General features: G+C 54.4%; 57 protein-coding genes, 1 tRNA gene and 1 pseudogene. 40 read left to right on the top strand and 19 right to left on the bottom strand.

Translation table 11 applies throughout. From position 1 onward, the window contains the following. Positions 1 to 334 precede the first annotated feature (334 nt). Positions 335 to 422, bottom strand: a tRNA-Ser gene (locus ABLV08_RS21565). A gap of 268 nt (positions 423 to 690) precedes the next feature. Between ABLV08_RS21565 and ghrA the strand changes: the two genes are divergently transcribed. The 7 genes from ghrA (at position 691) to ymdB (ending at position 5,347) form a co-directional block, all read left to right on the top strand. Beyond that, positions 691 to 1,629 (top strand): glyoxylate/hydroxypyruvate reductase GhrA, encoded by a 939-nt coding sequence (gene ghrA, locus ABLV08_RS21570; RefSeq protein WP_015705016.1) that lies wholly within the window; start codon positions 691 to 693, stop codon positions 1,627 to 1,629. A gap of 85 nt (positions 1,630 to 1,714) precedes the next feature. Further along, a complete protein-coding gene (locus ABLV08_RS21575; RefSeq protein ID WP_015367224.1) occupies positions 1,715 to 2,452 on the top strand; it encodes a phosphatase in 738 nt (245 codons plus the stop codon). A 23-nt stretch (positions 2,453 to 2,475) separates the two neighbouring features. Then, positions 2,476 to 3,030: a molecular chaperone gene (locus ABLV08_RS21580; RefSeq protein ID WP_015705018.1), complete on the top strand. Its 555-nt coding sequence runs from the start codon at positions 2,476 to 2,478 to the stop codon at positions 3,028 to 3,030. Between the two features lie 102 nt (positions 3,031 to 3,132). Beyond that, a complete protein-coding gene (locus ABLV08_RS21585; RefSeq protein ID WP_015705019.1) occupies positions 3,133 to 3,615 on the top strand; it encodes a DUF1097 domain-containing protein in 483 nt (160 codons plus the stop codon). 287 nt (positions 3,616 to 3,902) lie between these two features. Continuing rightward, positions 3,903 to 4,199, top strand: coding sequence for a fimbrial assembly protein (locus tag ABLV08_RS21590; protein ID WP_223575861.1), 297 nt, complete (start codon positions 3,903 to 3,905; stop codon positions 4,197 to 4,199). A gap of 230 nt (positions 4,200 to 4,429) precedes the next feature. Then, on the top strand, positions 4,430 to 4,732 hold the full coding sequence (locus ABLV08_RS21595; RefSeq protein WP_032705660.1) for a type 1 fimbrial protein: 303 nt from the start codon (positions 4,430 to 4,432) through the stop codon (positions 4,730 to 4,732). Positions 4,733 to 4,822: 90 nt separating this feature from the next. Continuing rightward, complete coding sequence (ymdB, locus tag ABLV08_RS21600; RefSeq protein WP_015367219.1) at positions 4,823 to 5,347, top strand: O-acetyl-ADP-ribose deacetylase; 525 nt, start codon at positions 4,823 to 4,825, stop codon at positions 5,345 to 5,347. 44 nt (positions 5,348 to 5,391) lie between these two features. Here ymdB and mdoC read toward each other — a convergent pair whose 3' ends face one another. Beyond that, entirely contained in the window at positions 5,392 to 6,552 is a 1,161-nt protein-coding gene (mdoC, locus tag ABLV08_RS21605; RefSeq protein ID WP_015705023.1) for a glucans biosynthesis protein MdoC, read from the bottom strand. A gap of 252 nt (positions 6,553 to 6,804) precedes the next feature. On the opposite strand from mdoC, the gene mdoG reads away from it, so the two are divergent. The 3 genes from mdoG to ABLV08_RS21620 all read left to right on the top strand — a co-directional run bounded on the left by mdoG (position 6,805) and on the right by ABLV08_RS21620 (position 11,168). Continuing rightward, positions 6,805 to 8,358 (top strand): glucans biosynthesis protein MdoG, encoded by a 1,554-nt coding sequence (gene mdoG / locus ABLV08_RS21610; protein ID WP_015367217.1) that lies wholly within the window; start codon positions 6,805 to 6,807, stop codon positions 8,356 to 8,358. Then, complete coding sequence (gene mdoH / locus ABLV08_RS21615) at positions 8,351 to 10,879, top strand: glucans biosynthesis glucosyltransferase MdoH (protein ID WP_015705025.1); 2,529 nt, start codon at positions 8,351 to 8,353, stop codon at positions 10,877 to 10,879. The genes mdoG and mdoH overlap by 8 nt, the downstream gene beginning before the upstream one ends. A gap of 61 nt (positions 10,880 to 10,940) precedes the next feature. Beyond that, the gene (locus ABLV08_RS21620; protein WP_047045272.1) at positions 10,941 to 11,168 is read left to right on the top strand and encodes a YceK/YidQ family lipoprotein; all 228 of its coding nucleotides are present in this window, start codon (positions 10,941 to 10,943) and stop codon (positions 11,166 to 11,168) included. Here the strand turns inward: ABLV08_RS21620 and ABLV08_RS21625 are convergent, their stop codons facing one another. From ABLV08_RS21625 to ABLV08_RS21635, 3 genes are all read right to left on the bottom strand, one after another. Beyond that, entirely contained in the window at positions 11,169 to 11,555 is a 387-nt protein-coding gene (locus ABLV08_RS21625) for a MysB family protein (protein ID WP_015705026.1), read from the bottom strand. It abuts the gene before it with no gap. Positions 11,556 to 11,646: 91 nt separating this feature from the next. Beyond that, entirely contained in the window at positions 11,647 to 12,897 is a 1,251-nt protein-coding gene (mdtG, locus tag ABLV08_RS21630) for a multidrug efflux MFS transporter MdtG (RefSeq protein WP_015705027.1), read from the bottom strand. Between the two features lie 173 nt (positions 12,898 to 13,070). Beyond that, positions 13,071 to 13,991: a Kdo(2)-lipid IV(A) acyltransferase gene (locus tag ABLV08_RS21635; RefSeq protein ID WP_015367212.1), complete on the bottom strand. Its 921-nt coding sequence runs from the start codon at positions 13,989 to 13,991 to the stop codon at positions 13,071 to 13,073. A gap of 207 nt (positions 13,992 to 14,198) precedes the next feature. Here ABLV08_RS21635 and ABLV08_RS21640 point away from each other — a divergent pair, with 207 nt between their 5' ends. Then, positions 14,199 to 15,263 (top strand): rhodanese-related sulfurtransferase, encoded by a 1,065-nt coding sequence (locus tag ABLV08_RS21640; protein WP_015705028.1) that lies wholly within the window; start codon positions 14,199 to 14,201, stop codon positions 15,261 to 15,263. On the opposite strand, the gene ABLV08_RS21645 is transcribed toward ABLV08_RS21640, so the two are convergent. The 7 genes from ABLV08_RS21645 to mdtH form a co-directional block, all read right to left on the bottom strand. After that, positions 15,249 to 15,362 carry a YceO family protein gene (locus ABLV08_RS21645; protein WP_015367210.1) on the bottom strand — a complete coding sequence of 38 codons (114 nt, stop codon included), beginning with the start codon at positions 15,360 to 15,362 and terminating at the stop codon, positions 15,249 to 15,251. The two genes, ABLV08_RS21640 and ABLV08_RS21645, sit on opposite strands and share 15 nt — an antisense overlap. Before the next feature lie 58 nt (positions 15,363 to 15,420). Continuing rightward, the gene (gene solA, locus ABLV08_RS21650; protein ID WP_213796677.1) at positions 15,421 to 16,539 is read right to left on the bottom strand and encodes an N-methyl-L-tryptophan oxidase; all 1,119 of its coding nucleotides are present in this window, start codon (positions 16,537 to 16,539) and stop codon (positions 15,421 to 15,423) included. Positions 16,540 to 16,663: 124 nt separating this feature from the next. Beyond that, positions 16,664 to 16,918, bottom strand: a complete 255-nt coding sequence (gene bssS, locus ABLV08_RS21655; RefSeq protein ID WP_015367208.1) for a biofilm formation regulator BssS — start codon at positions 16,916 to 16,918, stop codon at positions 16,664 to 16,666. Positions 16,919 to 17,222: 304 nt separating this feature from the next. After that, positions 17,223 to 17,468 carry a DNA damage-inducible protein I gene (gene dinI / locus ABLV08_RS21660; RefSeq protein WP_015367207.1) on the bottom strand — a complete coding sequence of 82 codons (246 nt, stop codon included), beginning with the start codon at positions 17,466 to 17,468 and terminating at the stop codon, positions 17,223 to 17,225. Positions 17,469 to 17,541: 73 nt separating this feature from the next. Then, positions 17,542 to 18,588: a dihydroorotase gene (gene pyrC, locus ABLV08_RS21665; protein ID WP_015367206.1), complete on the bottom strand. Its 1,047-nt coding sequence runs from the start codon at positions 18,586 to 18,588 to the stop codon at positions 17,542 to 17,544. 130 nt (positions 18,589 to 18,718) lie between these two features. Next, positions 18,719 to 19,279 carry a lipoprotein gene (locus ABLV08_RS21670; RefSeq protein ID WP_015705031.1) on the bottom strand — a complete coding sequence of 187 codons (561 nt, stop codon included), beginning with the start codon at positions 19,277 to 19,279 and terminating at the stop codon, positions 18,719 to 18,721. Between the two features lie 114 nt (positions 19,280 to 19,393). Continuing rightward, positions 19,394 to 20,602, bottom strand: coding sequence for a multidrug efflux MFS transporter MdtH (gene mdtH, locus ABLV08_RS21675; RefSeq protein WP_015367204.1), 1,209 nt, complete (start codon positions 20,600 to 20,602; stop codon positions 19,394 to 19,396). 227 nt (positions 20,603 to 20,829) lie between these two features. Here mdtH and rimJ point away from each other — a divergent pair, with 227 nt between their 5' ends. The 4 genes from rimJ to murJ all read left to right on the top strand — a co-directional run bounded on the left by rimJ (position 20,830) and on the right by murJ (position 24,646). Then, entirely contained in the window at positions 20,830 to 21,414 is a 585-nt protein-coding gene (gene rimJ / locus ABLV08_RS21680) for a ribosomal protein S5-alanine N-acetyltransferase (RefSeq protein ID WP_015367203.1), read from the top strand. A 9-nt stretch (positions 21,415 to 21,423) separates the two neighbouring features. After that, positions 21,424 to 22,071 carry a YceH family protein gene (locus ABLV08_RS21685; protein WP_015367202.1) on the top strand — a complete coding sequence of 216 codons (648 nt, stop codon included), beginning with the start codon at positions 21,424 to 21,426 and terminating at the stop codon, positions 22,069 to 22,071. Between the two features lie 2 nt (positions 22,072 to 22,073). Beyond that, positions 22,074 to 22,997 (top strand): Gfo/Idh/MocA family oxidoreductase, encoded by a 924-nt coding sequence (locus ABLV08_RS21690; RefSeq protein WP_348856244.1) that lies wholly within the window; start codon positions 22,074 to 22,076, stop codon positions 22,995 to 22,997. Between the two features lie 113 nt (positions 22,998 to 23,110). After that, complete coding sequence (gene murJ, locus ABLV08_RS21695) at positions 23,111 to 24,646, top strand: murein biosynthesis integral membrane protein MurJ (RefSeq protein ID WP_015367200.1); 1,536 nt, start codon at positions 23,111 to 23,113, stop codon at positions 24,644 to 24,646. Positions 24,647 to 24,701: 55 nt separating this feature from the next. On the opposite strand, the gene ABLV08_RS21700 is transcribed toward murJ, so the two are convergent. Next, positions 24,702 to 25,916, bottom strand: coding sequence for an MFS transporter (locus tag ABLV08_RS21700; RefSeq protein WP_015705033.1), 1,215 nt, complete (start codon positions 25,914 to 25,916; stop codon positions 24,702 to 24,704). A gap of 109 nt (positions 25,917 to 26,025) precedes the next feature. Here ABLV08_RS21700 and ABLV08_RS21705 point away from each other — a divergent pair, with 109 nt between their 5' ends. Continuing rightward, entirely contained in the window at positions 26,026 to 26,964 is a 939-nt protein-coding gene (locus ABLV08_RS21705) for a LysR family transcriptional regulator (protein WP_020079150.1), read from the top strand. A gap of 39 nt (positions 26,965 to 27,003) precedes the next feature. Here the strand turns inward: ABLV08_RS21705 and rne are convergent, their stop codons facing one another. Further along, positions 27,004 to 30,228 carry a ribonuclease E gene (rne, locus tag ABLV08_RS21710; protein WP_020079149.1) on the bottom strand — a complete coding sequence of 1,075 codons (3,225 nt, stop codon included), beginning with the start codon at positions 30,226 to 30,228 and terminating at the stop codon, positions 27,004 to 27,006. Between the two features lie 825 nt (positions 30,229 to 31,053). On the opposite strand from rne, the gene rluC reads away from it, so the two are divergent. Next, entirely contained in the window at positions 31,054 to 32,007 is a 954-nt protein-coding gene (gene rluC / locus ABLV08_RS21715) for a 23S rRNA pseudouridine(955/2504/2580) synthase RluC (protein ID WP_072205245.1), read from the top strand. A gap of 40 nt (positions 32,008 to 32,047) precedes the next feature. Here rluC and ABLV08_RS21720 read toward each other — a convergent pair whose 3' ends face one another. Then, the gene (locus tag ABLV08_RS21720; protein WP_348856245.1) at positions 32,048 to 32,632 is read right to left on the bottom strand and encodes a nucleoside triphosphate pyrophosphatase; all 585 of its coding nucleotides are present in this window, start codon (positions 32,630 to 32,632) and stop codon (positions 32,048 to 32,050) included. 141 nt (positions 32,633 to 32,773) lie between these two features. Here ABLV08_RS21720 and yceD point away from each other — a divergent pair, with 141 nt between their 5' ends. The 22 genes from yceD (at position 32,774) to ABLV08_RS21830 (ending at position 51,706) form a co-directional block, all read left to right on the top strand. Continuing rightward, on the top strand, positions 32,774 to 33,295 hold the full coding sequence (gene yceD / locus ABLV08_RS21725; RefSeq protein WP_015705036.1) for a 23S rRNA accumulation protein YceD: 522 nt from the start codon (positions 32,774 to 32,776) through the stop codon (positions 33,293 to 33,295). Positions 33,296 to 33,311: 16 nt separating this feature from the next. Then, positions 33,312 to 33,485 (top strand): 50S ribosomal protein L32, encoded by a 174-nt coding sequence (gene rpmF, locus ABLV08_RS21730; protein WP_000290724.1) that lies wholly within the window; start codon positions 33,312 to 33,314, stop codon positions 33,483 to 33,485. A 146-nt stretch (positions 33,486 to 33,631) separates the two neighbouring features. Further along, positions 33,632 to 34,732 carry a phosphate acyltransferase PlsX gene (gene plsX / locus ABLV08_RS21735; protein ID WP_086557245.1) on the top strand — a complete coding sequence of 367 codons (1,101 nt, stop codon included), beginning with the start codon at positions 33,632 to 33,634 and terminating at the stop codon, positions 34,730 to 34,732. A gap of 53 nt (positions 34,733 to 34,785) precedes the next feature. Next, on the top strand, positions 34,786 to 35,739 hold the full coding sequence (locus ABLV08_RS21740; protein ID WP_015367192.1) for a beta-ketoacyl-ACP synthase III: 954 nt from the start codon (positions 34,786 to 34,788) through the stop codon (positions 35,737 to 35,739). 15 nt (positions 35,740 to 35,754) lie between these two features. Continuing rightward, positions 35,755 to 36,684, top strand: coding sequence for an ACP S-malonyltransferase (fabD, locus tag ABLV08_RS21745; RefSeq protein ID WP_348856246.1), 930 nt, complete (start codon positions 35,755 to 35,757; stop codon positions 36,682 to 36,684). Between the two features lie 12 nt (positions 36,685 to 36,696). Next, positions 36,697 to 37,431: a 3-oxoacyl-ACP reductase FabG gene (gene fabG / locus ABLV08_RS21750; protein ID WP_015367190.1), complete on the top strand. Its 735-nt coding sequence runs from the start codon at positions 36,697 to 36,699 to the stop codon at positions 37,429 to 37,431. A 210-nt stretch (positions 37,432 to 37,641) separates the two neighbouring features. After that, the gene (acpP, locus tag ABLV08_RS21755; RefSeq protein ID WP_000103754.1) at positions 37,642 to 37,878 is read left to right on the top strand and encodes an acyl carrier protein; all 237 of its coding nucleotides are present in this window, start codon (positions 37,642 to 37,644) and stop codon (positions 37,876 to 37,878) included. Between the two features lie 88 nt (positions 37,879 to 37,966). Further along, positions 37,967 to 39,208, top strand: coding sequence for a beta-ketoacyl-ACP synthase II (gene fabF, locus ABLV08_RS21760; RefSeq protein ID WP_015705037.1), 1,242 nt, complete (start codon positions 37,967 to 37,969; stop codon positions 39,206 to 39,208). Positions 39,209 to 39,337: 129 nt separating this feature from the next. Then, positions 39,338 to 40,147 (top strand): aminodeoxychorismate lyase, encoded by an 810-nt coding sequence (pabC, locus tag ABLV08_RS21765; protein ID WP_015705038.1) that lies wholly within the window; start codon positions 39,338 to 39,340, stop codon positions 40,145 to 40,147. A 2-nt stretch (positions 40,148 to 40,149) separates the two neighbouring features. After that, a complete protein-coding gene (gene yceG / locus ABLV08_RS21770; protein WP_020079144.1) occupies positions 40,150 to 41,172 on the top strand; it encodes a cell division protein YceG in 1,023 nt (340 codons plus the stop codon). Then, a complete protein-coding gene (tmk, locus tag ABLV08_RS21775) occupies positions 41,162 to 41,803 on the top strand; it encodes a dTMP kinase (RefSeq protein WP_032707765.1) in 642 nt (213 codons plus the stop codon). Before yceG ends, tmk begins: the two co-directional genes overlap by 11 nt. Beyond that, positions 41,800 to 42,804, top strand: a complete 1,005-nt coding sequence (holB, locus tag ABLV08_RS21780; RefSeq protein ID WP_032711395.1) for a DNA polymerase III subunit delta' — start codon at positions 41,800 to 41,802, stop codon at positions 42,802 to 42,804. The genes tmk and holB overlap by 4 nt, the downstream gene beginning before the upstream one ends. 10 nt (positions 42,805 to 42,814) lie before the next feature. Beyond that, entirely contained in the window at positions 42,815 to 43,609 is a 795-nt protein-coding gene (locus ABLV08_RS21785) for a metal-dependent hydrolase (RefSeq protein WP_020079141.1), read from the top strand. A 296-nt stretch (positions 43,610 to 43,905) separates the two neighbouring features. Continuing rightward, a complete protein-coding gene (gene ptsG / locus ABLV08_RS21790; RefSeq protein ID WP_015367184.1) occupies positions 43,906 to 45,339 on the top strand; it encodes a PTS glucose transporter subunit IIBC in 1,434 nt (477 codons plus the stop codon). 256 nt (positions 45,340 to 45,595) lie between these two features. Then, complete coding sequence (gene hinT / locus ABLV08_RS21795) at positions 45,596 to 45,952, top strand: purine nucleoside phosphoramidase (protein ID WP_015705043.1); 357 nt, start codon at positions 45,596 to 45,598, stop codon at positions 45,950 to 45,952. A 4-nt stretch (positions 45,953 to 45,956) separates the two neighbouring features. Beyond that, the gene (locus ABLV08_RS21800) at positions 45,957 to 46,331 is read left to right on the top strand and encodes a YcfL family protein (RefSeq protein ID WP_015367182.1); all 375 of its coding nucleotides are present in this window, start codon (positions 45,957 to 45,959) and stop codon (positions 46,329 to 46,331) included. Positions 46,332 to 46,352: 21 nt separating this feature from the next. Continuing rightward, positions 46,353 to 46,991 carry a penicillin-binding protein activator LpoB gene (gene lpoB, locus ABLV08_RS21805; protein WP_348856256.1) on the top strand — a complete coding sequence of 213 codons (639 nt, stop codon included), beginning with the start codon at positions 46,353 to 46,355 and terminating at the stop codon, positions 46,989 to 46,991. Continuing rightward, positions 46,972 to 47,799 carry a thiamine kinase gene (gene thiK, locus ABLV08_RS21810; protein WP_015705044.1) on the top strand — a complete coding sequence of 276 codons (828 nt, stop codon included), beginning with the start codon at positions 46,972 to 46,974 and terminating at the stop codon, positions 47,797 to 47,799. The genes lpoB and thiK overlap by 20 nt, the downstream gene beginning before the upstream one ends. A 23-nt stretch (positions 47,800 to 47,822) precedes the next feature. Continuing rightward, positions 47,823 to 48,833: a beta-N-acetylhexosaminidase gene (gene nagZ / locus ABLV08_RS21815; RefSeq protein ID WP_161798797.1), complete on the top strand. Its 1,011-nt coding sequence runs from the start codon at positions 47,823 to 47,825 to the stop codon at positions 48,831 to 48,833. Positions 48,834 to 48,869: 36 nt separating this feature from the next. Continuing rightward, complete coding sequence (gene ycfP / locus ABLV08_RS21820; RefSeq protein ID WP_015367178.1) at positions 48,870 to 49,412, top strand: alpha/beta hydrolase YcfP; 543 nt, start codon at positions 48,870 to 48,872, stop codon at positions 49,410 to 49,412. A gap of 244 nt (positions 49,413 to 49,656) precedes the next feature. Next, entirely contained in the window at positions 49,657 to 50,961 is a 1,305-nt protein-coding gene (locus tag ABLV08_RS21825; RefSeq protein WP_348856247.1) for an NAD(P)/FAD-dependent oxidoreductase, read from the top strand. Positions 50,962 to 51,166: 205 nt separating this feature from the next. Continuing rightward, positions 51,167 to 51,706: a glycine zipper 2TM domain-containing protein gene (locus tag ABLV08_RS21830; protein ID WP_048228651.1), complete on the top strand. Its 540-nt coding sequence runs from the start codon at positions 51,167 to 51,169 to the stop codon at positions 51,704 to 51,706. 56 nt (positions 51,707 to 51,762) lie between these two features. Here the strand turns inward: ABLV08_RS21830 and ABLV08_RS21835 are convergent, their stop codons facing one another. From ABLV08_RS21835 to ABLV08_RS21845, 3 genes and pseudogenes are all read right to left on the bottom strand, one after another. Continuing rightward, positions 51,763 to 53,952 (bottom strand): TonB-dependent siderophore receptor, encoded by a 2,190-nt coding sequence (locus ABLV08_RS21835; RefSeq protein WP_348856248.1) that lies wholly within the window; start codon positions 53,950 to 53,952, stop codon positions 51,763 to 51,765. 225 nt (positions 53,953 to 54,177) lie between these two features. Continuing rightward, complete coding sequence (locus ABLV08_RS21840) at positions 54,178 to 54,813, bottom strand: TetR/AcrR family transcriptional regulator (protein ID WP_015705049.1); 636 nt, start codon at positions 54,811 to 54,813, stop codon at positions 54,178 to 54,180. A gap of 62 nt (positions 54,814 to 54,875) precedes the next feature. Continuing rightward, positions 54,876 to 54,938, bottom strand: a pseudogene (locus ABLV08_RS21845) (hypothetical protein); the annotation flags it as partial. A 124-nt stretch (positions 54,939 to 55,062) separates the two neighbouring features. Between ABLV08_RS21845 and bhsA the strand changes: the two are divergent. Continuing rightward, entirely contained in the window at positions 55,063 to 55,320 is a 258-nt protein-coding gene (gene bhsA, locus ABLV08_RS21850) for a multiple stress resistance protein BhsA (RefSeq protein WP_015705050.1), read from the top strand. 229 nt (positions 55,321 to 55,549) lie between these two features. On the opposite strand, the gene ABLV08_RS21855 is transcribed toward bhsA, so the two are convergent. Then, positions 55,550 to 56,509 carry a L,D-transpeptidase family protein gene (locus ABLV08_RS21855; protein WP_196338442.1) on the bottom strand — a complete coding sequence of 320 codons (960 nt, stop codon included), beginning with the start codon at positions 56,507 to 56,509 and terminating at the stop codon, positions 55,550 to 55,552. Between the last annotated feature and the right edge of the window lie 151 nt (positions 56,510 to 56,660).

A 56,660-nucleotide genomic window follows, 5' to 3' on the forward strand; every position in this document is an offset into this window, starting at 1 on the left:
TTATGCCGACCCCGGGAAGGTTTACCGGGGTCAGATGCGAAAAAAGCCCGTACTTGCGTACGAGCTCTCATCTCGAATATGGCGGTGAGGGGGGATTGACTCGCTTCGCTCGCCGTTACTCGGCCCATCCATGGGCCTCGCCCCTTCGGGGCCAACGCAGGCGTTGTTCAAAAACGCTCCCGGCGTTTTTGTCGGGGCAGCCCGCTTACTGCGTTCGCGGTCTGTCCAACTGGCTGCGCCAGTTGTCGAACCCCGGTCGGGGGTTCTCATCCCCCCGTACGGAGAATATAAAAGAAAAGAGCCCGTACTTTCGTACGAGCTCTCATCTCGAATATGGCGGTGAGGGGGGGATTCGAACCCCCGATACGTTGCCGTATACACACTTTCCAGGCGTGCTCCTTCAGCCACTCGGACACCTCACCATATTGTCTTTCCCGTTGTTGCTGGGAACGGGCGCTAATGTAGGGAAATACGTATCTCCCGTCAATCAACTTTTTTAAAAAAAGATGCGTTTAGCCAAACTTCAAACAACTTGCTTCTTAAACGCGCGGGAATCGTTTTTTTTGTCACCATTCTCTTTATTCCTCGATAGCGATACGAAATTTGTTATGCTGGCAAACCAATACAAAACAAAGAGTAAAACACGACGCAAACCTCAACCTACTCACGCGTCAGTAATCAGGAGTCATTATGGAGATTATTTTTTACCACCCGACGTTCGATACCCCCTACTGGATCGCAGAGCTGGAAAAACATCTGCCGGGAGCGCGAGTTCGTGAGTGGAAACCTGGCGACAATCAACCAGCCGACTATGCGCTGGTCTGGCATCCACCGGTAGAAATGTTGCAAGGCCGCAAATTGAAGGCGGTTTTTGCCCTCGGCGCAGGCGTGGATTCTATTCTTAGCAAGCTGCGGGAGCATCCGGAAATGCTGCCGCTTTCGATCCCGCTGTTCCGCCTCGAAGATACCGGTATGGGCCTGCAGATGCAGGAATATGCGGTAAGCCAGGTACTGCACTGGTTCCGCCGCTTTGATGATTATCAGGCGCTGAAGCTGCAATCCCGCTGGCAGCCGTTGCCGGAATACCGTCGCGAAGATTTCACTATCGGCATTATGGGGGCAGGGGTGTTGGGCGGCAAAGTCGCGGAAAGCCTGTTGCGCTGGGGTTTCCCAGTGCGCTGCTGGAGCCGTAGCCACAAATCCTGGCCGCAAGTTGAGAGTTTTGCCGGTCAGGAAGAACTGGGCGCATTTTTACGGCAAACCCGCGTGCTGATCAACCTGTTGCCAAATACGGCTGAAACTGTCGGCATCATTAATGAAACTTTACTCTCTCAACTTCCGGATAACAGCTATGTTCTGAATCTCGCCCGCGGCGTACATATTGTTGAGCCGGATTTACTGGCCGCGCTTGACAGCGGTAAGGTGAAGGGGGCGATGCTGGATGTCTTTAGCCGCGAACCGCTGCCGAAAGAGAGCCCGCTGTGGGCGCATCCGCGTGTGGCCATGACGCCGCATATTGCCGCCGTTACCCGTCCACAGGAAGCGATCGCTTATATTGCCAGTACCATTAGCCGCCTGGAGCGTGGTGAAACGGTCAGCGGGCAGGTCGATCGCCAACGCGGCTACTAATCGATAACCCCGCTACGGCGGGGTTTTTACTGATCATGACTCCTGATTCCTGCTATTCTTGCCACAAACAGAGGAGGAGATTGTGATGTATCCTGTTGACCTGCACATGCATACCGTCGCCAGCACCCACGCCTATAGTACCCTGCATGACTATATTGCCGAGGCCAAACGTAAAGGCATTAAACTTTTTGCCATCACCGATCACGGCCCGGATATGGCCGATGCGCCGCACTACTGGCATTTCGTCAATATGCGTATCTGGCCGCGTCTGGTAGATGGCGTCGGCATTCTGCGCGGCATTGAAGCGAATATTAAAAATACCCAGGGTGAAATTGACTGTACCGGACCAATGCTGACCTCGCTGGATCTGATTATTGCCGGTTTTCATGAGCCGGTATTCCCGCCTCAGGATAAAGCCACCCACACTGAAGCGATGATTGCCGCGATTGCCAGTGGCGCAGTCCACATGATTAGCCATCCAGGCAATCCGAAATTCCCGATCGATATTCCGGCAGTAGCCGAAGCAGCGGCAAAGCATCATGTGGCGCTGGAAATTAATAATTCCTCTTTCCTTTCATCGCGTATCGGTAGTGAAGATAATTGCCGGGCAATCGCCGCCGCCGTGCGTGATGCGGGTGGTTGGGTGGCGCTGGGTTCGGACTCCCATACCGCCTTTACGCTTGGCGAATTTACCGAATGTCGCAAAATCCTCGACGCGGTGAATTTCCCGGAAGAGCGGATCCTTAACGTCAGTCCGCGTCGACTACTGAATTTCCTCGAATCACGCGGAATGCCGGCGATTGCGGAATTTGCAGACCTTTAATTTGAACCACTGGAACATATTGTATGAATGAATTTTCAATCCTCTGTCGCGTGCTGGGCTCGCTGTACTATCGTCAGCCGCAGGACCCGCTGTTGGTGCCGCTGTTCACGCTGATTCGCGATGGCAAGCTGGCCGCCAGTTGGCCGCTGGAACAGGATGAATTACTGGAGCGTCTGCAGAAGAGTTGTGATACCCAGCCGTTAACCGCTGATTACAACGCCCTGTTCGTTGGTGACGAATGTGCGGTCTCGCCTTATCGCAGCGCGTGGGTTGAAGGCGCCACGGAAGCGGAAGTCCGCGGTTTTCTCACTCAACACGGTATTCCTACTGGCGACGGGCCAACCGATCATATTGGATCCCTACTGCTGGCCGCATCCTGGCTTGAAGATCATGCCTCTGATGACGAAAGCGAAACGTTGGAAACGTTGTTTGCCGATTACCTCTTACCGTGGTGCGGCACCTTCCTCGGTAAAGTCGAGGCGCATGCGCAAACCGCATTCTGGCGTACCATGGCGCTACTCACGCGTGAAGCTATATCCGCCATGTGGGATGAGCTGCAGGAAGAAAACGACGAATAATTGTGATTTAAGTCACTTTTAGTGTGAAACAGCAAACTCACGCATTCATATTGTGTGTTCTGGATCGCATTTGGTTGCCGCGTATCTGCTATGATACGCGGCATGAACATACTCTTCGCAATCGCACTCACGACGGGCATTCTCTCCGGTATTTGGGGATGGGTGGCGGTCTCACTTGGCCTGCTGAGCTGGGCCGGTTTCCTCGGCTGTACGGCCTATTTCGCTTGCCCACAGGGCGGCCTGAAAGGGCTGTTGATTTCCGCCTGCACTGTCATGAGCGGCGTGATATGGGCGCTGGTGATTATTTACGGTAGCGCGCTGGCGCCGCAGTTGGAAATCCTCAGCTATGTGATGACCGGAATAGTCGCCTTCCTGATGTGTATTCAGGCGCGTCAGCTGCTGCTCTCTTTTGTTCCCGGAACCTTTATCGGCGCCTGCGCGACCTTTGCCGCGAGCGGCGACTGGCGCATTGTCGTACCATCACTGGCGCTGGGATTGGTCTTTGGCTATGCCATGAAAAACAGCGGGCTGTGGCTGGCGGCGCGAGCGGCAAAGAATAAGTCTCTGGCTAACGATAACGTCTGATTTTCTTCACATTTCCTCGACGACGGGAGTAAGCTTCCCGTCACTCACTACATGAAAGCCTTTTCGCATCAACCCCTCTTCGATTGTTTTTTCCTCTTAATGCAGACATTTTGAGCAAACAAACCATAATAATTTGATACCGTTTGCAAAAACGGAGAGAAAAAAGTATCAACGGGTACTTCATATATATACTGATTTTGTATGTAGTTGCTTGTATTCAACTGCGCTCATGGATGATTTGTAAGGTTTTTTTGACCGTTACGCAGAGGGGTTTTGCCGTGAAAAAAATGACTGGCGTACTACTTGCTACAGTTTGTTTCCTTCCCGCTTTATTGACTTTTTCAACTACCTCTAACGCCGCAAGCGGCGTGATTCGTTTCCACGGCGGCGTTGTCGAACCGCCTTGTAAAATTCGTTCTTCAGAAGATCAGGTCTCGATGGCTTGCGCTAAGCAGAAGTCAGTCACTTTTTCTGCCCAGCAGGTAGCCCGGGGAGATCTGCAACATGCCAATATCAAATCTACACAGTTCACCTTTATCAATCCCCAGCACACCAACGCTATTCTCGAAGTGAGTTATCGGTAATAGCAAGGCCCCTGCAGATCCAGCGGGGGCTTTCGCCGCGCCTCTCTCCTGACATTCTCACGCCGCTTTTTTGTAGCAAAATCAAGATGAATCGATTTTGTTAACAAAAAGAAAATAAAAAGTAATATATCTGTATTTCATAACGCAATCATTGCCTTGCCGTATTCTGGCGGCGCAGTGCGCTCATGGATGGCCTGTTGCTTCTTTGCTATCAAACAGAGGAGACTGCCGTGATAAAAAAAATCCACGCCTTAGCGATGCCATGTCTGATGTTGTCGTGCTTGTCTGGAGCAGTGCACGCCGCGCCGACCGACGGCGTTGTCGCCATTTATGGGCAGGTCGTCGATCCGTCCTGTGAAGCCAATAGTGTGGGCGAAAAGATTGAAATGGCCTGCCCGCAGCTGCCTACCCGGGCGCTTTCGCCGCAGGTGCTGACGACGGGAAATTACAGCAATGACGCCGTCCGCTCAGCACAATTAAAGTATATTGATCCGCAACATACCCGCGCTATCCTCGAAGTGAATTATCGCTAATTACTGCCCCTCAGGCTTCCGCCTTGGGGGCTATCATGCCATAGTAGACACCACGCTAAGTATGAAGACGTTTGCCGACAGGAGGGGGAAATGGTTGTTCAACCTGAGGTGGTTCTCGGCGATATTACGACGTTGCAGGTAGATGTTATTGTCAACGCGGCCAACCCATCGTTACTGGGCGGCGGCGGTGTTGATGGCGCCATTCATCGCGCAGCTGGCCCGGAACTACTGGCGGCCTGCAAAATAGTCCGTCAGCAGCAGGGCGAATGTCCGCCCGGGCATGCGGTTATCACCAGCGCCGGTAATCTACCGGCCAGCGCGGTGATTCATGCAGTCGGCCCCGTCTGGCGCGGCGGTGACGAGCAAGAGGCCGAATTACTGACGGATGCCTATCGCAATAGTCTGTTGCTGGCGGCAGCCAATAATTATCGATCTATTGCTTTTCCGGCTATCAGCACCGGCGTATATGGCTATCCGAAACAGGCGGCGGCGGAAATTGCGGTGAAAACGGTGAAGGCTTTCCTCACCCGATATAATCCACTGGAACGAGTGTGCTTTGTCTGCTTTGATAACGAAACGGCGGAGATCTATCAGCGATTATTGCAGGCAGAATGAATCGCGGCACCGGCAGCACGCAGGCGCGCTGCCGGTTGCGGATTTTAGTTAACCGACACCGGCGCTTTCGCCGGTTTTTGCTGCGGTTTGCCTGAGAACAGGAAGCGCAGCAGAGGAATACGTAGATGGATTTCGTACAGCACCAGCGCAATACCCACCACAAACACCAGTCCGGCGATAAAACCTAACAGATTCGATTTGATTATTGGCGTAATCCACGCCCCGTACAGCAGGGTGAGGGGATGATGCACCAGGTAGATAAACAGCGAGGCGTTGACGAAGTAAGTCACCCGAGCGGACTGGAAGTTGAGCAGGCGGTGGCCCAGCGAGAATACCACGTTCACCATCCACAGCCCCAGCACCATGGTAATCACCGATTCGGTTTCATACATCCAGCCATCGCCGGAACCATACTGCTGGTTAAGACGATAGGCGATAAAGCCCAGCAGTGCGCCGACAAAACACCAGGGTGATGAGGTGGTGAACATCGCTTTTAGCCGCGGGTTGATGAACGTCTGCGCGCCGAGAACAAAGAACGGCAGATAGAACAGGGTCTGCATAACGATGAAGTTAAACAGTCCGTTGCTGAGAATCGGCGGGTAAACGATAAAAATAGTGCGACGAATTACCGCATACAACACGCCAAGTCCAAGGAAAATAAGCGATAATTGACCAAATGTGACAGTGTCACCAAAGCTGGCGGTCTGCGTTTTCCCTCGATTGGCCAGCCACTTAAACAGCACCACGCCGAGAGTGGTCAGCACGACCAGCACCAGCAGGAACCACAGATGAGAGATAAGCTCCCATGCCAGGGTGTTGAATTTGTCATAGCCGGAGAGCGTGTGCCAGTTTTGCGCTTTACCATTGACGTATTGCAGCATCAAGAACTGCGGCAAAGTCAGAAGTGGAATCGCGGTGAGCATCGGAATGCCAACGCGCTCTACGCGTACTTTCCACCATTTCTTTAGGGGATAGCGTAAAAACAGCATGTAAGAGAAGTAGCCGGAAATAACAAAGAAGACCTGCATGCGGAAAGCATGGATAAAGTCGTTGAACAGCGTTAACCCCCAGGAGGGTTCCAGGCTATTCACATGCCAGCTGTGGCTGGAGTAGATAAGCGAAATGTGAAAGGGTATCCCCAGCAGCATCAGCCAGGCGCGGATGCTGTCGAAGAAATATTCACGCTCTACTGGTGTTTTATTCATAAATTCACAACAATCTCAGACAATTCGTCTTATCACTCGCGGCGATAACGGTTACATTCCCAGCAACCCTACATGAACTCAGGGTATCTGTCTCCAGGATAAGTACGCAAAGTGCAATATGGGACAGAGAACTGTTTATTCCCTGGTCCGCTAAGCTGAACAATGCAGGGATTATGTTGTCGGATTGCCTGAGTTTCCATTAAAATAGATCGGATCGATTTAAGCACACAAAGGGGGAAGTGCTTACTTACTATGAAACATAAACCACAGATGATGAAAATGCGTTGGTTAAGCGCAGCCGTAATGTTGTCCCTGTGTACTTCATCTGCATGGGCATTCAGCATTGATGACGTAGCAAAACAGGCGAAAACGTTAGCCGGGAAAGGCTATGAAGCGCCGAAAAGTAACCTGCCCTCCGCCTTCCGCGATATGAAATACGCGGATTACCAGCAAATCCAGTTCAATCACGACAAAGCGTACTGGAATAACCTGAAAACCCCGTTCAAGCTGGAATTTTACCACCAGGGCATGTATTTCGACACGCCGGTTACTATTAATGAAGTGACCAGCACTAGTGTACGTAAAATTAAATATAGCCCGGATTATTTTAATTTTGGCAATGTGCAACACGATAAAGACACGGTGAAAGACCTTGGTTTCGCCGGTTTTAAAGTACTGTATCCGATCAATAGCAAAGACAAGAATGACGAAATCGTCAGCATGCTCGGAGCCAGCTACTTCCGCGTTCTTGGCCAGGGTCAGGTATACGGGCTTTCCGCCCGCGGCCTGGCTATCGATACCGCGCTGCCGTCAGGCGAAGAGTTTCCTCGTTTCCGCGAGTTCTGGATTGAGCGCCCGAAAGCGACCGATAAGCGCTTAACTATCTATGCGCTGTTGGATTCCCCGCGTGCGACTGGCGCCTATCGTTTTGTGGTTATGCCTGGGCGCGACACCGTGGTTGATGTGCAGTCGAAGGTCTATCTGCGTGACAAAGTCGGTAAACTCGGCGTGGCACCGTTGACCAGTATGTTCCTGTTTGGGCCGAACCAACCGTCGCCGACGACTAACTATCGTCCGGAACTACATGATTCCAACGGTCTGTCGATTCTTGCCGGTAACGGCGAGTGGATCTGGCGTCCGCTGAATAACCCGAAACATCTGGCCGTCAGCAGTTATGCGATGGAAAACCCGCAAGGGTTTGGCCTGCTGCAGCGTGGCCGCCAGTTCTCCCGCTTTGAAGATCTCGACGATCGTTACGACCAGCGCCCGAGCGCGTGGATCACCCCGAAAGGCGACTGGGGTAAAGGTAAAGTCGAACTGGTTGAAATCCCGACCAACGATGAAACCAACGACAATATCGTCACCTACTGGACCCCGGATCAGCTGCCGGAACCAGGCAAAGAGATGAACTTCAAATACTCCATTACCTTCAGCCGCGATGAAGACAAACTGCATGCGCCAGATAGCGCTTATGTGGTGCAGACTCGCCGCTCAACCGGTGATGTGAAGCAGTCTAACCTCATTCGCCAGCCAGATGGCACTATCGCTTTCATCGTTGATTTCACCGGCGCTGACATGAAAAAAATGGCGGCGGACACTCCGGTAACGGCGCAGGCGAGCATCGGCGATAATGCCGAAATCGTGGAAAACTCCGTGCGCTATAACCCGGTTATCAAAGGTTGGCGTATGACCCTGCGCGTGAAAGTGAAAGATCCGAAGAAAACCACGGAAATGCGTGCGGCGCTGGTCAATGGCGATCAGACGCTGAGCGAAACCTGGAGCTATCAGCTGCCTGCCAATGAATAAGATAACGAATTATATCGACGCATTGCCGCTGTCGGATGCTGAAAAGGCCGCATTACCTGATGCGAGCCTGCAAGCCGTACATGAAGCGCTTGACGCAGAGCATCATCATTTTCCGCGTGATGAAGATTCCCCGTTAGGATCGGTAAAAGCGCGGCTGGAGCATAGCTGGCCGGACTCTCTGTCCGGCGATCAGCTGGTGAAAGATGATGAAGGGCGCACGCAGCTTCATGCGATGCCGAAAGCGAAACGTTCCTCAATGATCCCCGACCCGTGGCGTACCAACCCGGTAGGCCGCTTCTGGGATCGCCTGCGTGGCCGTGACGTGACTCCGCGCTATCTCTCTCGCCTCACGCAAGAAGAGCGTGAAAGCGAACAGAAATGGCGTACCGTCGGCACCATTCGTCGCTACATTTTGCTGCTGCTGACGCTGGCGCAAACGGTAGTGGCCACCTGGTATATGAAGACCATCCTCCCTTATCAGGGGTGGGCGCTAATCAATCCATCCGATATGGTTGGCCAGGATCTATGGGTCTCCTTCATGCAGCTACTCCCTTACGTGTTGCAGACCGGCATCCTGATCCTCTTTGCGGTACTTTTCTGTTGGGTCTCGGCCGGTTTCTGGACCGCGCTGATGGGCTTCCTGCAATTGCTGATCGGGCGTGATAAGTACAGTATTTCGGCATCCACCGTTGGCGACGAGCCGCTGAACCCGGAACACCGTACAGCGCTTATCATGCCTATCTGTAATGAAGATGTTGACCGCGTGTTTGCCGGCCTGCGCGCCACCTGGGAATCGGTGAAAGCGACGGGTAACGCTGCGCATTTTGACGTTTACGTGCTCAGCGACAGCTACGACCCGGATATTTGCGTTGCCGAGCAAAAAGCGTGGATGGAATTGATTGCCGAAGTGCAGGGTGAAGGCCAGATCTTCTATCGTCGCCGTCGTCGTCGTGTGAAGCGTAAAAGCGGCAACATCGATGATTTCTGCCGTCGCTGGGGTAGCCAGTATAGCTACATGGTGGTGCTCGACGCTGACTCAGTAATGACCGGCGAGTGCCTGAGCGGGCTGGTGCGCCTGATGGAAGCGAATCCGAATGCCGGGATCATCCAGTCTTCGCCGCGCGCTTCCGGTATGGATACCCTTTATGCGCGCTGCCAGCAGTTCGCCACCCGCGTGTACGGCCCGCTGTTTACCGCCGGGCTGCACTTCTGGCAGTTAGGTGAATCGCACTACTGGGGTCACAACGCCATTATCCGCGTGAAGCCTTTCATCGAACACTGCGCGCTGGCGCCGCTGCCGGGCGAAGGTAACTTTGCCGGCTCGATTCTTTCGCATGACTTCGTGGAAGCTGCGCTGATGCGCCGTGCGGGGTGGGGCGTTTGGATCGCCTACGATCTGCCTGGCTCCTATGAAGAGCTGCCGCCGAACCTGCTGGATGAACTGAAGCGTGACCGCCGCTGGTGTCAGGGTAACCTGATGAACTTCCGCCTGTTCCTGGTGAAAGGGATGCACCCGGTACACCGTGCGGTGTTCCTGACCGGCGTCATGTCCTATCTGTCGGCGCCGCTGTGGTTTATGTTCCTCGCGCTGTCGACGGCGCTACAGGTCGTGCACGCCCTGACCGAGCCGCAATACTTCCTGCAGCCGCGTCAGCTGTTCCCGGTATGGCCACAATGGCGTCCGGAACTGGCTATCGCGCTGTTTGCTTCGACCATGGTACTGCTGTTCCTGCCAAAACTGCTGAGTATCATTCTGGTGTGGTGCAAGGGGCCGAAAGAGTACGGCGGCTTCTTCCGCGTGACGCTCTCCCTGTTGCTGGAGGTACTGTTCTCGGTGCTGCTGGCGCCGGTGCGCATGCTGTTCCATACCGTGTTCGTGGTCAGCGCGTTCCTCGGTTGGGAGGTGGTGTGGAACTCACCGCAGCGCGATGATGACTCAACACCGTGGGGCGAGGCCTTTATGCGTCACGGTTCGCAGCTGCTGCTGGGGCTGGTATGGGCGGTTGGCATGGCGTGGCTGGATCTGCGTTTCCTGTTCTGGCTGGCGCCTATCGTCGTGTCGCTGATCCTCTCTCCGTTTGTCTCGGCGATTTCCAGCCGCGCGACGGTAGGTCTGCGCACTAAACGCTGGAAATTGTTCCTGATCCCGGAAGAGTATTCGCCGCCGCAGGTACTGAAAGATACCGATGCTTACCTGACTTTGAACCGTCAGCGTTCGCTGGGCGATGGCTTTATGCACGCGGTGTTTAACCCATCGTTCAACGCTCTGGCGACGGCAATGGCTACGGCGCGTCACCGCCACGGCCGTATTCTGGATATCGCCCGTGAACGCCACGTTGAGCAGGCGCTGAATGAAACGCCTGATAAACTCAACCGCGATCGTCGGCTGGTGCTGTTAAGCGATCCGGTAACGATGTCGCGTCTGCACTATCGCGTGTGGAACGCCCCGGAGAAATACTCCTCCTGGGTGGGGGCGTATCAGCAGCTCACGCTGAACCCTCTGGCGTTGAAAACGAAGTAAGCCGTACGTTAAGGAAAATACCGGCAATTGTGCCGGTATTTTTTTGCCTGAGAGGAAGTTAATGAGAATATTTGTGCCTATCGCCATGACGCTGGTACTCAGCGGCTGCGGCAGCATTATTAGCCGTACGGTACCGGGGCAGGGCCATGGCAACCAATATTACCCCGGTGTGCAGTGGGATGTTCGTGATTCAGCCTGGCGCTATCTGACCATTCTCGATCTGCCATTCTCGCTGGTATTTGATACGCTGTTGCTACCGCTAGACGCCAGCCACGGCCCATATGAGTAATTAACGCTCGTCCCACTCATCGGCTGCGGTCTGCCCCTCTTCGGTATCCAGGGAAGGCTCCAGCTGAAACTCGCCTTCATCCCATTCGTGTAGCGTATTCTCTTCCACCCACTCCTGGCGTAGCTCGATTTCGTCATAATCGCCGTCAAATACGCTCTGTGCCGCTTCGCCACTGAGCATGGCCAGGCACTCGCCTTCTTCATCTTCGCTGGCGAAGAATTCAGCCCGCCAGGCGATATCGCCATCCTGGAGAATATACTTCTGCATATTGAACTGTTCGATGTTGGCAGTTTCTTCATCGCTGTCGGGATTATCGGCCAAAAACTCTTCCCGGGCGGCGTCGATGGCCTCTTCGAGCGTGGCGTAGAAAACTGATTCCGTTGACATAGCTAACCCCCTAAGAAGAATGAAAAAGGAACACGTTTCAATCTATAGAAGGCGGTTAGTCTGGCGTCAAGGCAGAGAAGCGCTGAAGCGCTTAATTTACCGAACGTTTACCCGAGCCCCCGTCATCCGCTGAAGCGTCGTGCCGTGGGCGGCGCAGACTGATGGTCGAGTAAAAAGCGTTAAACAGGACGACGCAGGCGGTGACGAGGAACACGGCGCGGAAGCCGTAGTTGGCCGAGACCGAGGCGCCGATTAACGGGCCGGTGACGTTGCCGATATCGCGAAACGACTGGTTATAGCTGAAGATACGTCCCGAAATCTGGCTGGTGGAGTTGTACACCAGCAGGGTTTGTACGGCGGGTAACAGCGCGCCGTCGGCGGCACCAAGCAAAAAGCGCAGAATGCCTAGCTGCAGCGGCGTCTGAACGAATGACATCGGGATCAGTAATAGCACGGAGATAACCAGAGCAACTATCAGAATCTTTTCCGGCCCAATGCGATCGCCGAGCTTGCCTAAACGTGGCGCGCTCAATAGGGCGGCAATGCCGGGTACGGAAGCAATCATGCCGCTAATAAAGGCGATATTACTGACGTTACCTGCCAGGTCGCGCACGTAGAGCGTCAGGATCGGCGCAATGGAGCCGGTAGCGACCTGGATAATCAATGAGGTGACGAACAAGCTCAGCACCAGTTTAGGATTCTTAAGCGAACCGAAAACGTCCCTGGCATTGAGCATCTCTTTTTTGTTCACCGGAACAAAGTTTTCGCGGATTAAAAACAGGGTGAACAGGAAGCAGATAAACAGCACCGTGGCGGTCATAAAGAAGACGGTGCGCAACCCCCAGTGGTCGGCAAGGAAACCACCAGCCAGCGGGCCGAGCAGGGCGCCGCTTACCGCGCCGGTTGAAAGCGTTCCTAGCGCCCAGCCGCTTTTCTGACGGGGGATCTGGGTGGCGATCAGCGCATTGGCATTGGGAATAAACCCGCCCAGTAAACCCAGCAACGCGCGCAGGATCAGGAATTGCCAAATGTTCTGCGCCATGCCCATCAGCATCATGACGATAGCCATCCCCAGCGCCGAACGCAGCAGCATAATCTTACGCCCTTTACGGTCGGCTAATCCGCCCCAGAACGGCGAGGCAACGGCGGAAAAGAGGAAGGTTATGCTAAAGACCAGCCCTGACCACATATTCAGCGCGCTATGGCCGGTGACGCCCAACTGTTCGACGTAGAGCGGCAAAAAAGGCATCACGAGGCTAAAGGCGGCGCCGGTTAAAAAGCAGCCAAGCCAGGTGACGGTAAGATTTCGTTTCCAGTTAATAGGTGTATCAGCAGACGACATAAGGTCTCACTGGCCCGCGGCGCGGGTCAAAATAAAGGAAAATATGAGCCTGCTAATTATGCGCCTGAGAAATGGTTGTCGCAATGGAGCATAGCTTTTAAAGCTAAAGGAGTATTTAAGAGGACTGGCGGTAGAATTTATCCGGGCAGAGAACCGCCCGGATAGTGAGTCAATCAGTAGCGCGAAGGCACGCCTTCCGGACGGGTTTTAAAGCGGCGATGCAGCCACATATATTGCTCTGGCGCCATCAAAATGCACTGTTCGACGATTTTGTTCATCCACGCGGCGGTAGTTTCTGCGTTTTCCAGAGGCGGATCGCATTCCGGCGGCAGCATGATGAGCTCATAGCCTTTGCCATTCGGTTTGCGCCGTGGGACGAATGGCACAATGCACGCTTTAGACATTTTCGCCAGCATCCAGGTCCCGGAAGTGGTGGCGGCCTGCTCGACGGCGAACAGGGGGGCGAAGACGCTGGCGGTCGGGCCGTAGTCATGGTCCGGGGCATACCAGACCACTTCGCCTTTTTTCAGCGCGCGGATCATGCCTTTGAGATCTTTACGGTCAATCATATCTTTGTTGGAACGCAGGCGGCCCCAGGTCTGCAGCCAGTCGATAACCGGGTTGTCATTCGGGCGATAGACGCCGATACCGGGTTGGTTCATGCCGAACATGCGCGCACCCATTTCCAGCGTCAGGAAATGAATGCCAATCAGCAGGATACCGCGGTTTTGTGCCTGCACGTCGCGGACATGTTCAAAGCCGATGGTGTCTGTCCAGCGCGCAATGCGTCGGGTTGGCCAGAACCATGCCATCCCGGTTTCCATCAGGCCCATGCCGACGGACTCAAAGTTTTGTACTACCAGTTGATGACGCTCCTGCTCGCTCTTCTCAGGAAAGCAGAGCTCAAGATTACGATAAGCGATTTTTGCGCGGCGTTTCATAAAACGCATCGCCAGACGACCAATCGCATTACCGAGACGGTAGATAACCGGATAAGGGAGTTGGACAACTAACCACAACAGGCCTATGCCCAGCCAAAGCAGCCAGTAGCGCGGATGGAGCAGCGCGGCGGAAAATTTCGGTAAATGGGTCATTTCATACCTGTCTGATTAAACAACGCGTTCTATTATCGCATTTTTTTCCGCTACCGCCAAAAGCAGTCTCCGGCTGAAGCCGATTGTTAACGGCTGAAAACCGCGTGGATGAAATGTAGCGTAAAATGTAGGGATGTAAATTAACGGTGTTTGCTATATGATGCCCGCCGTTTATTTTACTCATTTCCTATGTCGAGCAGGTACACCATGCCAGTGTTACACAACCGCATTTCAAATGAGACGTTAAAGGCGCAGATGCTGGCTGAGACCGAGCCGCGCACGACGATCTCGTTCTATAAATATTTCACTATCGTTGACCCGAAAGCGACCCGCGACGCTCTGTGGCTGGCGTTGACTAAGCTGAACGTCTTTGGCCGCATCTATCTGGCCCATGAAGGTATCAATGCGCAGATCAGCGTGCCGGAAAGCAAGGTCGCAGCGCTGCGTGAATTTCTCGATAGCTTCGATCCGGCGCTAAAGGGGTTACGTCTGAACATCGCGCTGGATGATGACGGTAAATCCTTTTGGGTCCTGCGCCTCAAGGTCCGCGACCGCATTGTGGCCGACGGTATTGATGACCCAACCTTTGATCCCTCTGATGTGGGCGAGTATCTGAAAGCGGCGGAAGTGAACGCGATGCTGGACGATCCGGACGCGGTATTCATCGATATGCGTAACCATTATGAGTACGAAGTCGGTCATTTTGAGAACGCGATGGAAATTCCGGCGGATACCTTCCGCGATCAATTGCCGAAAGCGGTTGAGATGATGCAGGAGTACAAAGACAAGAAGATTGTCATGTACTGTACCGGCGGTATTCGCTGTGAGAAAGCCAGCGCCTGGATGAAGCATAGCGGTTTCAATAAGGTATGGCACATCGAAGGCGGGATTATCGAGTATGCGCGCCGCGCCCGTGAACAGGGATTGCCGGTACGCTTTATCGGTAAGAACTTTGTCTTTGACGAAAGAATGGGCGAGCGTATTTCTGATGATGTGATTGCCCACTGCCATCAATGCGGCGCACCATGCGACAGCCACACCAATTGCCTGAACGACGGCTGCCATTTGCTGTTTATTCAGTGTCCGGCTTGTGCCGAGAAATTTGCCGGTTGCTGCAGCGAAGCCTGTATGGAAGAGCATAAACTGCCGGAAGAGGAGCAGCGCAAACTGCGGGCGGGGCGAGAGAATGGCAATAAGATTTTTAATAAATCCCGTGGTCGTCTTAATACCAAATTAGGTATCCCGGATCCCGACCCGTCAGTAAAACCATAACCAGATGAGGTCGATTACTGCTAGCAGCAGCCACAGCGCGAGATAAATCATAAAGTGCTCGCGCACATTGTTGACTAACCAGTGATACAGGCGACGCATAAACGTTCTCAATCAATAAACGGCCTCCATTGAGGCCGTTTCGTTTTATGGCTGGCTATTATTGTGAAAATCGCGCCAGCGAGAAGGGAGTCAAATCAAACTCCGTCGTTTCACCTTGCGCAAATTGCGTCGCAATTTCGCCAAGTACCGGGGCAAATTTGAAACCGTGGCCGCTTAAACCGGTAATGAGTAATGTGTTGTCGTGACCGGGAAGCGTATCAATGATGAAATCTTCATCTACCGTATTATCGTACGTACAGGAGGCGCCGTGCAGGCAGCCGCCAATTCCGGGCAGCACGTTGCGCAGGAAGTTGAACGACTCAGACCCATCGCTGGCGACAGCGCCAAACGGTTTCCGCTCGCCCGGTTCGGAAATCAGCTGGCCGCCATTGTGTTTGCCGATCTTCAATTCGTTGTCTTCCGCCGGGAAGCCATAATACTGATCGCCATTCGGTAGTTCGCCGGTGAAAGCAGGGAAGTTATTTTTCGTGCTATAGCGACCATCGGCCTGGAACCAGGCGAAGACTTTACGTACCGGTTGAATGGGCAGTTCCGGCAATAATTTCGTTACCCAGGTTCCGGCGCTGATCAGCAGTTTTTTGCCATTGTAACTGCCGTCAGCGGTATCGATGGTCACGCCATCGGCATGATGATGGATCGCGGTCACCGGACAGTTGAAGAGCTGGGCACAACCCGCCTCACGCGCCAGCCGGATCCAGGTTTCAACCGCCAGTTCGCTGCGTAATACGCCGGAAGCCGGTTCAAAAATTGCCCGATAATCTTGTGGGATACGAATCTCCGGCCAACGCTTCATGACAGCTTCAGCGTCCAGTTCCTCTACGTTAAGCTTATACTGACGCGCGCTGTGGGCCACGTTATTGAGAAAATCGGAGCTGGCCGGACCCAGGTTAATGACGCCGGTTTTTTCGAATACGGCCTCGCCGCTGTCTTGCGCGAATTCGTCCCAAAGCTGCTGGGCACGTAGCACCAACGGTACGTATTTTTCGCCCTCGCCATAAGCGTGACGAATCAGACGCGTGTTGCCATGGTGGCTGCCTTCCTGATGCGGCGGTTTGTGGGCATCGGTCATCAGGACATTCAGACCGGCGCGGCGGGCGTAATAGCCAGCGGCAGCGCCAACGGAGCCGCTACCGATAATGATGAGGTCGTATTGCATGGTGAGTTCCGGGTTATTGTTTTATTAGCAGGTTAATTAACATCTGCCGGATGTACAAGCGCGAAAAATAATTCAGGCACCCGCAGGTGCCTGTTCAGTGAATATTTAGACATCATCGGTGATGCTAATGTCTGCGATACTCATTTGCCTGGTAATCGCCAGATTCTATCTTCGCTATTCCTGCTTCCAGAATAGAAATAAACTGACGTGCGACGTCCGTCGTTAGCCATAGCGTCTGGCCAATTTCTGCTTCTTTATCGCTTTCTTGGGTGGGGTTTTGGTAGTGCAGGCGCAACATCAGCGCATCGTAGCTATCAACGGTGCTGATGTCCCATCCGACGAGGGGATGGGTCTGGATGACTTCATTATTCTTTTCCATCATAACCCCTTATTCATATGTTAAAAGACAACAATTCTCGAGGTTTAATGCTTGTTTTCTGAAGCAGGTTAATTATATCAGCAGTTAAGTACAAACTCGAGAAAATAAATAAATAGCGACAAATTTTGCGCTGATTGGCGGTTTTTTGCGCGAGTTTCGTCCTGGGTCTCATTATTTTTTAAGGAATTTATCAGGATATTAAGGAAAGTCTTAGTTATAAGCGGAGATAAAAAAGCCGGGGCGACCCGGCAAAAAAAAGCACAATGAGGGAGCAAATTGATTTTGTGTAAGCAGACCCGGAGGCTTAGTCGTGGATAAACCAGTCGTCGGCGCTTTCCCAGGTTTCCTGCAGGATTTCGCTAATCCGGTCTTTGTCTTCTTTCAGGCCACCGATGACAGATAAATTATTGCCGGCGGCATAACGTACCGTGACCTGGTTTTCACGTTCAGGGTAATAGTGAGCGATACGCTTAGCGAGTTCGTTATTCAGCGCTTCCAGCGCGCCGTTGGGTAAGGCTGTGGTTTTGGCAATTGACACTTCGATGCGCATAATGGCCCCCTGGGTAATATACTGGTTATTTATACAGTAATGCTTGCACATTTACAACAGGGGGCAAAAAACTTTATTTTTTCATCGTCCAGCGCACGGTTTCGCCGGCCAGGAACGGTATCAGCGTATCGCCAGGAAGGGCGATGCTTTCGGCGACCGTACTCTCTTCGCGTACCAGTTCAACGTAGCTTTCATTCACCGGCAGGCCGTAGAAACGCGGGCCATTCAACGAGCAGAAAGCCTCAAAATGTTCCAGCGCATTCATCTCTTCAAAGACGGTGGCGTAACTACCAAGCGCGGTCGGGGCATTGAAACAGCCCGCACAGCCGCAACTGGCCTCTTTACGGTGGCGTGCATGCGGAGCGGAGTCGGTGCCGAGGAACGCGCGACTGAACCCGCTGGCGACCAGTTCACGCAGCGCCTGCTGGTGGATATTGCGCTTGAGGATCGGCAGGCAATATAGATGCGGGCGAATACCGCCAACCAGCATATGGTTGCGGTTAAACATCAGATGCTGCGGCGTGATGGTGGCGGCCAGCAGTTCGTTGCCGTCGCGCACGTATTCAGCGGCATCTTTGGTGGTGATATGTTCGAAGACCACTTTTAACCCCTGCAGCCGTTTGCGCAGCGGTTCCATCACCGTCTCAATAAAGCGCGCTTCGCGATCGAAGATATCGATATCAGCATGGGTAACTTCGCCGTGTACCAGTAGCGGCATGCCCAGTTTTTCCATCCGTTCCAGCACCGGCATAATGGCATCGGTGCTGGTCACGCCGTGACTGGAGTTGGTGGTGGCGTTTGCCGGGTAGAGTTTGGCTGCGGTAAATACGCCTTCACGGAATCCGCGCTCCAGTTCGTCCGGATCGAGCGTGTCGGTCAGGTAGCAGGTCATCAGCGGAGTGAAATCATGCCCGGCGGGAATCGCATCGATGATGCGCTGGCGGTAAGCAATGGCAGCAGCGACGGTCGTTACCGGCGGTACCAGATTCGGCATCACGATCGCCCGGCCATAAAACTCACTGGTGTAAGGCACGACGGTTTGCAACATATCATCATCGCGTAAATGGATATGCCAGTCGTCAGGGCGACGGATTTTCAATACCTGGGGTTGTGCTGTCATGGAAGGCTCCGGCTAATTGGTTCAGTCATCAGGGCTGTTTTTTGCCGGGCACTAAGGATAAGCGTAAACGTTTTCCTTTGCACTCATTTCCGTAAAAAATTAAGGGCGCCATATTCAGCGCCCTTATTGTTTAATCAGTGAAGGGGATGATTATCTCGCCCGGTTTCACTTCAATGCCTTTAGCGTATTTCTTCGCTAAGGCTTCACCTGTGCTGGCATCTTCACGCAGAACGTAGGCTGGTTGCTGATTGAAATAGCTGCGCAGCGACTGATTCAGATAAGGGATCAGCGTCTGTACCACGGAGGTGAGCTTTTCCGGCTTAACTTTCGCATCGACGACTTCCATTTCACGCAGATAAATCGCGCCTTGCTCTTTATTGAACACCGGCAGCGCTTTGAGCTTCAGGTCGATGGTCGCTTTCTGATTGCCAAACAGCGAATTCAGATCCAGATTAGCGGTTCCGCTCAACGACACCTTGTTCGGCTCTTCACGACCAATGGCGCTGGTCAGGTTTTGCAGCTCAATGTGCGCATCCGCTACGCCAGGCAGGCCGATATCTTTAGCGAAGTGATTACGTTTCTGCAGAGCCTGGTTAATCTCCTGCTCGCTAACGGAGTATTGCGTAAGCTGGTTACATCCGCTCAGAAGGCCGCTGACAATCAGCGCGGCCGCGATCAACATCTTTTTCATTGGGTTCCTTAACGTCATGCCATAGCTAATCCTGACACAAAGCAGCATGGTCTGCTAGCCCCGCTTGTACTAGCGGAAAATGCTGAAAAAAAGGATTACCACTTTGGCTGATTGTCAGGTGCGCGGTTCCAGCATGCCGGAAGCCGACCGTTTCTGGCTAAACTGCCACCATAGCGCAATGAAAGTTGCAAAGCCGATAATGCCCAGCATCAGCCACGGTAGTTCAGGTTGATTAAGCACTTTACCTGCATCAAACAGCCAGCCGCCGCCGGCATACCCCAGCGCGCCGCCAAATGCCAGACCAAGGCGGCTGAAACCCATATAGCTGCCGCGAGCGCGGGCATCAGCCAGTGAAGCGCCCAGCGTTTCGCGCGCAGGTTCGGCAATGATCGAGCCGATATAGAAAATACAGATTAAGGTAAACAGCTGCTGTAGCGTGCTGGTTAAGCCAATCGGCAGCATCGCCGCCGTCATCACCAGCAAACCCGCCATCAGACGATGCTCGAGGCGAAAACGTTTCTCGCTCCAACGGGCGATGGGATACAGCAGCGTCAGGGAGATTGTCGCCTCGATGGCATACATCCATTTCACCGCCGCCGGAGAGCCCGCAATATCGTTAACCATAATCGGCAGCATGAGCATCACCTGCACGGCCAGCATGTAGTAACCGGTCAGGGTCAACACGTAAGTGACAAAGCGCTTATCGCGTAACACCAGCCCCAGTCCTTCGCGGATCGGTGTTTTGACCGTCGAGAGTTTCCATGCCGGCAGATACCAGGCGTTAAATGCGGCACAGGCAATAAAGAGCGCTGCCCCTGCGCTGCACACCAGACGGAAATCGTACTGTAATAGCCAACTGCCGAGCAGGGCGCCGATGACCGCGCCGGCGCTATCTTGCATCATCAGGATAGAGAAGAAACGACCACGTTGATGCGGGCGCACCAGTTTGACCACCAGCGCCGCTCGCGGCGGGTCGAACAGGGTGCCGCCGAGACCAGACAAAATGCATGAGAGCCAGAGCACCCAGGGCTCATGGGCGACGGCCATCGCCGCGAAACCGCCGGCGCGCATCAGCATGCCGGTGACGATCATCGGTTTGGCGCCGAAACGATCGGCAATCGCCCCACCGAAGATGCCTAATCCTTGTTGCACCAGCTGACGTAGACCGAGGGCAATACCGACCATCAGCGCCGCCCAACCCATTTGGTCGACAAAACGGATCGATATCAGTGGGAATACGACAAAAAAGCCGAGCACAACCAGCATGTTATCGACTAACAGGAAATATTTACCCAGGCTCCTTGCCTGCGATACGCGGGACATTTCCCCTCCAGGGAAAAAGAAAGATAAGCTTAGATATTCTGCGGGGGCGGCGGTTATTTTCCCAGCATACTGGCGACAATATTTTTTTATCAAAAAGCAAGATCGATTGAGCCTATTCATCGAAAAATGGAGATGGTGCAGAAAATGGTATGTTGCTGTTTTCCCACCTTCACTCAGGGAAGGTATAGTGAAAGATATTAGTTTGGGGCAGGGAACAGGAGTGAGGAATGTTTGGCTATCGCAGTAACGTACCCAAGGTGCGTTTGACGACGGACCGGCTGGTGGTGCGGCTGGTTCACGATCGTGACGCCTGGCGTCTGGCCGATTATTACGCGGAAAACAAGGGGTTCCTGAAACCCTGGGAGCCGGTGCGCGATGAAAGCCACTGTTATCCTTCCGGCTGGCAGGCGCGATTATCGATGATTACGGAGTTTCATAAACAGGGTTCGGCCTTTTATTTCGCGCTACTCGATCCTGATGAGAAAGAGATTATTGGCGTAGCGAATTTCTCAAATGTGGTGCGTGGTTCATTTCATGCCTGTTATCTCGGCTATTCCATTGGTGAAAAGTGGCAAGGGCAGGGGCTGATGTTTGAAGCGCTGACCGCGGCGATTCGCTATATGCAACGTACGCAGCATATTCACCGTATCATGGCCAACTATATGCCGCATAACAAACGCAGCGGCGATCTGCTTGCCCGGCTCGGGTTCGAAAAAGAGGGTTACGCAAAGGACTACCTCCTCATTGATGGGCAATGGCGAGACCACGTATTGACGGCGTTAACGGCCACTGACTGGACACCAGGGCGCTAAGGAGAAAACATGAAATATCAGCTAACCGCGCATGAAGCGCGCATCATTGGTTGCCTGCTGGAGAAGCAGGTGACCACGCCGGAACAATATCCGCTATCAGTGAATGCTGTGGTTACCGCCTGTAACCAGAAAACCAACCGTGAGCCGGTAATGTCGCTGGCGGAAAGCGACGTTCAGGATTTGCTGGATGAGCTGGTCAAACGCCACTACCTGCGTACGGTAAGCGGTTTTGGCAACCGGGTGACCAAATATGAACAGCGCTTCTGCAATTCGGAATTTGGCGATCTCAAATTAACGGCGGCGGAAGTCGCCATTGTCACGACGCTGCTGCTGCGCGGTGCGCAAACGCCAGGCGAGCTGCGTAGCCGCGCGCAGCGGATGTATGAATTCCGCGACATGGCCGAGGTGGAAAGCACGCTCGACAATTTGGCCAGTCGTGAAGACGGTCCTTACGTCGCGCGCCTTCCGCGCGAACCGGGTAAACGCGAAAGCCGCTATATGCACCTGTTTTGTGATGACATGGATTCGCTTATCACCGTGGTCGAGGCGGTGTCGCCGCCGAATGACGATTTGCAGGCGCGCGTTGAGGCGCTGGAAAGTGAAGTCGCTGAGCTCAAAGTACGCCTTGATTCACTACTGGCTCATTTAGGAGAGTAACCGTGACGGCGAAATTACGTGTTGGCGTGGTGGGACTTGGCGGCATTGCGCAAAAGGCATGGCTGCCGGTGCTGGGCGCCGCTGATGGCTGGACGCTGCAGGCCGCCTGGTCGCCAGGAAAAGAGAAAGCGTTACGCATCTGCGAAACCTGGCGTCTGCCCTATGCCGAGTCTCTGGATGCGCTGGCGGCGCAATGTGATGCGGTATTTGTCCATACCTCAACCGCTTCACATTATGAAGTGGTTCATCATCTGCTGAATGCAGGCGTTCATGTTTGCGTGGATAAGCCGCTGGCGGACAAGCTCAGCGAAGCCGAATCACTGGTTGAACTGGCGGCACGTCGGCGTTTAACGTTAATGGTGGGCTTCAATCGCCGCTTTGCGCCGTTGTATCGTGAATTGAAAGCGCATCTCAATGACGCGGCGTCATTGCGCATGGATAAGCACCGTAGCGATAGCGTGGGCAAAGAGCTGCGCTTTACCCTGCTGGATGATTATCTGCATGTTGTCGATACCGCGCTGTGGCTGGCGGGAGATAAAACGCGGGTGGACGGCGGGGTCCTGCAAACCACTTCTCAAGGGGAAATGCTCTACGCCGAGCATCACTTCAGCGCGGGGCAACTGCAGATCACCACCAGTATGCATCGTCGCGCGGGAAGCCAGCGTGAGTGGGTGCAAGCGGTGACCGATGGCGGACTGTATGAGGTGTGCGATATGCGCGAGTGGCGTGAAGAGCGGGGCAGCGGTATCCTGCAGCGCCCGGTGCCCGGCTGGCAAACGACACTTGAACAGCGTGGATTCGACGGCTGCGCTCGCCACTTTATCGAATGTGTGCAAAATCAGACGGTTCCGGAAACCGCCGGCGAGCAGGCGCTTTTAGCCCAGCGGATCGTGGAAAAGCTCTGGCGCGAGGCGATGAGCGAATAACTGGTTGTAACAACTGACAGTAGTAATTCATTGCGAACCCGGTAGACTATCGCCACTTTCCAGCGCCCGCTTTTGCGGGCGTTTTACTCCATGGGTTGTGGAATAAGACAGTAATGAATCTATTAAAATCATTAGCGGCAGTCAGCTCGATGACCATGTTCTCGCGCGTACTGGGGTTCGCCCGCGATGCTATCGTCGCGCGTATTTTTGGCGCCGGGATGGCGACCGACGCCTTTTTTGTGGCCTTCAAACTGCCAAACCTCTTGCGGCGTATTTTTGCCGAAGGCGCCTTTTCTCAGGCGTTTGTGCCGATTCTCGCTGAATATAAAAGTAAGCAGGGCGAAGACGCGACGCGGGTGTTCGTCTCCTATGTTTCCGGGCTGTTGACGCTGGTTCTGGCGCTGGTCACCGTGGCGGGGATGCTGGCGGCGCCATGGGTGATTACCGTAACCGCTCCGGGCTTTGCCGATACGCCGGATAAATTTGCCTTAACCACCCAGCTGCTGCGTATCACCTTCCCCTATATTTTATTGATTTCGCTGGCGTCGCTGGTGGGGGCGATCCTTAACACCTGGAACCGCTTCTCGGTTCCCGCGTTCGCGCCGACCTTCCTCAACGTCAGCATGATTGGTTTTGCCCTGTTTGCCGCGCCTTATTTTCATCCGCCAATGCTGGCGATGGCCTGGGCGGTCACGGTTGGCGGTATCCTGCAACTGGCGTATCAACTGCCGCATCTGAAAAAAATAGGTATGCTGGTGCTGCCGCGGGTTAACCTGAAAGATGCCGGGGCGATTCGCGTGGTTAAGCAGATGGGGCCGGCGATCCTCGGCGTCTCTGTCAGCCAGATCTCGCTGATTATCAATACCATTTTCGCTTCCTTCCTGGTTTCAGGTTCGGTCTCCTGGATGTATTATGCCGACCGTCTGATGGAGTTCCCCTCCGGCGTGCTGGGCGTGGCGCTGGGCACCATCCTGTTGCCATCGTTATCAAAAAGTTTCGCCAGCGGCAATCACGATGAGTACTGCCGACTGATGGATTGGGGGCTGCGTCTGTGCTTCCTGCTGGCCTTGCCAAGCGCGGTTGCCTTAGGCATTCTCGCCAAACCGCTGACGGTATCGCTATTCCAGTACGGTAAGTTTAACGCTTTCGATGCGGCGATGACGCAACGCGCTCTGGTGGCTTATTCGGTTGGACTGATGGGGCTTATCGTCGTGAAGGTGCTGGCGCCGGGCTTTTACTCGCGCCAGGATATCAAGACGCCGGTTAAAATCGCCATTGTTACTCTGATAATGACCCAGGTGATGAACCTGGCGTTTATTGGCCCGTTGAAGCATGCCGGCTTGTCGCTGTCTATTGGTCTGGCTGCCTGTCTGAACGCCGCGCTGCTTTACTGGCAACTGCGTAAGCAGAAAATCTTCACGCCGCAGCCGGGCTGGTTCGTCTTCCTGCTGCGTCTGGTCATCGCGGTGCTGGTCATGGCCGCAGCGCTCGTCGGCGTGATGTATCTGATGCCGGAATGGTCGCAGGGGACGATGCCGTTCCGCCTGATGCGTCTGATGGTAGTAGTGGTCGCCGGCGTAGTCGCCTATTTCGCGACATTGCTGCTGCTCGGCTTTCGCCTGAAAGAGTTTGCCCGCCGCACGATTTAAATTCACCGTAACGTCGGGCCTGATTAACCCGTTCCGCCATGCGGAGCGGGTTTTTTTATCTCACGGCGCGTTCTGCGGCCTGTAGACGAGCATTTTCCAGCAGGCGGATAATCAGAGCAATCGCGCCGCTGCTCACCGCCAGAATCACCACACCGTTCCAGCCAGCCAGCACGTACAGTTTACTTCCCAGCACCGATCCCAGAGCCATTCCGATGAAGACCACGGTAAATAGCAAGGCGTTAAGCCTGCCGCGGGCCTGGGGCTCCAGGCTGTAAACCAGGTTTTGATGCGCCACCAGGCTCGACTGCAGACCAAGGTCAAAACCGATAGCCGATAACGCAATCAGCGCCAGTTGGCCGTGTACCGGCAGCGCGGGCAGTAGCAACATCAGGGCAAAGGAGACGGTGACTAACGCCGCGCCGAGCTGGGTGACTCTCCCTGCGCCAACTTTATCCGCCAAACCGCCTGCCAGCGGTGCCGCCAGGGCGCCTGCTGCGCCAGCGATACCGAAGCCGCCGGCGACCGCGCTACCCATCTGGTAATGTTCGGCGAGCATGACCGCCAGCGTCGACCAGAACGCGCTAAAGGCGATAGATAAAAAGCCCTGGGCGAATGCCGCGCGGCGCAGCGCGGGATAGCGCTGCCACAAATGGGCCATTGACTTCAGCAACTGCGGATAACTGAGGGTAGAGTGGATCTCAAAACGCGGCACAACACGCCACATTAACAGGCCGATGAAGGCGATACTGACTGCCGCTGCCTGGTACATGACCCGCCAGCCAAATAGCGCGCCGACCAGCCCGCTGACGGTACGTGAAAGCAGGATCCCCAGTAGCAGGCCGGTCATCACCGTACCGACCATCTTCCCCTGTTTGCCCGCCGGCGCCAGAATCGCCGCCGCCGGGACAATATCCTGCGCCATGGTCGCCGCCATGCCAATCAGCAGGCTGACGACCAGTAGCGAGGTAAGCTGACCGGTCAGGCTGCAGAGTAGCAACAGTACCGCCAGCACGGCGCTTTTCAGCAGGATAAGCGTTCGGCGATCGTGGCGATCGCCGAGCGGCAGCAGAAATAATATTCCCAATGCATAGCCAGCCTGTGTCAACGTGGGCACCAGCCCCATTCCCTCAACGCTGAGATGCAGGTTGGCGCCGATTAACGGCAGCAGCGGCTGGGCGTAGTAGATGGATGCGACGCTGAAGCCAGCGCCGAGCGCGAGAATAAAAATAACCCAGCCGGCCTGGCGGGGGGATAAAGGAAGCGGTGTCATGGTAGTGCCCTCGTAAATGCGTTGGCGCTATTGTTCCCTGAAGCAGACTGGCGCGGAAGATAGGGTAGTGGTAAAACGGTTATACGTAGCACGTATAGGCAAAATATAAATGAAGAAACAAGAGCGTATAGATCGGATTGAGCTGATGCGAACCTTTATTCGCATCGTCGAAGCGGGTTCGCTCTCGGCGGCGGCTCTGCAGATGAGTACGACTCAGGCGACGGTCAGCCGACGTTTGCAGTCGCTGGAGACGTTACTCGGCGCAAGGCTTATTCTGCGCACGACCCATGCGATGAAACTAACCGATGACGGCGAGCGCTGTTATCAACATGCGCGGCGACTGGTGGACAGCTGGCTGGCGCTGGAAGATGATTTGCGCATCGAGGAGGACCGGCCGGTTGGCGTGCTGCGGGTGCGAGCGCCGCACGCTTTTGGCCAACAGCAGTTGCTGGGTCCGCTGGTGAGTTTTCTGCAGCGATATCCTGAGCTCTCCGTTGAGTGGATGCTGAATGATAAAACCGTCGACTTTCTTAGCGATAATATTGATTGCGCGATCCGCGTTGGCGCGGAAGTCGATCCATCAACGGTATCGGTACTGTTGGCTGTGGTTCCCCGCAGCCTGGTGGTTGCGCCTGAGCTATTGGCGCGTCATCCGGAACTCAGCGAACCGCAGGCGCTCTCCGCGCTGCCCTGGGTCGCTATCAGCACCTTTTATCAGCATGAAGTCACGCTACAGCATCAGGTGGACGGGCAGTTGATGAGTTTCCCTATTGTCCCTTGTCTGAGTACCGATAGCGTCTACGTTGCGCGTAACACCGCCCTGGCGGGGTTGGGGGCGGCAATTGTTTCCAGTTGGGCGGTGGAGGAGGATATTGCGGCAGGCAGGTTGATTGAGCCGTTTGCGCAGTGGCGGGCTTCGCCGCTACCGGTGCATCTGGTTTATCCCTGGGCGCGCTATTATCCGACGCGGCTACGCAAGTTTCTCGATTTGATGCGCGAAGTGATGCCACAGGTGGCGGGGATGCAGCGCCCGGACGAGAAGAAATAAAAAAACCGGCCAGTTGGCCGGTTTTTTAGTCGTGCACCGTTACTCTACAGGTTGCGGACGGGTTGCTTCCGCCGCGGCCTGGTGAGTGGCGCTATGGCCGCCTGCGGACCCTTTACCCTCAAAGGCAAACGGTGGGCGAACCCAATCGCTTTGGCGCGGCGCTTCCGGCACGTATTCCGGAGCCGGCGCGCGGGTCATTGGCGCGGTCGCGTGGCGAGTCGCGGCGGTTACCGGTTGTGCTTTCACCACTGGCGCGGCGCTGACGACCGGCGTCGGTTCAACAACCGGTGCGGCTTCTTCAACGGCGGCAACGGTCGTTTCTTCGACAACAGCGGTTTCTTCTTCGGCAATCGTTGGCTGCGCAGTGACGGTTTCTTCAGTAGCTGGAGCAGGTGCGGTCTCAGTTTCTTCGACTACCGGCTCTGCTGGCTCACTGACTTCTGCCTGCGGCACAACGTTTTCTGCAACAACTGCGGTCTCTTCAACCACCGCCGTTTCTTCGACGACCGGGGCTTCAACGACGGTTGCTTCTGCGGTTGGTTCGCTGGCCACTGCCGGTGCGACAGTTTCAGCTGCGACGGTTTCCGCAACGACAACCGGAGCGATAGTCTCCGCGACGACTGGTGTAATGATAGGCTCAACGTTGGCGGTTTCCTGTACCGGTAACTCTTCCTGCTGCTGATCATGCGTACGGGCAATCGGATAGCGGATCCACGCTTTACCTGACGCCAGCTCAGGCGACGCGCAGGCGATGGCCAGCGGCATCGGCGACTGGGTCGGATAACGCTCATCGCGGTAACGACGGCGACGTTGGCCGCTTACGCGCAGGTGGCGCGGAGAACGACGAGAGCGACGCGGCATACCGTTAGATTCACGAGCGTCGCCGTTTTCATCCTGCTCAGCGGCAGTTTCAACGACGGCCGGCAGATCGACTTTTGCCAGTTCCGTACGCGGCGTAGTGGATTCCGCCTGCTGCTCAGCAACGGCTTCGACAACCTGCTCGGTTTCTGCGGATTCAAAGCGGACTTTCTGCGCCAGCTGACGCGGCTTACGACGCGGCATGCTCTGAACGCGCTCTTCCTGCTCGGTTTCCTGCTGTACTACCGGTTCTTCGCGGGTCTGAGTTTTCGCTTCCTGCTGTGCCTGACGCTTGTCATCATTACGACGGCGGTTGCGTTCACGGCGCGGTTGCTGTTGCTCATCGCGTGATTTGCCTTTATCAGACTCATCGCCCGCGTTTTGGCGAGATTCGCGCAGTTCAGCGTTCTGTGATTGTTTGTCACGACGATTACGGCGGTTCTCCTCGCGTGATTCACGAGGTTCGCGACCTTCTGTGTTTTCTCCGCGATTATCACGATTATCACGGTTGTCACGATTATCGCGGTTATCACGACGGTCGTTACGGTCGCGGCGATTATTAGAACGCGGTTTACGGCGCTCTTGCTGACGCTCAGGTTTCTCTTCAGTTTTTTGCTCGGCTTTGACTTCAGCCGGTTTAGCTTCTTCTGCGCCGGAGAAGATGTTTTTCAACGCGCCGAAGAAGCGGGACAGCAGACCAGGCTGGGCAGGCGTTGCTACCTTCGCTGCCGGAGCAGCGGCGGCTTTCGCTGCGGTCGGCGCGGCTGCGGTTTCTTCCTGTACCGGCGCAGGCGGCGCATCCGGCATCACGAAAGCAGCCAGCGCTGGCTCTTCGCGGCGTTTGCGTTCAGCCGGTTCTTCGTCAGACGGCATCGCCATCTCTTCTTCGTGCAGTTTCGGCAGCAAATAGCTCAGCGTGGAGGTTTCTTCGCCTTTACGCACGCGCAGTACGGAGTAGTGCGGGGTTTGCATCTCATCGTTAGGGACGATGATGACGCGAATGTCGCTCTGGCGGGTTTCAATCGCGCTGACTGCGGCACGTTTTTCGTTAAGCAGGTAAGAAGCGATAGGTACCGGAACGATCGCGTGGACTTCTTTGGTGTTCTCTTTCAGCGCTTCTTCTTCAATCAGGCGCAGGATAGAGAGCGACAGCGATTCGTTGTCACGCACGGTACCGGTGCCGCTACAGCGTGGGCACACGTGGTGGCTGGATTCGCCCAGCGACGGGCTCAGACGCTGGCGGGACATCTCCAGCAGGCCGAAGCGCGAGATATGGCTGATCTGGATACGCGCGCGGTCCTGGCGGACGGCTTCACGCAGGCGGTTTTCAACCGCACGCTGGTGGCGAACCGGGGTCATATCGATGAAGTCGATAACGATCAGGCCGCCAAGGTCGCGCAGACGCAACTGGCGTGCGATTTCGTCAGCCGCTTCGAGGTTAGTGTTGAACGCCGTTTCTTCGATATCGCCGCCGCGGGTCGCGCGAGCGGAGTTGATGTCGATAGCGGTCAGCGCTTCGGTGCTATCGATAACGATAGAACCACCGGACGGCAGACGCACTTCACGCTGGAACGCGGATTCAATCTGGGATTCAATTTGGTAGTGGCTGAACAGCGGGATTTCACCGGTGTACAGTTTGATTTTGCTGCTGAAATCCGGACGACCGAGGGCGGCGATATGCTGGCGCGCCAGCTCAAGCACTTTCGGATTATCGATCAGGATTTCGCCGATGTCCTGGCGCAGATAGTCGCGGAAGGCACGCACGATAACGTTACTTTCCTGGTGGATCAGGAACGGAGCAGGGCGGCTCTCAGCGGCTTTCTGAATCGCTTCCCAGTGCTTCAGGCGGAAGCTCAGATCCCACTGCAGCGCTTCAGCGGATTTGCCAACGCCCGCGGTACGCACGATAAGACCCATGCCGTCCGGCAGCTGAAGGCTCGCCAGCGCTTCTTTCAGCTCGGTACGATCGTCACCTTCGATACGGCGCGAAATGCCGCCGGCGCGAGGGTTGTTCGGCATCAGTACCAGGTAGCTGCCTGCCAGGCTGATAAAGGTGGTCAGCGCGGCGCCTTTATTACCGCGCTCTTCTTTATCAATCTGAACAATGACTTCCTGACCTTCGCGCAGAACGTCCTTAATGTTAGGGCGGCCATGAGCGCTGTAATTGGCTGGGAAGTATTCGCGGGCAATTTCTTTGAGGGGGAGGAAACCATGACGCTCAGCGCCGTAATCGACAAACGCGGCTTCAAGGCTAGGTTCAATACGAGTGATTTTGCCTTTGTAGATGTTCGCTTTTTTCTGCTCGTGCCCGGGGCTTTCGATATCCAGGTCGTACAGGCGCTGCCCATCAACAAGAGCGACGCGCAACTCTTCCTGCTGAGTTGCGTTGATTAACATTCTTTTCATCGTAACTTACTCATTATTCTTACATTGACGACTAAGCTACGGGCAGAGTAACGCCTTACCGGGTGAAAACCGATGGCCTCGAGTCTGGTTCACGTCGCCAACCTCACGGTTGTCGCGCGCTTAAGAGGCGCAGAGTGTCGGTCGCCTGTGTTTCAAACGGAAACACAGCGCAATTATTCAGGGGAACAGCCTGGGATGTATCACCAGAGAATATTCCATTTATACACTTCATCCTTTAAGTGATTTCGCGTTGGCCGCGCTTGTTCACCTCACTCGATTGCTTGTACAACCGACTGAAGATTCTCTCTTTTGCAGCCTTGACGCACCTCAAACGATGTTGCGTATATTCTCATCGTCTCTCACGTCGCAGGAGTAATGGCTTAACCTGTTCACCTCAATCGGAGGATTCAGATGAACTCCCGGTGGTTCCGGAGTCGATGCCGTCCTGCCACGCAAAAATCTTATAGAGCCTGTGCCGGTAAGGACTGCAACCCGCAGCCCGCTAACTGTCTGAAAGATCAATACGTCTTACGCCATTGCTGCGTGGATGATCGGTCAGACAAAATTGGTCATTCCGCTAATTTCTTGTTCTAACAAGTGTCAACACGGAAAACGGCTTCATTATTCCATTGCTAACCTTGTTATAGCAAGTTCACTTTTACCTTTTATCACCGGGTTACTCACAGTTTTTTCACCAGCGTCTACAGATTGTTCTAATAACAAACAAAACGCCGATGAAGCATGCGATGAAAACCGGATACTGATAAATATAAGCATATAAAAATGAGTGGCGCTAATGCCCTCGGCTATTTAGAATCGCCGACCATGAAAACTGAGACTCCAACCGTAAAAATGGTTGCCATTTCCGCCGATGAAGCGGGGCAACGTATCGACAACTTTTTGCGTACGCAACTTAAAGGCGTACCGAAGAGCATGATTTATCGCATCCTGCGTAAAGGCGAGGTGCGGGTGAACAAAAAACGCGTCAAGCCGGAATATAAACTGGAAGATGGCGATGAAGTGCGTATCCCGCCGGTGAGGGTCGCCGAGCGCGAAGAAGAGGCCGTTTCGCCGCATCTGCAAAAAGTGGCGGCGCTGTCGGATGTTATCCTCTATGAAGACGATCATATCCTGGTGCTGAATAAACCTTCCGGTACCGCGGTGCACGGTGGTAGCGGTCTGAGCTTCGGCGTGATTGAAGGGCTGCGGGCGCTACGCCCTGAGGCCCGTTTCCTGGAACTGGTCCACCGTCTCGATCGTGATACCTCAGGCGTTCTGCTGGTAGCGAAAAAACGTTCGGCGCTTCGCTCGCTTCATGAGCAACTGCGTGAGAAAGGGATGCAGAAGGATTATCTGGCGCTGGTCCGCGGTCAGTGGCAGTCGCACACGAAGGTGGTACAAGCGCCGCTGCTGAAAAATATTCTGCAGAGCGGCGAGCGCATCGTGCGCGTGAGCCAGGAAGGTAAGCCTTCCGAAACGCGCTTTAAAGTGGAAGAGCGTTACGCGTTTGCCACGTTGGTACGCTGTAGCCCGGTTACCGGGCGTACGCATCAGATTCGCGTTCACACGCAGTATGCGGGACATCCTATTGCTTTTGACGATCGTTATGGCGATCGCGAGTTTGACAAGCAGCTTTCAGGGACAGGTTTAAACCGTCTGTTTTTGCATGCGGCAGCGCTGAAGTTCACTCATCCAGGCACCGGTGAAGTGATGCGTATTGAAGCGCCGTTGGATAACCAACTGAAACACTGCTTGCAGGTTTTGCGCAATAGCAAATAAGCACAGCGGCGGATTCATACTCCGCCGCTTTCTTTTATGGCTAGCTAAGCAGCGGGTTAAAGCCTTCCCGGCGCAACATCTGGCATAGCGCAATCAGCGGTAATCCAACCAGCGAATTAGGATCGCGTCCTTCCAGTCGCTCAAATAGCGTGATGCCTAAGCCTTCGCTTTTAAAACTGCCGGCACACTGCAGAGGGTTCTCTTTACGGATATAGGCCTCGATCTCCTGATCGCTTAAATGACGAAAATGGACATCGAAGGGTTCGCATTCCGTTTGCAGGTGTCCGTTGGCGGAATTGTAGAGCGCAAGCCCGGTATAAAAAGTGACAATCGCGCCGCTGGCTTTGCGTAGCTGACGGTGAGCGTTTTCTTCAGTGTGCGGTTTACCGGTGATTTCGCCGTCTAAGACGCAAACCTGATCGGAACCTATAATAAGGTGCTGAGGGAAGCGGGATGCCAGCGCCTGGGCTTTGGCTTGCGCCAGACGCACAACCAACTGGCGGGCGGATTCGCCGGGCTGAGGCGTTTCGTCAACCTCCGGCGCCGCGCATTCGAACGGCAGCGTGAGTTTTTCCAGCAGCATCCGCCGCCACGGCGAGGTTGAGGCCAGGAGAAGATTAGACATATTTTTTCATCCACATATAGCGCTTCGCAGAGCATCATTTTAAACTATGCGCCGCAATGTGTGCGAATAAATGGCAAAAGGCAACCTGAGGCTGCCTTTTTCTTTGACTCTATGACATTACAAAGTTAATATGCGCGCCCTATGCAAAAGGTAAAATTACCCCTGACTCTCGATCCGGTTCGCACGGCTCAAAAACGCCTTGATTACGAGGGTATCTACGCCCGTGATCAGGTTGGCCGTGTCGCCGATTCAGTCGTCAGCGTGGACAGTGATGTGGAATGCAGTATGTCGTTCGCTATCGATAACCAGCGTCTCGCCGTTATTACCGGTGATGCGAAGGTGTCGGTAACCCTCGAATGTCAGCGTTGCGGGAAACCGTTCCCTCATCATGTTCACACAACGTATTGTTTCAGCCCTGTCAGAAATGACGAACAGGCAGAAGCACTACCGGAAGCGTATGAGCCGATTGAGGTTAACGAATTCGGTGAAATCGATCTGCAGGCGATGGTTGAGGATGAAATCATTCTTTCCTTGCCGGTAGTTCCGGTGCATGATTCTGAACACTGTGAAGTGTCCGACGCGGACATGGTCTTTGGCGAACTGCCTGAAGAGGCACAAAAACCAAACCCATTTGCCGTATTAGCCAGCTTAAAGCATAAGTAATTGAGGAGTAAGGTCCATGGCCGTACAACAGAATAAACCAACCCGTTCCAAACGTGGCATGCGTCGTTCCCATGACGCTCTGACCGCAGTCACCAGCCTGTCTGTAGACAAAACTTCTGGTGAGAAACACCTGCGTCACCACATCACTGCCGACGGTTTCTACCGCGGTCGCAAGGTAATCGCTAAGTAATCACGCCTTACTCCGTGGATTTCACGTTGCAAGAAAACGTAGTCAACGTTCTTGTAACGTGAAAGACAAGAGTAAAAGCGTGGTGAAGCTTAGTGAGGATCTCCCCAGGTAACTGGGGAATAACCGAACCGGGCAGCGACGATACCTTGACACGTCTAACCCTGGCGTTAGATGTCATGGGGGGCGATTTTGGCCCATCCGTGACAGTGCCTGCAGCACTGCAGGCACTGAACTCTAATTCGCAACTCACACTTCTTTTAGTCGGCGACCCCGACGCCATCACGCCATTACTTGCCAAAGCTGATTTCGAACAACGTTCGCGACTGCAGATTATCCCTGCACAGTCAGTTATTGCCAGTGATGCGCGACCCGCGCAGGCTATCCGCAGTAGCCGCGGAAGCTCGATGCGCCTGGCGCTGGAGCTGGTGAAAGAAGGGCGAGCCGAAGCCTGCGTTAGCGCGGGAAATACCGGCGCGCTGATGGGGCTGGCGAAATTATTGCTTAAGCCCATTGAGGGGATTGAGCGCCCGGCGCTGGTGACGGTTCTGCCGCATCAGCAAAAGGGCAAAACGGTAGTGCTGGATTTAGGCGCTAACGTCGATTGCGACAGTACAATGCTGGTGCAGTTCGCCGTAATGGGCGCAGTGTTAGCTGAAGAAGTGGTGGGGATTAAAAACCCACGCATTGCGTTGTTGAATATCGGTGAAGAAGAGATGAAAGGTCTCACCAGCATTCGCGATGCGTCGGCAATGCTCAAAAAACTGCCGTCCTTCAACTATATTGGTTACCTTGAAGCTAACGAACTGTTGACGGGGAAAACGGATGTTCTGGTTTGTGACGGATTCACAGGCAACGTCACATTAAAGACGATGGAAGGTGTTGTCAGGATGTTCCTTTCGCTGCTGAAATCACAGGGAGAGGGAAAAAAACGGTCGTGGTGGCTGATTTTATTAAAGCGTTGGTTACAAAAAAGCCTGAGCAGGCGATTCAGTCACCTCAACCCCGACCAGTATAATGGCGCCTGTCTGTTAGGATTGCGCGGTTCTGTGATCAAAAGTCATGGCGCTGCCAACCAGCGCGCATTTTGCGTCGCAATAGAGCAGGCAGTGCAGGCGGTGCAGCGGCAGGTTCCACAGCGGATCGCCGCTCGCCTGGAATCGTTATACCCAGCAGGCTTTGAACTGCCAGGGAGCAGCAGCGGTAACGGGAATGCCCGACAGCACACCGGGACCAACGGATACGACTGACGCCCTGCGGTTTGAACAACGCGGGTATATTACCCAAGAGTGACTGAGCGTACATGTATACAAAGATTATTGGCACCGGCAGCTACCTGCCTGAGCAAGTGCGTACTAACGCCGACCTGGAAAAAATGGTTGAAACGACTGACGAGTGGATTGTCACACGTACAGGTATTCGTGAACGCCGTATTGCCGCAGCGAACGAGACAGTTGCTACGATGGGCTTCGAAGCCGCAAAGAAAGCGCTGGAAATGGCGAATGTCAACCCGGAACAAATTGGTCTGATCGTTGTTGCGACCACCTCGGGTACTCATGCCTTCCCGAGCTCTGCGTGCCAGATTCAATCTATGCTGGGTGTCAAAGGCTGTCCGGCGTTTGACGTCGCAGCCGCCTGCGCGGGCTTTACTTACGCGTTGAGCATCGCCGACCAGTATGTGAAAAACGGCGCCGTAGATTACGCGCTGGTGATCGGCGCTGACGTGCTGGCGCGCACCTGCGATCCAACCGATCGCGGTACGATCATTATCTTCGGCGACGGCGCGGGCGCAGTGGTGCTTGGCGCTTCTGAAGAGCCAGGCATTATTTCCACGCATCTGCATGCCGATGGCCGCTACGGTGAGCTGTTAACGCTGCCGAACGCCGATCGCGTAGAGCCGGAAAATCCGATTTATCTGACGATGGCCGGCAACGAAGTGTTTAAAGTTGCGGTCACCGAACTGGCGCATATCGTTGACGAGACGCTGGCGGCCAATAATCTTGAGCGCTCGGCGCTGGATTGGCTGGTGCCGCACCAGGCTAACCTGCGGATCATCAGCGCGACGGCGAAAAAGCTGGGAATGTCGATGGATAATGTGGTGGTCACGCTCGATCGTCACGGTAACACTTCCGCCGCCTCGGTCCCTTGCGCGCTCGATGAAGCCGTTCGCGATGGCCGTATTCAACGCGGCCAGTTGATTCTGCTGGAAGCCTTCGGTGGTGGTTTCACCTGGGGTTCCGCGCTGGTTCGTTTTTAGTATAAGGATTTAAACATGACGCAATTTGCTTTTGTGTTCCCCGGACAGGGCTCTCAGGCTGTCGGTATGCTGGCAGATATGGCCGCGACCTGGCCAGTTATTGAAGAGACTTTCGGCGAAGCTTCCGCAGCGTTGGGTTACGATCTGTGGGCGCTTGCCCAACAGGGCCCGGCAGAAGAACTGAACAAAACCTGGCAAACGCAGCCGGCGCTGCTGACCGCTTCCGTCGCGTTATATCGCGTATGGCAACAGCAGGGCGGTAAAGCGCCGGCGCTGTTAGCCGGTCATAGCCTTGGCGAATACTCTGCGCTGGTCTGCGCGGGCGTGATTAATTTCGCTGATGCCGTTCGTCTGGTTGAACTGCGTGGCAAATTCATGCAGGAAGCGGTACCAGAAGGTACCGGCGCGATGTCTGCAATTATTGGCCTCGACGACGCGTCCATCGCTAAAGCCTGTGAAGAATCTGCACAAGGGCAGGTGGTTTCGCCAGTGAACTACAATTCACCGGGTCAGGTGGTTATCGCCGGGCACAAAGAAGCCGTTGAGCGTGCAGGCGCTGCGTGTAAAGCCGCAGGCGCCAAACGTGCGCTGCCGTTGCCGGTCAGCGTACCGTCTCACTGCGCGCTGATGAAACCTGCCGCTGAAAAACTGGCGGTAGAGCTGCAGAAAATCACTTTTAATGCGCCGACCATTCCGGTTGTGAACAACGTCGACGTGAAGTGTGAAACCGCGCCTGATGTTATCCGCGACGCGCTGATTCGCCAACTGTACAGCCCGGTTCAGTGGACTAAGACCGTTGAGTTTATGGCATCTCAGGGCGTCGAGCACCTGTATGAAATGGGCCCGGGTAAAGTCCTCACCGGCCTGACCAAACGTATTGTTGACACCCTGACTGCTTCTGCGCTCAACGAGCCGGCTGCGATGTCTGCGGCGCTTGAGCAATAAAAGAGGAATACCATGAGTTTTGAAGGAAAAATCGCGCTGGTTACCGGTGCGAGCCGCGGTATCGGCCGCGCAATCGCTGAAACCCTCGCCGCGCGCGGTGCGAAAGTTATCGGTACTGCCACCAGCGAAAGCGGTGCGCAGGCAATCAGCGACTATTTAGGTGCCAACGGTAAAGGTCTGATGTTGAATGTGACCGACCCGGCATCTATTGAATCTGTTCTGGAAAATGTTCGCGCAGAGTTTGGCGAAGTTGATATCCTGGTCAATAATGCCGGAATTACTCGTGATAACCTGTTAATGCGAATGAAAGATGATGAGTGGAACGATATTATCGAAACCAACCTGTCATCTGTATTCCGTCTGTCAAAAGCGGTAATGCGCGCTATGATGAAAAAGCGTCATGGGCGTATTATCACTATCGGTTCTGTGGTTGGTACCATGGGAAATGCTGGTCAGGCTAACTACGCTGCGGCGAAAGCGGGTCTGATTGGTTTCAGTAAGTCACTGGCACGTGAAGTTGCGTCTCGCGGTATTACTGTAAACGTTGTTGCTCCGGGCTTTATTGAAACGGACATGACGCGTGCGCTGACCGATGAGCAGCGTGCGGGTACGCTGGCTGCAGTTCCTGCGGGGCGCCTTGGCTCCCCAAATGAAATCGCCAGCGCGGTTGCATTCTTAGCCTCTGACGAAGCGGGTTACATCACTGGTGAAACCCTGCACGTCAATGGCGGGATGTATATGGTCTGACCGAGATTTGCGCAAAATGTTCAGGAAGCGCGCAGTCTGCACGCTTGCGGGTACAGTTTTGTGCGAAATCATTTGCGTTATTAGGGCAAACAGCCGCAAAATAGCGTAAAATCGTGGTAAGACCTGCCGGGATTTAGTTGCAAATTTTTCAACATTTTATACACTACGAAAACCATCGCGAAAGCGAGTTTTGATAGGAAATTTAAGAGTATGAGCACTATCGAAGAACGCGTTAAGAAAATTATCGGCGAACAGCTGGGCGTTAAGCAGGAAGAAGTTACCAACAATGCTTCCTTCGTTGAAGACCTGGGCGCTGATTCTCTTGACACCGTTGAGCTGGTAATGGCTCTGGAAGAAGAGTTTGATACTGAGATTCCGGACGAAGAAGCTGAGAAAATCACCACCGTTCAGGCTGCCATTGATTACATCAACGGTCACCAGGCGTAAGTGAACATCTCCAGGCGGTCATTCGACCGCCTGAGTTTTATCTTTTTTTGTCCCACAAGAATCTATTTTCCCTCCCTGGAGGACAACCGTGTCTAAGCGTCGTGTAGTTGTGACCGGACTGGGCATGTTGTCTCCTGTCGGCAATACCGTAGAGTCTACCTGGAAAGCTCTCCTTGCCGGTCAGAGTGGCATCAGCCTGATCGACCATTTCGATACTAGCGCCTATGCAACGAAATTTGCTGGCTTAGTAAAGGATTTTAACTGTGATGATATCATCTCGCGCAAAGAACAGCGCAAGATGGATGCCTTCATTCAATATGGAATTGTCGCTGGCGTTCAGGCCATGCAGGATTCTGGCCTTGAAGTGACGGAAGAAAACGCAACCCGCATCGGCGCCGCTATTGGTTCCGGTATCGGGGGCCTCGGCCTGATCGAAGAAAACCATAGTTCGCTGGTAAACGGCGGACCGCGGAAGATCAGCCCGTTCTTCGTTCCGTCCACAATTGTTAACATGGTGGCCGGTCATCTGACCATCATGTTTGGTCTGCGTGGACCGAGTATCTCCATCGCGACCGCGTGTACTTCAGGCGTACACAATATCGGCCACGCGGCACGTATTATCGCCTATGGCGATGCCGACGCGATGGTTGCCGGTGGTGCAGAGAAGGCGAGTACGCCGCTGGGCGTAGGCGGCTTTGGCGCTGCGCGCGCGCTGTCCACCCGCAATGACAACCCGCAGGCGGCAAGCCGTCCATGGGATAAAGAGCGTGATGGCTTCGTGCTGGGCGACGGTGCTGGTATGGTCGTGCTGGAAGAGTACGAGCATGCGAAAAAACGCGGCGCGAAAATCTACGCAGAGATCGTTGGTTTTGGTATGAGCAGCGATGCGTACCATATGACGTCTCCACCGGAAGATGGCGCTGGCGCTGCGCTGGCGATGGTTAACGCCATTCGCGACGCGGCGATTGAACCGGGCCAGATTGGCTATGTCAACGCCCACGGTACTTCGACGCCAGCCGGTGATAAAGCAGAAGCCCAGGCGGTGAAATCCGTGTTTGGCGATGCGGCAAGCCGCGTGATGGTGAGCTCCACCAAATCAATGACCGGCCACCTGTTAGGCGCGGCTGGCGCAGTAGAGTCTATCTACTCTATTCTGGCGCTGCGCGATCAGGCGGTTCCGCCGACCATCAACCTGGATAACCCGGATGAAGGTTGCGACCTCGACTTCGTTCCTCATGAAGCGCGTCAGGTTTCCGGTATGGAATACACCCTGTGTAACTCCTTCGGCTTTGGCGGTACTAACGGTTCGATTATCTTCAAAAAAGTATGATCAACCGCTAATGCTGGTTTAAGCGTTGACGAAAAGACCCGCCTGGCGGGTCTTTTTTTATTCGGTTTTCTCCGCTTGTTCTCTGCTTTTTATCCTGAGACACTGTGCCACCGGTGAGAGGAGCCCCCTATGTTCTTGATAAATGGTGTCGAGCAGGATGTGCTGGCAGCAAACGACCGTGCAATTCAATTCGGTGATGGGTGTTTTACCACCTCGCGAATCATCGACGGCCAGATAGCCTTCTTCAATGCCCATTTGGGCCGCTTGCAAGATACTTGCGAAAAACTCTTGATACCTTTTTCTGAATGGGAAACGTTGGCCGCAGAAATGCAAGAACTGGCAAAGCCACATCGAGAAGGCGTACTCAAAGTGGTCATAACGCGTGGTTCAGGAGGTCGGGGATATAGCGCGAGCGGATGCATTCAACCTACCCGCATGATGAGTGTGTCGTCTTTCCCCGCGCATTATGCGCGTTGGCGAGAAGAGGGAATAACCCTGGCGTTAAGCCCGATCCGTCTGGGGCGCAATCCTTCGCTGGCGGGGCTCAAACATCTTAATCGCCTCGAACAAGTCTTAATTCGTTCTCATCTTGAGCAGACGGACGCCGATGAGGCGCTGGTTCTTGACAGCGACGGGTGGCTTACGGAATGCTGTGCCGCGAATGTGTTCTGGCGTAAAGGGAGCCAGGTGTTCACGCCGCGCCTGGATCAGGCGGGCGTTAATGGCATTATGCGCCAGCACTGTATGGTTATGTTGGCACGTTCTTCTTTTGATGTTGTCGAAGTATCCATGCGCCCTGATGTACTGCGCGATGCCGATGAAGTGCTGATTTGCAATGCGCTTATGCCGCTGGTACCGGTTTGTCGTTGGGATGACGTCTGTTGGTCTGAACGCGATCTTTACCATTTTTTAGCCCCATTGTGTGAGCTGCCTGGTTAGTCATGAAGAAAATGTTACGTTTTGTCCTGCTGTTAGTCGTGGTGTTCGGTATTGCCGCAGCGGCAGGTATGTGGAAAGTCCGCCAACTGGCAGATAGTAAGTTGCTTATTAAAGAAGAGACCATCTTCACCCTTGAGCCAGGAACCGGGCGAGTGGTGCTTGGCCAGCAGCTGTATGGCGATAAAATCATTAATCGTCCACGCGTATTCCAGTGGCTGCTGCGCGTCGAACCTGAACTTTCTCATTTCAAAGCGGGTACCTATCGCTTCACACCGCAAATGACGGTGCGCGAGATGCTGCAGCTTTTAGCGAGCGGTAAAGAAGCGCAGTTCCCGCTACGGTTTGTTGAAGGGATGCGCGTTAGCGACTATTTGCGTCAGCTGCGCGATGCGCCGTATGTGAAGCACACTTTAGAAGACGACAGTTACGAAACGGTCGCCAAAGCGCTGGGTCTTGAGCACGCCGATTGGGTTGAAGGTTGGTTATGGCCGGATACCTGGATGTACACCGCCAATACCAGCGATATCGCCATTCTTAAACGCGCGCACCAGAAAATGGTCGCTGCGGTAGCGAAAGCCTGGGAAGGGCGGGCGGATAATCTACCCTATAAAGATCAAAACCAGTTACTGACCATGGCCTCTATCGTTGAGAAAGAGACCGCGGTTCCTGCCGAGCGCGATCGCGTGGCGTCGGTCTTTATCAACCGTCTACGCATTGGCATGCGTTTGCAGACCGACCCTACCGTAATTTACGGCATGGGAGAGCGCTATAATGGTAAACTGTCGCGTAAAGATCTGGAGACGCCGACCGCCTATAACACCTATGTGATTAGCGGTATGCCGCCTGGACCCATAGCGGTCCCTGGTGAAGCGTCTCTCAATGCGGCAGCCCATCCGGCTAAAACGCCGTACCTCTATTTTGTTGCCGACGGAAAAGGCGGCCATACGTTCAATACCAATCTGGCCAGCCATAACCGTTCGGTTCAGGACTATTTAAAAGTACTTAAGGAAAAAAATGCGCAGTAACTATATCGTCATCGAAGGCCTGGAAGGGGCGGGGAAAACGACCGCACGCAATCTGGTCGTTGAGACACTCGAACAGCTGGGTATCCGCGATATGGTGTTTACCCGTGAACCGGGCGGTACCATCCTGGCTGAAAAACTGCGCAGCCTGGTGCTGGATATCCAGTCTACCGGCGATGAAGTCATTAACGATAAAGCGGAAGTGCTGATGTTTTACGCCGCCCGCGTACAGCTGGTGGAAACGGTGATTAAGCCTGCTCTGGCTCGCGGTCAATGGGTCATTGGCGACCGTCACGATCTCTCAACTCAGGCCTACCAGGGCGGGGGGCGCGGTATCGATCAGGGGATGCTGGCGACGCTACGCGATGCGGTGCTCGGTGATTTTCGCCCTGATTTAACACTCTATCTTGACGTGACGCCGGAAGTTGGCCTTAAGCGCGCCCGCGCGCGAGGCGATCTGGATCGGATTGAGCAAGAGTCGATGAATTTCTTCAATCGTACCCGCGCGCGCTACCTTGAACTGGCGGCTCAGGATCCGACTATCCGCACGGTGGATGCGACGCAGCCTCTGGAAGCGGTTGAGCGCGACATTCGCGCCGTTATCACTCAATGGGTTGCGGAGCAACGCGCATGAAATGGTATCCGTGGTTACGCCCGTCCTTCGAGCAGCTAGTGGCTGGCTATCAGGCAGGACGGGGTCACCATGCGTTATTACTCCAGGCATTACCGGGGATGGGGGGCGATGCGCTTATCTACGCGTTATGCCGTTTCCTGATGTGCCGCCAGCCGGAAGGGCATAAAAGCTGTGGCCATTGTCATAGCTGCCAGCTTATGCAGGCGGGGACCCATCCTGATTACTACACTCTGGTTCCGGAGAAGGGCAAGAGCGCGCTAGGCATCGATGCGGTGCGCGGCATCACTGAAAAACTCTATGAGCGTGCGCGTCTCGGCGGCGCGAAGGTGGTGTGGATCAACGATGCGACGTTGTTAACCGATGCCGCCGCCAATGCTTTGCTGAAGACGCTGGAAGAGCCGCCGGAAAATACCTGGTTTTTCCTGGCCTGCCCGGAGCCGGCGCGTCTGCTCGCCACCTTGCGCAGCCGGTGCTTCTCATATCACCTTACTCCGCCTTCTGAAGCCTGGGCGTTAGGGTGGTTAGCACGTGAAGTGACAATGTCACAAGAAGCTTTATTGGCCGCGTTGCGCCTCAGCGCTAACGCACCCGCGGCAGCGCTGGAGTTACTGCAAGAGGCTAACTGGGCTCCGCGACAACAGCTTTGCCAGGCGTTAGCCAGCGCGTTAACCAGCGGTGACTGGCTGTCATTATTGCCGGTTCTGAATCACGAACAGGCCCCGGTGCGTCTGCACTGGCTGGCATCGCTGTTGCTGGATGCGCAGAAGCGGCAACAGGGGATTACGCTTCTGAGTAATCCAGATGCCTGGACGCTGGTTAACCAACTGGCGCAAACACTTTCGGGCCCACGTCTTGAAGCTATCACGCGCGATGTTAGCGCCTGTCGCGAGCAGTTGCTGAGCGTGGTCGGCGTCAACCGCGAACTACTACTCACCGAGCGCCTCCTGCGCTGGGAACATTACCTGCAACCCGGGGCGGTTCTGCCCGTCTCACATCTCTGAGAATAAGAACATGTTTTTAGTCGATTCCCACTGCCATCTTGATGGCCTGGATTATCAAACGCTGCATAAAGATGTCGATGATGTGCTGGCGAAAGCCGCCGCGCGTGATGTTAAGTTTTGCCTGGCAGTCGCCACCACGCTGCCGGGATATCGCGGGATGCGCGAGTTAGTCGGCCAGCGAGAAAATGTCGTCTTTTCCTGCGGTGTTCATCCATTGAACCAGGATGAAGCGTATGACTTCGAAGAGCTGCGTTCGCTGGCTGCGGAAGAGGGCGTAGTGGCGATGGGGGAAACCGGGCTCGATTATTTTTATACCCCGGAAACGAAACTCCGCCAGCAGGAGTCTTTCCGCCAGCATATCCGCATTGGCCGCGAATTGAATAAGCCGGTGATTGTGCATACCCGCGATGCGCGCGCCGATACGCTGGCGATTTTACAGGAAGAAAAGGTGACGGATTGCGGTGGCGTACTACACTGTTTCACTGAAGACAGGGAGACAGCGGGTAAATTGCTGGACATGGGGTTTTATATTTCGTTTTCCGGTATCGTCACGTTCCGTAACGCGGAGCAGCTACGGGATGCCGCGCGCTATGTTCCGCTCGATCGCTTGCTGGTAGAGACCGATTCGCCTTATCTGGCGCCGGTACCACATCGCGGTAAAGAGAACCAGCCGGCGATGGTGCGCGATGTCGCTGAATACATGGCGGTGCTGAAGGGCGTGTCGCTGGAGCAGCTCGCGCAACAAACCACCGATAACTTTGCCAGCTTGTTCCACATCGACCCTGCCAGACTGCAACCCGCCTGATCTTTCTATTATTTTAAGGCTCGTAATTAATAGTTAAAGCGAGTAAAGTTCACCGCCGCGACAGAGGCGGTGAGCGCATTTTTGCAACATACAGATACACATTATGTAAATCAGTGTAAATTTTTATATGTTGACTGAATGAAACGTGATAGCCGTCAAACAATGTACGCGTTAATTATTTTACTCTGTGTAATAAATAAAGGGCGCTTAGATGTCCTGTCCACGGCACGGTTCTCCCCCCGGGCCAATGCGTGAAAGCGTAAAAAAGTACCAAATACTCAGGAGCACTCTCAATTATGTTTAAGAATGCATTTGCTAACCTGCAGAAGGTCGGTAAATCGCTGATGCTGCCAGTATCCGTACTGCCTATTGCAGGTATCCTGCTGGGCGTCGGTTCTGCCAACTTCAGCTGGCTGCCAGCCGTGGTCTCCCACGTCATGGCGGAAGCAGGCGGTTCAGTTTTCGCCAATATGCCGCTGATCTTCGCAATCGGTGTTGCGCTTGGCTTCACCAATAACGACGGTGTATCCGCACTGGCTGCAGTCGTAGCTTACGGCATCATGGTGAAAACCATGGCGGTAGTCGCGCCGCTGGTTCTGCATTTACCTGCTGAGGAAATCGCAGCCAAACACCTGGCTGATACCGGCGTGCTTGGCGGTATTATCTCCGGTGCGATTGCAGCCTACATGTTCAACCGCTTCTACCGTATCAAGCTGCCTGAATATCTGGGCTTCTTCGCGGGCAAGCGTTTTGTGCCGATCATCTCTGGTCTCGCCGCTATCTTCACCGGCGTGATCCTGTCCTTCATCTGGCCGCCGATTGGTTCCGCCATCCAGACCTTCTCTCAGTGGGCTGCTTACCAGAACCCGGTTGTGGCGTTCGGTATCTACGGTTTCATCGAACGTTGCCTGGTACCGTTTGGTCTGCACCATATCTGGAACGTACCTTTCCAGATGCAAATTGGTGAATACACCAACGCTGCAGGTCAGGTGTTCCATGGCGACATCCCTCGTTACATGGCAGGCGATCCGACTGCTGGTAAACTGTCTGGCGGCTTCCTGTTCAAAATGTACGGCCTGCCGGCTGCAGCTATTGCGATTTGGCACTCTGCTAAACCAGAAAACCGTGCCAAAGTCGGCGGTATTATGATCTCCGCGGCGCTGACCTCGTTCCTGACCGGTATTACCGAGCCGATCGAGTTCTCCTTCATGTTCGTTGCGCCGATCCTGTATATCATCCACGCGATTCTTGCAGGCCTGGCATTCCCGATCTGTATCCTGTTGGGTATGCGTGACGGGACGTCGTTCTCTCACGGTCTGATCGACTTTATCGTTCTTTCCGGCAACAGCAGCAAGCTGTGGCTGTTCCCGATTGTCGGTATTTGCTATGCGATCGTGTACTACGTGGTCTTCCGCGTGCTGATTAAAGCGCTGAACCTGAAAACTCCAGGCCGTGAAGATGCAACTGAAGACAGCAAATCCGCTGCGACCAGTGAAATGGCGCCGGCGCTGATTGCCGCCTTCGGTGGTAAAGAGAACATCACAAACCTCGACGCATGTATTACTCGTCTGCGCGTAAGCGTGGCTGACGTAGCGAAAGTTGATCAGGCTGGCCTGAAAAAACTGGGTGCTGCTGGCGTAGTTGTTGCAGGTTCCGGCGTTCAGGCTATCTTCGGCACCAAGTCCGATAACCTGAAAACCGAGATGGATGAGTACATCCGCAATAGCTAAGACGTAGTGTGGGGAGACTAAGGCAGCCAAATGGCTGCCTTTTTTACGTTGGTATTCTGGTCATTGTTTGGCAATACCCGGAAAATGGGGGAAATGCTTATTCCCTCAGCAGCTAAGTCTATAGTTGAATAAGAAAAACTGCATTCAGGTTGAAAGAGAGGGAGGAAGTCGCTCATACTCTTAGCTGATCCTGTGCATTCGTGTTTATCTGCAGAGGCAGGCCGGGGCACGGTATAAAACTAATAAGGAATCAGTCATGGCAGAAGAAACGATTTTCAGCAAAATCATTCGCCGGGAAATCCCGTCGGATATTGTGTATCAGGATGAACTGGTCACCGCTTTTCGCGATATCTCTCCGCAGGCGCCGACCCATATTCTGATTATCCCGAATATCCTGATTCCAACCGTAAATGACGTCACCGCCGAACACGAACAGGCGCTAGGCCGAATGATGACCGTCGCGGCGAAGATTGCCCGTGATGAAGGTCTGGCTGACGACGGCTACCGTCTTATCGTTAACTGCAACCGCCACGGCGGGCAGGAAGTTTACCATATTCATATGCACCTGTTGGGCGGCCGTCCGTTGGGCCCGATGCTGGCGCATAAAGGCTAAATCGATGCGTGCTGCTTATTCAGGCGTCCTGGTTCTGGCGGCGCTGTTGGCCGGATGTAGCTCGCACCCGGAAATTCCGGTTGGCGAGCAGCAGACGTTGGTGATGGAATCAAGCGTTCTGGCGGCTGGCATCAGCGCCGATCCGCCGTCGGTGACCGCTTCGGAAATTCAGGCCACCGCTACCTCAAGATTATTTAATGAACGGCAAGAGCCCATTACCGTGCACTACCGTTTTTTCTGGTATGACGCCCATGGGCTTGAGATGCATCCGCTGGACCCTGCGCGTAGCGTGACGGTTCCAGCACGCTCGTCCGTCGTGCTCTACGGCAGTGCCAATATTCTCGGGGCGCACAAAGCCCGCCTTTATCTTTATCTCTAAGAGGTCATCATAATGATTAAAATGTGTCGCTATGCGTTAATCACAGCACTGGCGATATTCCTGGCAGGCTGTGTGGGGCAACGTAATGAACCTGCGCCGGTCGAGGAGGCGAAGCCGAAGCCGGAACAACCTGCGCAGCCGCAGCCGACGGTGCCTGCCGTGCCGACGGTGCCAACGCAGCCGGGGCCGATCGAACACGGCGGCGAACAGCCATCGCAGCCGTCTCAGCCTGCACCGCGCATTCGTCACTACAACTGGGACGCCGCCGTACAACCAATGGTCGGCCAGATGCTGCAGGCCGGCGGAGTGAACGCTGGCAGCATTCTGTTGGTGGATAGCGTCAATAACCGTACCAACGGATCGCTGAACGCGGCCGAAGCGACCTCCGCGCTGCGCAACGCGCTGGCGGGCAACGGCAAGTTTACGCTGGTATCGACTCAGCAGCTTGCGGTGGCTAAACAACAGCTGGGCCTGTCGCCGCAGGATAGCCTCGGCAGCCGCAGCAAAGCGATGGGGATTGCGCGCACCGTTGGTGCACAGTACGTACTGTATTCCAACGCCACCGGCAACGTGAATGCGCCGGAGCTGAAAATGCAGCTGATGCTGGTGCAGTCCGGCGAGATTATCTGGTCAGGCAAAGGTGCGGTTCAGCAACAATAAGCTTACGCGCGACGAGCTCTTGTCGCGCTTCTTTCCTCGCTATTCACCTGTCGCCGCGTTGACTGAAAACGGTCTTAGCGGCGGCAGTTGCGTTATCAGCGATGGCGTCCGTCGGCTGGTGTTGCGCCAGCCTCACGATCCGCTGGCGCCGCTCAGCCATTTTCTGCGCCAGTACCGCGCGCTTCAGCACCTTCCGGCGTCGCTTTCGCCGGCGCCGGTGTTCTTTTCGCCACGCTGGATGGTGGTGGAGTATTGCGCAGGAGAAGTGAAAAGCGCGCTGCCGGAGTGCCCTTCGCTTGCCGGGTTATTGTATCATCTGCACCAACAGCCGCGTTTTGGCTGGCGCATCGAGCTGGCGCCGCTGCTTGAGTTGTACTGGCAGCAGTGCGATCCGACCAGGCGCACCGTTTTCTGGCTGCGCTGGCATAAACGGTTATTGCGCCAGCGTGAACCGCGGCCGTTGCGTTTAGCGCCTCTGCATATGGACGTCCACGCTGGTAATATTATTCATAGCCGCGACGGTCTTCGCTTGATTGACTGGGAGTATGCGGGAGATGGCGATATCGCACTGGAACTGGCGGCGGTATGGTGCGATGCCCATACGCGTTGCCAGCTGCTCAATGAGTATTCGCGCTTTGCCCGAATTGATAAGCAGCAACTGCGGCGGCAAATACAGCGTTGGCGGCCGTGGGTACTTATATTGATGGCGGGCTGGTATGAGCGGCGCTGGCAGCAGAGCGGCGACCGGCAATTTATTGCACTGGCGGATGCGACATGGCGTCAGTTAAAAACAGAAAATAAAGGATAAGAGAGGTCTGTGTGGGTCCGGTAATGTTGGATGTCGAAGGTTTTGAACTGGATGCGGAAGAGCGTGAGATTCTGGCTCATCCTTTGGTCGGCGGCTTAATTTTGTTTACCCGTAACTACCACGATCCGGCGCAGTTGCGCGAACTGGTACGCCAAATCCGCGAGGCCTCGCGTAATCATCTCGTGGTGGCGGTGGATCAGGAAGGTGGGCGTGTGCAGCGCTTTCGCGAAGGTTTTACCCGTCTGCCGGCCGCGCAGTCTTTTGCCGCGCTGCTGGGGGTGGAAGAGGGCGGTAAGCTCGCCGCAGAAGCCGGTTGGCTGATGGCCAGCGAAATGATTGCCATGGATATTGATATCAGCTTCGCGCCGGTGCTGGATGTGGGGCACATCAGCGCTGCGATCGGCGAACGCTCATGGCATGAAGACCCGCAAAAGGCGCTGGTGATGGCGCGTCATTTCATTGACGGTATGCATGCCGCCGGCATGAAAACCACCGGTAAACACTTCCCGGGCCACGGCGCGGTGACGGCGGATTCACACAAAGAGACACCGTTTGATCCGCGTCCGGCAGCGGAAATCCGTGCTAAAGATATGGCGGTGTTCAAGAGCCTGATCGATGAACAACGCCTGGATGCGATTATGCCGGCGCATGTGATTTACTCTGACATCGATCCGCGCCCGGCGAGTGGTTCAGAATACTGGCTGAAAACGGTGCTGCGCGGCGAGCTGGGCTTTGATGGCGTCATCTTCTCTGACGACCTGTCGATGGAAGGGGCGGCGATCATGGGCAGCTATGCTGAACGTGGGCAAGCATCGCTCGATGCCGGTTGCGATATGATCCTGGTCTGCAATAATCGTAAAGGCGCGGTGAGCGTATTGGATAACCTGTCCCCGATCAAAGCAGAGCGTGTTACAAAATTGTATCATAAAGGTTCATTTACCCGTCAGGAACTGCGAGATTCCGCCCGTTGGCAAACGGTAAGCGCACAGCTGGAACAGCTCCATGCGCGCTGGCAAGAAGCGAAGTCTGCGTAGTTAACCTGAAGGGCGTTGTTGTCTGGTGAGGATACGATGATTATCTATTTACACGGTTTTGACTCTAACAGCCCCGGTAACCATGAAAAGGTGCTGCAGCTGCAGTTTATCGACCCTGACGTGCGGTTGATTAGCTACAGTACGCTCCATCCAAAACATGATATGCAGCATTTGTTGAAGGAAGTCGACAAAATGCTGCAGCTCACTGCCGACGATCGGCCGCTCATATGCGGCGTCGGGTTAGGCGGTTACTGGGCGGAAAGGATCGGTTTCCTCTGCGATATTCGGCAGGCCGTGTTCAACCCGAACCTGTTCCCCTACGAGAACATGGAAGGGAAAATCGACAGGCCGGAAGAGTATCAGGATATCGCCACCAAGTGCGTGAACAACTTCCGCGAAAAAAATCGCGACCGCTGCCTGGTGATGCTATCACGCCATGATGAGGCGCTGGATAGCCAACGCTCGGCTGAAGTGCTGCATCATTATTACGAAATCATCTGGGATGAAGAACAGACGCACAAATTTAAAAGTCTTTCACCGCATCTGCAGCGAATAAAGGCTTTTAAGACCCTCGGCTAACCTTGTTTTCACTTTCTCAGCCCGCCGCGTGCAAACGCCGCGGGCTTTTTCTTGTCCATAATTGACGTTGTTCGTTTAAAAAATATGCGGTAAAACTTGATGCACATCAATTTTGGTATGACCAATGTTCCGTTCATGCTATTCTCGGTCCTGCTGAATGGTTTCATTGCCGCAACTTATTGTTAACTAAGAGCTATTTGGATAACTTTTAATTAACAATTGGTTAATACTTTTAGGGGGGCTTGTGACTACGCCATTGAAAAGAATCGTTATTGTAGGTGGTGGTGCCGGCGGACTGGAACTGGCTACTCAGTTGGGTAGAAAGCTGGGCCGCAACAAAAAAGCGAAAATTACGCTGGTGGATCGCAACCATAGCCACCTGTGGAAGCCGCTACTGCATGAAGTGGCGACCGGTTCTCTGGATGAGGGCGTTGATGCGCTGAGCTACCTGGCGCATGCGCGTAACCACGGTTTCCAGTTCCAGTTAGGCTCGGTGGTAGATATCAATCGCGAAGGAAAGACCATTACTCTCGCGGAGCTGCGCAACGAGAAAGGCGAGCTGTTGGTTGCCGAGCGTAAGCTGCCGTACGACACGCTGGTGATGGCGCTGGGTAGTACCTCAAATGACTTTAACACGCCAGGGGTGAAGGAAAACTGCATTTTCCTTGATAACCCGCACCAGGCGCGCCGTTTCCATCAGGAAATGCTTAACCTGTTCCTCAAGTATTCTGCAAACCTCGGTGCCAACGGTAAGGTCAATATCGCCATCGTTGGCGGCGGGGCTACCGGGGTTGAGCTGTCCGCCGAGCTACATAATGCGGTGAAACAGCTGCATAGCTATGGTTACAAAGGGTTGACCAACGAAGCGCTGAACGTGACGCTGGTTGAAGCCGGCGAACGTATTCTTCCGGCGCTGCCGCCGCGCATTTCCAGCGCCGCGCACAATGAACTGACTAAGCTTGGCGTACGTGTCCTGACGCAGACCATGGTGACCAGCGCAGACGTTAACGGCCTGCACACTAAAGATGGTCAATTTATTGATGCCGACCTGATGGTGTGGGCGGCGGGCATCAAAGCGCCTGATTTCATGAAAGAGATTGGCGGCCTTGAGACCAACCGCATTAACCAACTGGTGGTGGAGCCGACGCTGCAGACAACGCGTGATCCGGATATCTATGCTATCGGCGATTGTGCCTCATGCGCTCGTCCGGAAGGCGGCTTTGTACCTCCACGCGCCCAGGCGGCGCACCAGATGGCGACCTGCGCGCTGAATAACATTCTGGCGCAGATGAAAGGTAAAGCGCTGAAACCGTATGTCTATAAAGATCACGGTTCACTGGTCTCGCTGTCGAACTACTCCACCGTTGGCAGCCTGATGGGTAACCTGATGCGCGGCTCGATGATGGTTGAAGGGCGAATTGCGCGCTTCGTGTATATCTCGCTGTACCGCATGCATCAGATTGCGTTACATGGCTATTTCAAAACCGGCCTGATGATGTTGGTAGGACGTATTAACCGTATTATTCGTCCGCGTCTCAAGCTGCACTAAACTGTCAGCAATCAGGATAGCGCCATCGCGGCGCTATCCTGAAAACACAGCATATCCTTCTGCCAGACTCGCTAATTCCTGTTAGGAATCCTCTGAATCCCCTTGATTTGCCGTAGGTTCCCGCATTTTTCATCCGCTTTCTGATTTGCATACCCCCTGAGCAGCACGCAGAATTGCTAGTAACAGCAATGAAGGAGGAATTCCCGTGAATAAATCAATGTTGGCGGGTATTGGGATTGGCGTTGCCGCCGCGTTGGGCGTCGCCGCCGTTGCCGGTCTCAATGTATTAGATCGTGGCCCGCAATATGCGCAAGTGGTGTCCAGTACGCCGATAAAAGAAAGCATAAAAACGCCGCGTCAGGAATGCCGTAACGTGACCGTTACCCATCGTCGTCCGGTGCAGGATGAAAACCGTATTGCCGGTTCCGTTCTCGGCGCGGTCGCCGGGGGTGTGATTGGCCACCAGTTTGGCGGCGGGCGAGGGCGTGATGTCGCTACCGTGGTTGGCGCGCTGGGCGGCGGCTATGCCGGTAACCAAATTCAGGGCTCGATGCAGGATAACGACACCTATACCACCACCCAGCAGCGCTGTAAGACGGTGTACGATAAGTCGGAAAAAATGCTCGGTTATGATGTTACCTATAAAATCGGCGACCAGCAGGGCAAAATCCGCATGGACCACCAGCCGGGGGCGCAAATCCCGCTGGACAGCAACGGTCAGCTGATTCTGAATAACAAAGCGTAAAACAGCAGTTTTAAGCTATTAGCCCCTCAATCACTCAGGCTGAGGGGCTTTTTTTATTAGAACGTTAACGCGTAGTTCAGGCCGAAGGTCCGGCCACGGCCTTTATATTCGTACAGCCCGGCGCTGCCATAGGTTGGACTGTACAACAGCGGCGCGCGCTGTCCCCAGATGGTGACGTAATCTTCGTTCAGCAAGTTTTCGATGCTAAAGGTCAGTTTACCCACCGGCAGCAAATAGCTACCGATAAAATCGACGGTATTGTACCCATCAAGCTTATTGCCGCTGGCATCGCTTAAATCAAATACCTGCTGGCTTTGCACGCGTAGCGACCATGGGTCCGGCGCCCAGCCGACCCAGGCGGTGGCTTTCGACGGCGAGGCCAGGGTGACGTCCCACTTCTGCCAACTGCCATCGGTTTTTACTTGCGATTTCAGCACGTTGAAGTTAGCGCCCAGGCTCCAGTCGCTATCAGGCACGAAGTAGTCCACCGCGCCTTCCATGCCGTAAATGCGTCGTTTATCCGATTGCACATCAATGGTCATATCGCTGCGGTTAACTACGATGGTTTTGTCTGATGTCGAGTAATAAGCGGCAAGCTGGGTGCGCAGGTTGTCGCCGGTGTAACGCCAGCCCAGCTCCCAGGAGTTAACTTTGATCCCCTGTAGCGGCGAGTCGCCGACGTTAACGCTCGAGACCAGCGGCAGATGGCCGTTGACCGCGGCGCCGTAGCTGCCGATACCGTAATATTTGCCCGGATCCGGTAGTTCGACGCCCTGAGAGAAGTTAAACCAGGTCTGCTGGCGTTCGGTAATGTGGGCGACGATCCCGGCATTAAAGAGGAAGTTATCATAATCGGTCTTACCGCCAGGAATGGCATCCGCCGACTGATATTTGCCTTTAGCGACATCCTGCTGCTGCGCGTAGCCGACAAAATCACCGACGCGGTTTTCCGTCCATTGATAGCGCACGCCGCCGCTAAGGGTGAAGATGTCGTTCAGGTCATAGCTGGTTTGCAGGAACGGCGCGAGATTGGTGATGCTGTAGCCTGGATAGCGGCCGGTGGTGTAGGCTGACTGATTATTCAGGCCGCCGGAAGCCATTGCTTTATCCAGGTCGAAGAACATTTGGTTGGAGTTGAAGGTTTCATGGTCGGCATCAACGCCCCAGGTCAGATCCCATCCCGTCAGCGGTTGGCTGTTGAAGGTGATCTTAGCGCCGTACTGATCGGTATCCTGCTGTGAAGCGGAAAAACTGCTGATTTGCCCTTTGCTCAGGGCCGGGAAGGGGTAGAAGGTCAGTGATTCGTCGCGGTAATAAATCTGGCTGACCATATTCTGGCCGAAGAAGTCGGCGTCGGAGTATTGCAGACTGATCAAATGACGCTCGGTACCAGGCACGCGATCGGAGTTAAGCCCGTTAGAGGTCCAGGCTTTACTTTCGCCAAGTACCGCGGACATATCTTTGCCCAAATTCAGACCATAATCATCGCCCTGGCTCTTATAGTACTGCGTGACAAGCTGGAGCTGGCGCTGGTCATCGATTTCGATGGTTCCGGTACCCATCACGTCGAGTCGGTCCGAATGCTGTAAGCCGGTTTGGGTATTATCGAGGATCAGCGCGTCATTGTTGCCGTCATACCAGCCGCCGAAGCGCTGATAGGCCACCGACAATCGGCCGGAAGCATGATCGGTAACCCCGCTGACGGCCGCCGCTACTCGTTCATCATGATCGTTGCTATTGGCAAAGCCGGTTTTACCACCCAGCTCCAGATCCACCTGGCGTTCCTGCTGGCCTTTTTTCGTGACGATATTAATCAGACCGCCGGTACTGCCGCCGCCGTATAACGACGTGGCGCCGGAAATAACTTCAATATGTTCGATGTTAAACGGATCGATGGCGTCAAGCTGGCGGCTATCGGTACGCGATGAATTGAGACGCACGCCGTCGATGAGCACGACGATGGCGCGTCCGCGCATGTTCATGCCGTAGTTGGTACGCCCCTGGCTGCTGACATCTATCCCGGGGATCAGCTGCGCGAGGACATCTTTAAACTCTTTGCCACCCTGAACCTGTTGCTCAATCTCCTGGCCTTCAATCACCCAGGTGGTTTGCGCCATCTCGGCGACGGTACGGTGGTTACGGTTGGTGCTGACGATAATATCGTCTTCATCGGCGGCCTGCGCGGTAAAGGCTGGCAGAGCGGTGGCCAGCAGCAGAGGATTGAGCAGCCAGAGGCGCTTGTTCATTCGCATTCCTTGATATGAGTTAGTCATTACTGTTGTTATTTTTTTCAGCCACAGGCGCGGCTGTTACAGCGTGAAACATATAGAAAGACAAATGCGAATTTTGCACATATTGATTATCGTTATCAATATCATTTACAACAAATCAACATAATGAAAATATTGAGAAAAGTAAGGTTATTCAGCAGATGGGGAAAAAACCGGCGAGCGACGGCCGCCGGTAGGGGATTAAGGTTGCAGGATTTGCGGCCACAGGCGCAGCGTCGTGTCACTAATCTGTTTCAGGGTGGCAAAATCAGCGCCTTCGCGCGCACTGATCGACATTCCTTGCAGCATGCAGTTTAAAAACTGCGCCAGCTGCAAGACATTGCCCTGCGCAGGGAGTTCGCCGCGTTGCTGACGCTGCTGTAAAAATTGCGTCAACGTTTGTTCCTGCACCGCGTGCCGCGACTTAATGGTGTTGGCGATATCGGTTGAAGAGGCGGCCAGCGCCGCGGAGGTGTTAATCATAAAACAGCCTGCCGGGGTATCTTTGCTGGTAAAACAGGTGGCGACAGCGGTGAAATAGTCGCGCAGCGCCTGATCGACGGTTTTGTGGTCATCGAATAGCAGGGCTTCGTGTTTGGCGGCGAAGCGGGAAATGTAGCGATCCAGCACCGCGCGGAATAAGCCTTCTTTGTTCACGAACTCGGCGTATAGCGTCGGGGCTTTCGCACCGGTCGCTTCGACGAGATCGGCCAGCGAAGTTGCTTCATAGCCGTGCTGCCAGAAAAGTGTCATGGCCTTGTCCAGCGCCGCGTCCCTGTCGAACACTTTAGGTCGGCCACGGCTTTTTTTTGCGCAACTTTGAACGTCAGTTGTCATGATGCCGTTGTACCTATGTTGGGTTGTTGAACGGCCATTATAAAAATAAACGCGTCACGCTACCAGCGGCAGAAGTCCAAAAATAAATAATTCATATATGTATGAAAATTAAGCATTTTATAAATAGTTAAATGATCGTTATAAAAATGAGTTGACCTGTGACATGGATCACATTATCATTTACCTATCGATCGTTAAGTTAATTCTTGCGACCCTACTATAAAAATCATCTGCATAGGTATAATAATCATGAAAAACGTCCAAAAACTGGCACTTGCTGCCGTACTGAGCTCACTCTCATTCGCAAGTTTCGCCGCTGTTGAGGTGCAATCCACCCCAGCAGGTCAACATAAAATCGGTACCGTTTCCGCATCCGCCGGCACCAATCTGGGTTCGCTTGAAGAGCAGCTGGCGCAGAAAGCCGACGAGATGGGGGCGACCTCTTACCGTATTACCTCGGTAACCGGTCCTAATACCCTGCACGGTACCGCAGTTATCTATAAATAAATGTTGTAACCCCTGTCATGCCACTGACAAAACGCGTTCCTGACCCCCTTCAGCAGAACGCGTGTAGTAAGCAGTAAAAGTCGTTCCCTTTGTTATGCCACTCTCGCGACGCTGTCCACACCCCTTCATGGGACCGCGCCCCGCGAAACCTCGTCAGCGAAGCTGGCGATTGCCACAAAAAACCCGCCGTGCCTGGCGGGTTTTTTACATTCTACCATCCGGAAATGCACTACATGGCTTGCTCAGCGGGAAGCTGATGGCGGGTCACATCGACCGGCATTCCGGAGCGCAGCTCCATCGCGTATTCCATCACCTGCTGATTGGTCTGCGGTGCCTGTTTAAAGTTCTTCATGCCGGCATTCAGGACGATTGGCAGCGTCTGCGGATCGTCATTGATATGTTCGGACAGCGGCTGGTGGACTTCCACCAGACGGGTACCGTTTGGCTCTACCGAAACTTTGATAGGTTCGTTGATGATATTCACCCTGGTGCCCGGCGTGATTTTGTTATACAGAGACTTTATATCCGCATCGCGCAGGCGGATACAGCCTGAACTGACGCGCATCCCGATACCAAAATCGGCGTTGGTGCCGTGCAGTAGATAGACGCCGCCGTAGGCCGCGAGACGAATCGCGTGATGTCCCATCGGGTTATTCGGCCCGGCAGGGACTACGGCCGGCAAATCGATCCCCATCGCTTTATATCGCGCGCGGATGTTGGCGGTTGGTGTCCAGGTGGGGTTGGCGCGCTTATCGGAAACGGTAGTGACCATCGTCGGGGTCAGGGTATCGCCGCCAAGCTGGCCGATACCTATCGGATAAACGGTCACGCTATTCTGTCCTGGTGGATAGTAGTACAGGCGCAGCTCGGCGATATTGAGCACCAGACCTTCACGGGGGGCGTCAGGCAGCAGCGTCTGCAGCGGGATGGTCAGCACGCTACCGGCGCGCGGCACATAAGGATCGACCCCGGGATTAGCCTGCAGCAGCGCGAGAAAACCAACGTTGTATTTTTTGGCAATCGCTTCCAGCGATCCGCCGTTATCCTGCACTACATGAAACTGATTCTGCCCGACCAGACGGCTACCGCTCGGCGGTAACGGCCAGGTATTGGCGCGGGCGGGAAGGGCCAGCGTCGCCGCGAGAGCGAATGCCGTAAGCCAGGTTGTAACACGCGAGATATTTATCATTACCATAATTCCACAATAAATAAATGGTTGTTTTTATAAGATAATCAATGTCAATTATGGCGCGGGAGAGTGTTGGGAAATCCAGGTGGATTGCAAAATGTTTGTAAAGTTTGCTAACTGTGACAGGTAAAGAGATGCGGTTCTAACAACC

Origin of the sequence: Klebsiella sp. CN_Kp088 (genome assembly GCF_040064335.1) — a bacterium.
Lineage (GTDB): Bacteria > Pseudomonadota > Gammaproteobacteria > Enterobacterales > Enterobacteriaceae > Klebsiella > Klebsiella aerogenes.

Bases quoted from the DNA above. Each gene is read 5' to 3' on its own strand.
- ghrA (WP_015705016.1), top strand. From the start codon at position 691: ATGGAGATTATTTTTTACCACCCGACGTTCGATACCCCCTACTGGATC.
- ABLV08_RS21575 (WP_015367224.1), top strand. From the start codon at position 1,715: ATGTATCCTGTTGACCTGCACATGCATACCGTCGCCAGCACCCACGCC.
- ABLV08_RS21580 (WP_015705018.1), top strand. From the start codon at position 2,476: ATGAATGAATTTTCAATCCTCTGTCGCGTGCTGGGCTCGCTGTACTAT.
- ABLV08_RS21585 (WP_015705019.1), top strand. From the start codon at position 3,133: ATGAACATACTCTTCGCAATCGCACTCACGACGGGCATTCTCTCCGGT.
- ABLV08_RS21590 (WP_223575861.1), top strand. From the start codon at position 3,903: ATGACTGGCGTACTACTTGCTACAGTTTGTTTCCTTCCCGCTTTATTG.
- ymdB (WP_015367219.1), top strand. From the start codon at position 4,823: ATGGTTGTTCAACCTGAGGTGGTTCTCGGCGATATTACGACGTTGCAG.
- mdoC (WP_015705023.1), bottom strand. From the start codon at position 6,552: ATGAATAAAACACCAGTAGAGCGTGAATATTTCTTCGACAGCATCCGC.
- mdoG (WP_015367217.1), top strand. From the start codon at position 6,805: ATGAAACATAAACCACAGATGATGAAAATGCGTTGGTTAAGCGCAGCC.
- mdoH (WP_015705025.1), top strand. From the start codon at position 8,351: ATGAATAAGATAACGAATTATATCGACGCATTGCCGCTGTCGGATGCT.
- ABLV08_RS21620 (WP_047045272.1), top strand. From the start codon at position 10,941: ATGAGAATATTTGTGCCTATCGCCATGACGCTGGTACTCAGCGGCTGC.
- ABLV08_RS21625 (WP_015705026.1), bottom strand. From the start codon at position 11,555: ATGTCAACGGAATCAGTTTTCTACGCCACGCTCGAAGAGGCCATCGAC.
- mdtG (WP_015705027.1), bottom strand. From the start codon at position 12,897: ATGTCGTCTGCTGATACACCTATTAACTGGAAACGAAATCTTACCGTC.
- ABLV08_RS21635 (WP_015367212.1), bottom strand. From the start codon at position 13,991: ATGACCCATTTACCGAAATTTTCCGCCGCGCTGCTCCATCCGCGCTAC.
- ABLV08_RS21640 (WP_015705028.1), top strand. From the start codon at position 14,199: ATGCCAGTGTTACACAACCGCATTTCAAATGAGACGTTAAAGGCGCAG.
- ABLV08_RS21645 (WP_015367210.1), bottom strand. From the start codon at position 15,362: ATGCGTCGCCTGTATCACTGGTTAGTCAACAATGTGCGCGAGCACTTT.
- solA (WP_213796677.1), bottom strand. From the start codon at position 16,539: ATGCAATACGACCTCATCATTATCGGTAGCGGCTCCGTTGGCGCTGCC.
- bssS (WP_015367208.1), bottom strand. From the start codon at position 16,918: ATGGAAAAGAATAATGAAGTCATCCAGACCCATCCCCTCGTCGGATGG.
- dinI (WP_015367207.1), bottom strand. From the start codon at position 17,468: ATGCGCATCGAAGTGTCAATTGCCAAAACCACAGCCTTACCCAACGGC.
- pyrC (WP_015367206.1), bottom strand. From the start codon at position 18,588: ATGACAGCACAACCCCAGGTATTGAAAATCCGTCGCCCTGACGACTGG.
- ABLV08_RS21670 (WP_015705031.1), bottom strand. From the start codon at position 19,279: ATGAAAAAGATGTTGATCGCGGCCGCGCTGATTGTCAGCGGCCTTCTG.
- mdtH (WP_015367204.1), bottom strand. From the start codon at position 20,602: ATGTCCCGCGTATCGCAGGCAAGGAGCCTGGGTAAATATTTCCTGTTA.
- rimJ (WP_015367203.1), top strand. From the start codon at position 20,830: ATGTTTGGCTATCGCAGTAACGTACCCAAGGTGCGTTTGACGACGGAC.
- ABLV08_RS21685 (WP_015367202.1), top strand. From the start codon at position 21,424: ATGAAATATCAGCTAACCGCGCATGAAGCGCGCATCATTGGTTGCCTG.
- murJ (WP_015367200.1), top strand. From the start codon at position 23,111: ATGAATCTATTAAAATCATTAGCGGCAGTCAGCTCGATGACCATGTTC.
- ABLV08_RS21700 (WP_015705033.1), bottom strand. From the start codon at position 25,916: ATGACACCGCTTCCTTTATCCCCCCGCCAGGCCGGCTGGGTTATTTTT.
- ABLV08_RS21705 (WP_020079150.1), top strand. From the start codon at position 26,026: ATGAAGAAACAAGAGCGTATAGATCGGATTGAGCTGATGCGAACCTTT.
- rne (WP_020079149.1), bottom strand. From the start codon at position 30,228: ATGAAAAGAATGTTAATCAACGCAACTCAGCAGGAAGAGTTGCGCGTC.
- rluC (WP_072205245.1), top strand. From the start codon at position 31,054: ATGAAAACTGAGACTCCAACCGTAAAAATGGTTGCCATTTCCGCCGAT.
- ABLV08_RS21720 (WP_348856245.1), bottom strand. From the start codon at position 32,632: ATGTCTAATCTTCTCCTGGCCTCAACCTCGCCGTGGCGGCGGATGCTG.
- yceD (WP_015705036.1), top strand. From the start codon at position 32,774: ATGCAAAAGGTAAAATTACCCCTGACTCTCGATCCGGTTCGCACGGCT.
- rpmF (WP_000290724.1), top strand. From the start codon at position 33,312: ATGGCCGTACAACAGAATAAACCAACCCGTTCCAAACGTGGCATGCGT.
- ABLV08_RS21740 (WP_015367192.1), top strand. From the start codon at position 34,786: ATGTATACAAAGATTATTGGCACCGGCAGCTACCTGCCTGAGCAAGTG.
- fabD (WP_348856246.1), top strand. From the start codon at position 35,755: ATGACGCAATTTGCTTTTGTGTTCCCCGGACAGGGCTCTCAGGCTGTC.
- fabG (WP_015367190.1), top strand. From the start codon at position 36,697: ATGAGTTTTGAAGGAAAAATCGCGCTGGTTACCGGTGCGAGCCGCGGT.
- acpP (WP_000103754.1), top strand. From the start codon at position 37,642: ATGAGCACTATCGAAGAACGCGTTAAGAAAATTATCGGCGAACAGCTG.
- pabC (WP_015705038.1), top strand. From the start codon at position 39,338: ATGTTCTTGATAAATGGTGTCGAGCAGGATGTGCTGGCAGCAAACGAC.
- yceG (WP_020079144.1), top strand. From the start codon at position 40,150: ATGAAGAAAATGTTACGTTTTGTCCTGCTGTTAGTCGTGGTGTTCGGT.
- tmk (WP_032707765.1), top strand. From the start codon at position 41,162: ATGCGCAGTAACTATATCGTCATCGAAGGCCTGGAAGGGGCGGGGAAA.
- holB (WP_032711395.1), top strand. From the start codon at position 41,800: ATGAAATGGTATCCGTGGTTACGCCCGTCCTTCGAGCAGCTAGTGGCT.
- ABLV08_RS21785 (WP_020079141.1), top strand. From the start codon at position 42,815: ATGTTTTTAGTCGATTCCCACTGCCATCTTGATGGCCTGGATTATCAA.
- ptsG (WP_015367184.1), top strand. From the start codon at position 43,906: ATGTTTAAGAATGCATTTGCTAACCTGCAGAAGGTCGGTAAATCGCTG.
- hinT (WP_015705043.1), top strand. From the start codon at position 45,596: ATGGCAGAAGAAACGATTTTCAGCAAAATCATTCGCCGGGAAATCCCG.
- ABLV08_RS21800 (WP_015367182.1), top strand. From the start codon at position 45,957: ATGCGTGCTGCTTATTCAGGCGTCCTGGTTCTGGCGGCGCTGTTGGCC.
- lpoB (WP_348856256.1), top strand. From the start codon at position 46,353: ATGTGTCGCTATGCGTTAATCACAGCACTGGCGATATTCCTGGCAGGC.
- nagZ (WP_161798797.1), top strand. From the start codon at position 47,823: ATGTTGGATGTCGAAGGTTTTGAACTGGATGCGGAAGAGCGTGAGATT.
- ycfP (WP_015367178.1), top strand. From the start codon at position 48,870: ATGATTATCTATTTACACGGTTTTGACTCTAACAGCCCCGGTAACCAT.
- ABLV08_RS21835 (WP_348856248.1), bottom strand. From the start codon at position 53,952: ATGAACAAGCGCCTCTGGCTGCTCAATCCTCTGCTGCTGGCCACCGCT.
- ABLV08_RS21840 (WP_015705049.1), bottom strand. From the start codon at position 54,813: ATGACAACTGACGTTCAAAGTTGCGCAAAAAAAAGCCGTGGCCGACCT.
- bhsA (WP_015705050.1), top strand. From the start codon at position 55,063: ATGAAAAACGTCCAAAAACTGGCACTTGCTGCCGTACTGAGCTCACTC.
- ABLV08_RS21855 (WP_196338442.1), bottom strand. From the start codon at position 56,509: ATGATAAATATCTCGCGTGTTACAACCTGGCTTACGGCATTCGCTCTC.